The sequence below is a fragment of the Streptomyces sp. NPDC029139 genome (assembly GCF_055564335.1).
In genome coordinates, this window is sequence record NZ_JBVHWN010000003.1 from 113,414 (window position 1) to 169,316 (window position 55,903).

The 55,903-nt window shown below is 71.3% G+C and carries 51 protein-coding genes; 24 read left to right on the top strand and 27 right to left on the bottom strand.

The window, feature by feature from the left end; genetic code table 11:
• Window positions 1-220: 220 nt before the first annotated feature.
• The 4 genes from ACZ4VW_RS08340 to sigJ all read left to right on the top strand — a co-directional run bounded on the left by ACZ4VW_RS08340 (window position 221) and on the right by sigJ (window position 4,100).
• Window positions 221-484 carry a hypothetical protein gene (locus tag ACZ4VW_RS08340; protein ID WP_467959820.1) on the top strand — a complete coding sequence of 88 codons (264 nt, stop codon included), beginning with the start codon at window positions 221-223 and terminating at the stop codon, window positions 482-484.
• Window positions 485-719: 235 nt separating this feature from the next.
• Entirely contained in the window at window positions 720-2,186 is a 1,467-nt protein-coding gene (gene rox / locus ACZ4VW_RS08345; protein WP_467959822.1) for a rifampin monooxygenase, read from the top strand.
• A gap of 178 nt (window positions 2,187-2,364) precedes the next feature.
• Window positions 2,365-2,982 carry a TOPRIM nucleotidyl transferase/hydrolase domain-containing protein gene (locus ACZ4VW_RS08350; RefSeq protein ID WP_467959824.1) on the top strand — a complete coding sequence of 206 codons (618 nt, stop codon included), beginning with the start codon at window positions 2,365-2,367 and terminating at the stop codon, window positions 2,980-2,982.
• A gap of 155 nt (window positions 2,983-3,137) precedes the next feature.
• Complete coding sequence (gene sigJ / locus ACZ4VW_RS08355) at window positions 3,138-4,100, top strand: RNA polymerase sigma factor SigJ (protein ID WP_467959826.1); 963 nt, start codon at window positions 3,138-3,140, stop codon at window positions 4,098-4,100.
• A 56-nt stretch (window positions 4,101-4,156) separates the two neighbouring features.
• Here sigJ and ACZ4VW_RS08360 read toward each other — a convergent pair whose 3' ends face one another.
• From ACZ4VW_RS08360 to ACZ4VW_RS08385, 6 genes are all read right to left on the bottom strand, one after another.
• Window positions 4,157-4,630, bottom strand: coding sequence for an ATP-binding protein (locus ACZ4VW_RS08360; protein ID WP_467959828.1), 474 nt, complete (start codon window positions 4,628-4,630; stop codon window positions 4,157-4,159).
• A 62-nt stretch (window positions 4,631-4,692) separates the two neighbouring features.
• Window positions 4,693-5,508: an RNA polymerase sigma factor SigF gene (locus ACZ4VW_RS08365; RefSeq protein WP_467960789.1), complete on the bottom strand. Its 816-nt coding sequence runs from the start codon at window positions 5,506-5,508 to the stop codon at window positions 4,693-4,695.
• Window positions 5,509-5,703: 195 nt separating this feature from the next.
• A complete protein-coding gene (locus ACZ4VW_RS08370; RefSeq protein WP_467959830.1) occupies window positions 5,704-6,147 on the bottom strand; it encodes an ATP-binding protein in 444 nt (147 codons plus the stop codon).
• 140 nt (window positions 6,148-6,287) lie between these two features.
• On the bottom strand, window positions 6,288-7,484 hold the full coding sequence (locus tag ACZ4VW_RS08375) for a PP2C family protein-serine/threonine phosphatase (protein WP_467959832.1): 1,197 nt from the start codon (window positions 7,482-7,484) through the stop codon (window positions 6,288-6,290).
• A 63-nt stretch (window positions 7,485-7,547) separates the two neighbouring features.
• Entirely contained in the window at window positions 7,548-7,916 is a 369-nt protein-coding gene (locus ACZ4VW_RS08380) for an STAS domain-containing protein (RefSeq protein WP_467959834.1), read from the bottom strand.
• 237 nt (window positions 7,917-8,153) lie between these two features.
• Window positions 8,154-8,330 carry a hypothetical protein gene (locus ACZ4VW_RS08385; RefSeq protein WP_467960831.1) on the bottom strand — a complete coding sequence of 59 codons (177 nt, stop codon included), beginning with the start codon at window positions 8,328-8,330 and terminating at the stop codon, window positions 8,154-8,156.
• Window positions 8,331-8,662: 332 nt separating this feature from the next.
• On the opposite strand from ACZ4VW_RS08385, the gene ACZ4VW_RS08390 reads away from it, so the two are divergent.
• Entirely contained in the window at window positions 8,663-8,890 is a 228-nt protein-coding gene (locus tag ACZ4VW_RS08390) for a DUF5133 domain-containing protein (protein WP_467959836.1), read from the top strand.
• A gap of 278 nt (window positions 8,891-9,168) precedes the next feature.
• A complete protein-coding gene (locus ACZ4VW_RS08395; protein ID WP_467959838.1) occupies window positions 9,169-9,516 on the top strand; it encodes an ATP-binding protein in 348 nt (115 codons plus the stop codon).
• Window positions 9,517-9,622: 106 nt separating this feature from the next.
• Here the strand turns inward: ACZ4VW_RS08395 and ACZ4VW_RS08400 are convergent, their stop codons facing one another.
• Window positions 9,623-9,784 (bottom strand): DUF5670 family protein, encoded by a 162-nt coding sequence (locus tag ACZ4VW_RS08400; protein WP_355114277.1) that lies wholly within the window; start codon window positions 9,782-9,784, stop codon window positions 9,623-9,625.
• Between the two features lie 167 nt (window positions 9,785-9,951).
• On the opposite strand from ACZ4VW_RS08400, the gene ACZ4VW_RS08405 reads away from it, so the two are divergent.
• Window positions 9,952-10,125, top strand: a complete 174-nt coding sequence (locus ACZ4VW_RS08405; RefSeq protein ID WP_467959841.1) for a CsbD family protein — start codon at window positions 9,952-9,954, stop codon at window positions 10,123-10,125.
• Between the two features lie 91 nt (window positions 10,126-10,216).
• Here the strand turns inward: ACZ4VW_RS08405 and xdhC are convergent, their stop codons facing one another.
• Genes xdhC through ACZ4VW_RS08420 form a run of 3 tightly spaced genes read right to left on the bottom strand, consistent with a single transcriptional unit; the run spans window position 10,217 to window position 15,010 of the window.
• Complete coding sequence (gene xdhC, locus ACZ4VW_RS08410; RefSeq protein WP_467959843.1) at window positions 10,217-11,026, bottom strand: xanthine dehydrogenase accessory protein XdhC; 810 nt, start codon at window positions 11,024-11,026, stop codon at window positions 10,217-10,219.
• Window position 11,027: 1 nt separating this feature from the next.
• Entirely contained in the window at window positions 11,028-13,478 is a 2,451-nt protein-coding gene (gene xdhB / locus ACZ4VW_RS08415) for a xanthine dehydrogenase molybdopterin binding subunit (RefSeq protein ID WP_467959845.1), read from the bottom strand.
• Complete coding sequence (locus ACZ4VW_RS08420; RefSeq protein WP_467959847.1) at window positions 13,475-15,010, bottom strand: xanthine dehydrogenase small subunit; 1,536 nt, start codon at window positions 15,008-15,010, stop codon at window positions 13,475-13,477. Before ACZ4VW_RS08420 ends, xdhB begins: the two co-directional genes overlap by 4 nt.
• A gap of 475 nt (window positions 15,011-15,485) precedes the next feature.
• On the opposite strand from ACZ4VW_RS08420, the gene ACZ4VW_RS08425 reads away from it, so the two are divergent.
• Together ACZ4VW_RS08425 and ACZ4VW_RS08430 are read left to right on the top strand one after the other, a co-directional pair.
• Entirely contained in the window at window positions 15,486-16,115 is a 630-nt protein-coding gene (locus ACZ4VW_RS08425) for an alpha-ketoglutarate-dependent dioxygenase AlkB (RefSeq protein ID WP_467959849.1), read from the top strand.
• A 178-nt stretch (window positions 16,116-16,293) separates the two neighbouring features.
• Complete coding sequence (locus ACZ4VW_RS08430) at window positions 16,294-16,593, top strand: hypothetical protein (RefSeq protein WP_467959850.1); 300 nt, start codon at window positions 16,294-16,296, stop codon at window positions 16,591-16,593.
• Window positions 16,594-16,697: 104 nt separating this feature from the next.
• On the opposite strand, the gene ACZ4VW_RS08435 is transcribed toward ACZ4VW_RS08430, so the two are convergent.
• A complete protein-coding gene (locus ACZ4VW_RS08435) occupies window positions 16,698-17,537 on the bottom strand; it encodes an isocitrate lyase/PEP mutase family protein (RefSeq protein ID WP_467959851.1) in 840 nt (279 codons plus the stop codon).
• Window positions 17,538-17,660: 123 nt separating this feature from the next.
• Window positions 17,661-18,158: a MarR family winged helix-turn-helix transcriptional regulator gene (locus tag ACZ4VW_RS08440; RefSeq protein ID WP_467959853.1), complete on the bottom strand. Its 498-nt coding sequence runs from the start codon at window positions 18,156-18,158 to the stop codon at window positions 17,661-17,663.
• 105 nt (window positions 18,159-18,263) lie between these two features.
• Here ACZ4VW_RS08440 and ACZ4VW_RS08445 point away from each other — a divergent pair, with 105 nt between their 5' ends.
• Together ACZ4VW_RS08445 and ACZ4VW_RS08450 are read left to right on the top strand one after the other, a co-directional pair.
• On the top strand, window positions 18,264-18,821 hold the full coding sequence (locus ACZ4VW_RS08445; protein WP_467959855.1) for a quercetin 2,3-dioxygenase: 558 nt from the start codon (window positions 18,264-18,266) through the stop codon (window positions 18,819-18,821).
• A complete protein-coding gene (locus tag ACZ4VW_RS08450) occupies window positions 18,818-19,711 on the top strand; it encodes an alpha/beta hydrolase fold domain-containing protein (RefSeq protein ID WP_467959857.1) in 894 nt (297 codons plus the stop codon). The genes ACZ4VW_RS08445 and ACZ4VW_RS08450 overlap by 4 nt, the downstream gene beginning before the upstream one ends.
• 29 nt (window positions 19,712-19,740) lie before the next feature.
• On the opposite strand, the gene ACZ4VW_RS08455 is transcribed toward ACZ4VW_RS08450, so the two are convergent.
• The gene (locus tag ACZ4VW_RS08455) at window positions 19,741-20,604 is read right to left on the bottom strand and encodes an aldo/keto reductase (protein WP_467959859.1); all 864 of its coding nucleotides are present in this window, start codon (window positions 20,602-20,604) and stop codon (window positions 19,741-19,743) included.
• A 247-nt stretch (window positions 20,605-20,851) separates the two neighbouring features.
• Here ACZ4VW_RS08455 and ACZ4VW_RS08460 point away from each other — a divergent pair, with 247 nt between their 5' ends.
• Window positions 20,852-22,558, top strand: a complete 1,707-nt coding sequence (locus tag ACZ4VW_RS08460) for a hypothetical protein (RefSeq protein ID WP_467959861.1) — start codon at window positions 20,852-20,854, stop codon at window positions 22,556-22,558.
• 35 nt (window positions 22,559-22,593) lie between these two features.
• Here ACZ4VW_RS08460 and ACZ4VW_RS08465 read toward each other — a convergent pair whose 3' ends face one another.
• From ACZ4VW_RS08465 to ACZ4VW_RS08485, 5 genes are all read right to left on the bottom strand, one after another.
• Window positions 22,594-23,274, bottom strand: coding sequence for a class I SAM-dependent methyltransferase (locus ACZ4VW_RS08465; protein ID WP_467959863.1), 681 nt, complete (start codon window positions 23,272-23,274; stop codon window positions 22,594-22,596).
• A gap of 75 nt (window positions 23,275-23,349) precedes the next feature.
• Window positions 23,350-23,808: a MaoC family dehydratase gene (locus ACZ4VW_RS08470; RefSeq protein ID WP_467959865.1), complete on the bottom strand. Its 459-nt coding sequence runs from the start codon at window positions 23,806-23,808 to the stop codon at window positions 23,350-23,352.
• A 77-nt stretch (window positions 23,809-23,885) separates the two neighbouring features.
• Entirely contained in the window at window positions 23,886-25,472 is a 1,587-nt protein-coding gene (locus ACZ4VW_RS08475) for an acyl-CoA synthetase (RefSeq protein ID WP_467959867.1), read from the bottom strand.
• Window positions 25,473-25,483: 11 nt separating this feature from the next.
• Window positions 25,484-26,371, bottom strand: a complete 888-nt coding sequence (locus tag ACZ4VW_RS08480; protein WP_467959869.1) for an amidohydrolase family protein — start codon at window positions 26,369-26,371, stop codon at window positions 25,484-25,486.
• A gap of 1 nt (window position 26,372) precedes the next feature.
• Window positions 26,373-27,284 carry an SDR family oxidoreductase gene (locus ACZ4VW_RS08485; protein WP_467959871.1) on the bottom strand — a complete coding sequence of 304 codons (912 nt, stop codon included), beginning with the start codon at window positions 27,282-27,284 and terminating at the stop codon, window positions 26,373-26,375.
• 205 nt (window positions 27,285-27,489) lie between these two features.
• Here ACZ4VW_RS08485 and ACZ4VW_RS08490 point away from each other — a divergent pair, with 205 nt between their 5' ends.
• Complete coding sequence (locus ACZ4VW_RS08490) at window positions 27,490-27,903, top strand: MarR family winged helix-turn-helix transcriptional regulator (protein ID WP_467959873.1); 414 nt, start codon at window positions 27,490-27,492, stop codon at window positions 27,901-27,903.
• A 210-nt stretch (window positions 27,904-28,113) separates the two neighbouring features.
• Here the strand turns inward: ACZ4VW_RS08490 and ACZ4VW_RS08495 are convergent, their stop codons facing one another.
• Window positions 28,114-28,575, bottom strand: a complete 462-nt coding sequence (locus ACZ4VW_RS08495; RefSeq protein ID WP_467959875.1) for a DUF3237 domain-containing protein — start codon at window positions 28,573-28,575, stop codon at window positions 28,114-28,116.
• Window positions 28,576-28,871: 296 nt separating this feature from the next.
• Here ACZ4VW_RS08495 and ACZ4VW_RS08500 point away from each other — a divergent pair, with 296 nt between their 5' ends.
• Entirely contained in the window at window positions 28,872-30,518 is a 1,647-nt protein-coding gene (locus tag ACZ4VW_RS08500) for an ABC transporter substrate-binding protein (RefSeq protein ID WP_467959877.1), read from the top strand.
• 29 nt (window positions 30,519-30,547) lie between these two features.
• A complete protein-coding gene (locus ACZ4VW_RS08505; protein WP_467959879.1) occupies window positions 30,548-31,996 on the top strand; it encodes an amidase in 1,449 nt (482 codons plus the stop codon).
• Between the two features lie 352 nt (window positions 31,997-32,348).
• On the opposite strand, the gene ACZ4VW_RS08510 is transcribed toward ACZ4VW_RS08505, so the two are convergent.
• The 5 genes from ACZ4VW_RS08510 to ACZ4VW_RS08530 are packed head-to-tail and all read right to left on the bottom strand — an operon-like array spanning window position 32,349 to window position 37,662.
• On the bottom strand, window positions 32,349-33,137 hold the full coding sequence (locus tag ACZ4VW_RS08510; RefSeq protein ID WP_467959881.1) for an ABC transporter ATP-binding protein: 789 nt from the start codon (window positions 33,135-33,137) through the stop codon (window positions 32,349-32,351).
• Window positions 33,130-34,125 (bottom strand): ABC transporter ATP-binding protein, encoded by a 996-nt coding sequence (locus ACZ4VW_RS08515; protein WP_467959883.1) that lies wholly within the window; start codon window positions 34,123-34,125, stop codon window positions 33,130-33,132. The genes ACZ4VW_RS08510 and ACZ4VW_RS08515 overlap by 8 nt, the downstream gene beginning before the upstream one ends.
• Entirely contained in the window at window positions 34,122-34,979 is an 858-nt protein-coding gene (locus ACZ4VW_RS08520) for an ABC transporter permease (protein WP_467959885.1), read from the bottom strand. Before ACZ4VW_RS08520 ends, ACZ4VW_RS08515 begins: the two co-directional genes overlap by 4 nt.
• Window positions 34,979-35,926, bottom strand: a complete 948-nt coding sequence (locus ACZ4VW_RS08525) for an ABC transporter permease (RefSeq protein ID WP_467959887.1) — start codon at window positions 35,924-35,926, stop codon at window positions 34,979-34,981. Before ACZ4VW_RS08525 ends, ACZ4VW_RS08520 begins: the two co-directional genes overlap by 1 nt.
• Complete coding sequence (locus ACZ4VW_RS08530) at window positions 35,923-37,662, bottom strand: CocE/NonD family hydrolase (protein ID WP_467959889.1); 1,740 nt, start codon at window positions 37,660-37,662, stop codon at window positions 35,923-35,925. The genes ACZ4VW_RS08525 and ACZ4VW_RS08530 overlap by 4 nt, the downstream gene beginning before the upstream one ends.
• A 100-nt stretch (window positions 37,663-37,762) precedes the next feature.
• On the opposite strand from ACZ4VW_RS08530, the gene ACZ4VW_RS08535 reads away from it, so the two are divergent.
• Entirely contained in the window at window positions 37,763-38,329 is a 567-nt protein-coding gene (locus tag ACZ4VW_RS08535) for a TetR/AcrR family transcriptional regulator (RefSeq protein ID WP_467959891.1), read from the top strand.
• 63 nt (window positions 38,330-38,392) lie between these two features.
• On the opposite strand, the gene ACZ4VW_RS08540 is transcribed toward ACZ4VW_RS08535, so the two are convergent.
• Both ACZ4VW_RS08540 and ACZ4VW_RS08545 read right to left on the bottom strand, forming a co-directional pair.
• Window positions 38,393-39,391, bottom strand: a complete 999-nt coding sequence (locus ACZ4VW_RS08540) for a TrmB family transcriptional regulator (RefSeq protein ID WP_467959893.1) — start codon at window positions 39,389-39,391, stop codon at window positions 38,393-38,395.
• A 137-nt stretch (window positions 39,392-39,528) separates the two neighbouring features.
• A complete protein-coding gene (locus tag ACZ4VW_RS08545; protein ID WP_467959895.1) occupies window positions 39,529-43,260 on the bottom strand; it encodes a S8 family peptidase in 3,732 nt (1,243 codons plus the stop codon).
• 278 nt (window positions 43,261-43,538) lie between these two features.
• Between ACZ4VW_RS08545 and ACZ4VW_RS08550 the strand changes: the two genes are divergently transcribed.
• From ACZ4VW_RS08550 to ACZ4VW_RS08580, 7 genes are all read left to right on the top strand, one after another.
• Window positions 43,539-43,952: a DUF7144 family membrane protein gene (locus ACZ4VW_RS08550; protein ID WP_467959897.1), complete on the top strand. Its 414-nt coding sequence runs from the start codon at window positions 43,539-43,541 to the stop codon at window positions 43,950-43,952.
• 314 nt (window positions 43,953-44,266) lie between these two features.
• Entirely contained in the window at window positions 44,267-45,184 is a 918-nt protein-coding gene (locus ACZ4VW_RS08555) for a cyclase family protein (protein WP_467960791.1), read from the top strand.
• 129 nt (window positions 45,185-45,313) lie between these two features.
• Window positions 45,314-46,918 carry a GMC oxidoreductase gene (locus tag ACZ4VW_RS08560; RefSeq protein ID WP_467959899.1) on the top strand — a complete coding sequence of 535 codons (1,605 nt, stop codon included), beginning with the start codon at window positions 45,314-45,316 and terminating at the stop codon, window positions 46,916-46,918.
• Window positions 46,919-47,073: 155 nt separating this feature from the next.
• Complete coding sequence (locus ACZ4VW_RS08565) at window positions 47,074-47,913, top strand: SDR family oxidoreductase (RefSeq protein ID WP_467959900.1); 840 nt, start codon at window positions 47,074-47,076, stop codon at window positions 47,911-47,913.
• Between the two features lie 42 nt (window positions 47,914-47,955).
• A complete protein-coding gene (locus ACZ4VW_RS08570) occupies window positions 47,956-49,437 on the top strand; it encodes a cytochrome ubiquinol oxidase subunit I (protein ID WP_467959902.1) in 1,482 nt (493 codons plus the stop codon).
• The gene (locus tag ACZ4VW_RS08575) at window positions 49,434-50,492 is read left to right on the top strand and encodes a cytochrome d ubiquinol oxidase subunit II (RefSeq protein ID WP_467959904.1); all 1,059 of its coding nucleotides are present in this window, start codon (window positions 49,434-49,436) and stop codon (window positions 50,490-50,492) included. Before ACZ4VW_RS08570 ends, ACZ4VW_RS08575 begins: the two co-directional genes overlap by 4 nt.
• Before the next feature lie 63 nt (window positions 50,493-50,555).
• A complete protein-coding gene (locus ACZ4VW_RS08580) occupies window positions 50,556-52,331 on the top strand; it encodes a cation:proton antiporter (RefSeq protein WP_467959906.1) in 1,776 nt (591 codons plus the stop codon).
• Window positions 52,332-52,359: 28 nt separating this feature from the next.
• Here the strand turns inward: ACZ4VW_RS08580 and ACZ4VW_RS08585 are convergent, their stop codons facing one another.
• Window positions 52,360-54,207 carry a glycoside hydrolase family 15 protein gene (locus tag ACZ4VW_RS08585; RefSeq protein WP_467959908.1) on the bottom strand — a complete coding sequence of 616 codons (1,848 nt, stop codon included), beginning with the start codon at window positions 54,205-54,207 and terminating at the stop codon, window positions 52,360-52,362.
• Between the two features lie 277 nt (window positions 54,208-54,484).
• Between ACZ4VW_RS08585 and ACZ4VW_RS08590 the strand changes: the two genes are divergently transcribed.
• Window positions 54,485-55,786: a DUF2254 domain-containing protein gene (locus ACZ4VW_RS08590; protein ID WP_467959910.1), complete on the top strand. Its 1,302-nt coding sequence runs from the start codon at window positions 54,485-54,487 to the stop codon at window positions 55,784-55,786.
• The last annotated feature ends 117 nt before the right edge of the window (window positions 55,787-55,903 follow it).

Consider the following 55,903-nt stretch of genomic DNA (forward strand, 5'->3'; position numbering starts at 1 on the left):
CGACTGCGAGCGGGCGGGGCCACGCCGACCCCTTCCCGGCTCCCCACGGGAAGGGTTCAGGCGCGCCATGGTCCCTGCCGGGAAGCGTTCCGGCTCGATCGAGCCGCCCGTGACCGACGCGGTCGGTCAGGAGGGTCCGTTCGTCCTGACTGTCAGACCCTGCTCGTAGCGTCGGAGACGAGGGCCGGGCTGTGCCGGCCCCTGGAGCGCGGGAGCGGTCATGGGTGAGATCAGCGTGGACCGGCAGTACCTCGACCGGCTGCTGGCCGACAGTGCGAGCGCGTACGACGCCCCGTACCAGCGGGCCTTCGCCGAGCTCGCCGCGACGCATCGCGGTCGCCCCCTCGGGGAGATCCTGCCTCTGCTGCGCGCGGCCGCCGATCGGGCGCCGCTCGGGTTCACGGCGGCGGACCTCCGCGAACAGGCGGAGGCGATCAGTACCGGACAGCCGTACGTCCTCCGCGTCCGCGTGGCCGATCGCTGACCGCGTGCCGCGGCCTCCCGGGTGCGGGTTCTTGGGAGGGAAAAGACAAAGGCAAGGAGGTCACGCGCTCCTTGCCACTCTCAACATATAGCGCACCGGGGGGCTTGCGGCAAGGCCCCGGGGGCGCCGCAGAATGGGCGGCCAAAGCCGCGGACCTGCGGAAATGGCGTGCCGCCCGAGGCTGGAGCGGCATGACGCGGTCGGCCGGCATCCCTCTTTCGCGAAGGGCGTTCTGATGATTGACGTGATCGTGGTCGGCGGCGGACCGACCGGCCTGATGCTGGCCTGCGAGTTGCGTCTGCACGGCGTGCACGTGGTCGTACTGGAGAAGTTGACCGCCCCGACGGAGCAGTCCCGCGGGCGCGGGCTGCACGCGCGCAGTGTCGAGATGATGGACCAGCGCGGCCTGCTGGACCGATTCCTGGCGGTCAGCGAGAAGTTCCGGATCGGCGGATTCTTCGGCGGCATCCACAAGCCGTGGCCGGACGGTCTGGACACGGCTCACCCGTACGGCCTGTCCACGCTGCAACCGGTCACCGAACGGCTTCTCACCGAGCGCGCTCTCGAGCTGGGCGCCGACATCCGGCGCGGCTGCGAGGTGGTCGGGCTGAGCCAGGAGGAGGACGGGGTGACCGTCGAGCTGGCGCACGGGGGCTCCCCCGCCCATGAGGGTGTGGCCGGCGGGGGAGGCACGCGTCTGCGCTCGCGCTACCTCGTCGGCTGCGACGGCGGCCGCAGTGCGGTGCGCAAGCAGCTCGGTGTCGCCTTCCCCGGCGAGCCCGCCACGGTCGAGACGCTGCTGGGCGACATGGAGATGACCGAGGATCCGGCGACCGTTGCCGCCGTGGTCGCGGAGGTCCGCAAGACCCAACTGCGTTTCGGCGTCATCCCCAACGACGACGGGACGTACCGCGTCGTCGTGCCCGCCGAGGACGTGGTCGAGGACCGTGACACCCCGCCGGACCTGGAGGAGTTCAAGCAGCGGCTGCGGGCCTTCGCGGGCACCGACTTCGGTGTGCACGCGCCGCGTTGGCTCTCCCGGTTCGGCGATGCCACCCGGCAGGCCGAGCGTTACCGGGTCGGTCGGGTGCTACTGGCAGGCGACGCGGCGCACATCCACCCGCCGACCGGCGGGCAGGGGCTCAACCTAGGCATCCAGGACGCCTTCAACCTCGGATGGAAGCTGGCCGCCGAGGTCGGCGGCTGGGCGCCGGAAGGACTGCTGGAGACGTACCACGCCGAACGGCACCCGGTGGGCTCCCGCGTGCTCGACAACACCCGCGCGCAGATGACGCTGCTGGGAACCGATCCGGGCGCGACCGCGCTGCGGGAGCTGCTGTCGAAGCTGATGGACTTCGACGAGGTGAACCAGTACGTGACCGGGATGATCACCGGGGTCGACGTCCGTTACGACCTCGGCGAGGGTCACGAGCTGCTGGGGCGGCGGCTGCGGGACGTGCGGCTGAAGCGAGGGCGACTCTACGAGCTGATGCGCGGCGGCCGCGGTCTGCTGCTCGACCTGACCGGCGGGCTCTCGGTGGAGGGCTGGGCGGACCGGGTGGACCACGTCGTCGACGTCAGTGAGGAACTGGACGTGCCCGCGGTGCTGCTGCGGCCGGACGGACATGTGGTGTGGGTCGGTGACGACCAGCGGGACCTGCTGGGCGTGCTCCCCAAGTGGTTCGGTGCGGCGGGGAGTTGAGCGCGCGGCCCCGCGGCGGGGCGGGTGAGCGCCGGATAGCCGGGAGTCCGGCAGGCGTTCGCGAACCGGCCGGGCAGTGCGGCGCGCGGATCGCGTGCGGGATCCGGCCCACGGTGGCTCGCGGCCGGCCGGCGTAAATCGCGTGCCGTGCAGGTCAGTGGACGTGCAGACTCGCTCCATGACAGACATGGGGGCGTTCCCGCACGCGGTCGGCCGCTGGGCGGCCGGCGGTCCCGGCGACCCGGCGAGTGATCTGGCGGGGCGACTGGGGCTGCGGACGGTGGTGCTCCTGGAGGGGCTGAGTGACCTCGCGGCGGTGGAGGCGCTGGCCGAGCGGACCGGTCGCGACCTGGCCGCCGAGGGGGTCGGTGTCGTGCCGATGGGCGGGGCGATGAACATCGCCCGCTACGCCGGTCTCCTCGGGCCGCCCGGTCTCGGCCTGCGCCTGACGGGGCTCTGTGACGAGCGGGAGCGGCCCTTCTACGACCGCGGTCTGGAGCGGGCCGGGGCGCCGCGACGGGACTTCTTCGTCTGCGTGGCGGACCTGGAGGACGAACTCATCCGCGCGCTGGGCACGGCGAGGATCGAGGAGATCATCCGGGCCGAGGGCGACCTGCGTGCCTGGCAGACCTTCCTGCACCAGCCCGCCCAGCACGGACGGCCCCGGCCTCAGCAGATGCGGCGCTTCCTCGGCACGAAGAAGGGCCGGAAGATCCGGTACGGCCGCCTCCTGGTGGAGGCCCTCGAACCCGGCCGGGTGCCGGCCCCGCTCGACGGTCTCCTCGGCAGTGTGTGACCGGCGCGGGAGTGGTCCCCTCTCCTGCCTCGCACCGGTGGATCGGTAATGTCTCGACCGTCCGGCGACGCGGGCCCGCGAAAGGTGCGGCGGCGCACAGGGCTTCACCGTCCGGTGGGGAAGCGGACGGGAACAACCAGGGGGCGGTCGCGCACATGAGTACGTCGTTCGAGACGGGGCATGCCCCGTACGAGCCGGGTCGGGGCCCGGGCGCGGTCGTCGGCGAGCGACGCCGGCTGATCAACCTCACGTACCGCCTCCTCGGTTCGCTGGCCGAGGCCGAGGACGCCGTGCAGGAGACGTACGCCCGCTGGTACGCGCTGCCGCCGCGCCGGCAGGAGGCCATCGAGTCGCCGGGGGCATGGCTGACGACGGTGGCCGGCCGTATCTGCCTGGACGTGCTCGGTTCGGCGCGGGTGCGGCGCGAGCGCTACGTCGGCGCCTGGCTGCCCGAGCCGGTGCCCGACCGTACGGAGTGGATCGGCGGGCGGGCGAACGGGGGGAGTCCCGAGCCGGCCGACCCCGCCGACCTGGTCGCCCTGGACGAGTCGGTGAACATGGCCTTCCTGGTCGTGCTGGAGTCGATGACGCCGGCGGAGCGGGTGGCGTTCATCCTGCACGACGTCTTCCGGTACCCCTTCGCGGAGATCGCCGAGATCGTCGGGCGGACGCCCGCGGCCTGCCGCCAGCTGGCGTCCTCGGCTCGTCGGCGTGTCGGCGGCGCGCGGACTTCGGCGGCCCCGGTGCCCGGACACGCCTCGGTGGTACGGCAGTTCAGGGAGGCGTGGGAGGCCAAGGACATCGAGGCCCTCGTCGACCTCCTCGACCCGGACGCCACCATGATCGCCGATGGCGGCGGCCTGGTCGGCACCGTCCTGCACCCGGTCGAGGGCAGTGCGCGCATCGCCGACTACCTGGTCCACATCGCCGGCAAGGCCCCCGGGCTGACGCTCCTGGAGCGAACGGTCAACGGCCGGCCGGGGCTGGTCGCGCAGCACACCGGCGTCACCGTGACCGTGGCGGCGTTCAGCCTCGTCGACGGCCGCATCAGTCGCATCTGGGCGGTCCGAAATCCGGAGAAGCTTCGTCCGTGGATCGAGGAGGGCCGGAGCGCGTAGGCGGACTCCGGCGAGGCCGGGTCACCGGCGGGGCATCCACGGAACAGGGGTGACGCTCAGACCAGGGGAACCAGCGCCCGGACCCGCTTGCCGTGGGGCGCCGTCTCGATCTCGAGGCCGGTACAGATCGCGAGCACGATCTCCATCCCGTGCTGGCCCAGCCTGTCCGGGTCGCGCGGCCGGGCGACCGGGGTGACGGGGTGGGTGTCGTGGACGCAGATCTCCAACGCGTCCGGCTGCAGCGCGAGTTCGATGCGGCAGGGACCGGGAGCGTACTTCACGACGTTGGTGACCAGTTCGCTGACGACCAGGCGGGCGGCGTCGACCACGCCGGGCGGGCAGGGCATGCCAGGGGTGTGGGAGCGCTCCAGGAACGCGGTCGTGAAGTCCCGGGCCGCCGCGATGGCACCGTCCGCACCCCAGAACTCCACCGCGGCACGCAGGGCTTCGCCCGCGACATCGCCCGCGTGGGAGCGGGTCGTGCTCGTCTCGGTCACCTCGTGCCCCCGTTCGCCGTCCTCTGTCGCCATCTCGCCAGCGGAACGGCCTCACCAGAAGGGGGTTGGTGAGGCCGTTCCGTTCTCGTGGGGGGTCACCCCTCCACGGGGTCCAGCATGCCCTTGCGCAGGCGTTCCAGGTTGCGCGAGAGCAGACGCGACACCTGCATCTGGGAGACACCGAGCTTCTTGCCGATCTCCGACTGCGTCAGCTCCTCGACGAACCGCAGGTGCAGCAGCAGCCGGTCGCGCTCGCCGAGCTCCTCCAGCAGGGGCGCGAGGGTGTGGAAGTCCTCGAAGAGCTCGAGCGCCGGGTCCTCCACTCCGATGAAGTCGGAGAGCGCGGCGTCACCGTCTTCGCCCTCTCCGCCGACGGCGGCGTCCAGCGACGTGGAGTTGTACCCGTTGGAGGCGACACGCGCCTCGATCACCTCGTCCTCGGAGAGGTTCATCAGGGTCGCGAGTTCCGCCACGCTCGGCGCCCGCCCGAGACGGGAGCTCAGCTCCTCCGTCGCCTTGGCGAGCTCCACGCGGGCCTCCTGCAGCCGGCGCGGTACGTGGACCGCCCAGGAGGTGTCGCGGAAGAACCGCTTGATCTCCCCCACGATGTACGGGACGGCGAAGCTGGTGAACTCCACCTCACGGGAGATGTCGAACCGGTCGATGGCCTTGATCAGACCGATGATGCCGACCTGGACGATGTCCTCCATCTCGTCGCCGCGGGCCCGGAAACGGCCGGCCGCGTAGCGCACGAGAGACATGTTCATCTCGATCAGCGTGTTGCGCGCGTACTGGTACTCGGGGGTTCCTTCCTCCAGTACCGCCATCTTGTCGAAGAAGAGCTTCGAGAGCTCGCGTGCGTCCTTCGGCGCGACCTTGCGGGGAGCCTCGAGCACGGGCAGGCCCCCCACCGTCGTTCCGGCCCCGGTCCTCGTCTCCGTCGACACCGTAGTCAGCACTCTGATGACTCCTTCGTCCGTCGGCAAGCTGTCTCGTGAGAGGCTCGCCTACCCCGTCCCTGCGACAGCATGCCTCTTCATTTCAAACGTTTCCGCGGCGAGCCGCTCCCCCTGCCCGGCGGGTTCCCGGACCCCGGTCCTGGCGGGTCAGACGAGGGAAAGGCGGGCCCTGACCCGCTTTCCCCGTGGATGCGGTTCTACACTCACGCTCTCGCAGATGGCGACGACGATCTCGACTCCGTGCTGGCCGACGCGGGCGGGGTCGTGACCACGGGGCACGGGTGACGCCTCCACATGGTCGAACACCGAGATCTCCAGCGCGCCCTCGAACAGTTCGAGCAGCAGTCGGCAGGGCCCGGGCGCGTGGCGCACCACATTGGTCACCAGCTCGCTGACCACCAGACGCGCGAGGTCGACCCGCTCCTGGGTCACCCGCGCGCGTCCCACGGCCGGTGCGGCGCCGAGGAAGTCCGCGGTGAAGTCACGAGCGGACGCGACCATGCCGTCGTCGGCGTCTCCTCCGCCGTAGTCCACACTCGCGCACAGCGCGGGTTCTCGTGTCGCACGTTGCGTCGTGATCGCGTCCGCCATCGATCTGCCTCCCTCACCCGGCTCGCGCCGTGCTGGGCGCCCCGTCCTGCGCATTTTCCCTTCCTTGCCCGTTCCATACCGTCCGCACCCGAGATGGCGGGCACGACCGGATTCCTGCTGGTGAGAGCGGCGGGTTCGTTCTACCGATCGTGGTCGGCGGCTGTACGGGACGCGGCGGGGCCGCGTCCGCGCCAGTCGAGGCAGAGGACGAGCGCGTCGTCGTCCAGCGGCTTGTTCCCGTGGTACTCGGCGAGTTCGCGCAGGACCGCGCCCGGCACCTGCGTGGGGGGCAGCAGCCTGGTCGCGGTGAGCGCACGGGACAGCGCTCGGTCCCCGTAATTCTCTCCTTCGGGTGAGGCGGCGTCGTACACGCCGTCGCTCCCGAACAACAGCCGGTCACCGGGGCGCACCGTGAAGCGCTGGGGGATGTACACGGAATCCTCGAACATCCCGAGGGGGAGCTGCGCCTCGAACGGGACTGGCTCGACGGAACGGTCCCGCAGCCGCCACATGCGCGGGGAGCCGGCGTCCACCGCTTCGACCGCGCCGGTGTCGAGATCGAAACGCAACAGGAGCACGGAGACGTACGCATTGCCGTGGTACTGCGCGTACACCGCCTGGTCGGCCAGCGCCGCCTGGTCCGCGAGGTCGAGGCCGGCGCGGCGCGCGTTGCGCAGGGCGTTCACCGCGAGGTTGGTGAGCAGGGCCGCCTCGATGCCCTCCCCCATGCCGTTGGTGATCGTCAGGGTCAGATGGTCGGCCGAGGCCGACCAGTCGTAGTTGTCACCGAAGATCGCGTAGGCGGGTTCCAGGTGGGCGCCGAGGGCGAACTCGGGACGGGCGCAGGAGCGACCCGGAAGGAGCTGCCACTGCATCTCCGCCGCCAGCGTCAGCCGAGCCGCACGGCGGGCCAGGACGTACAGGTCCGTGTCCCGCTCGGCCACGAGGATCTCGTGGCCGAGCGCCTCGCAGACGTGCTGGAGGTCCGGCAGCAGGGGTGCGGGGTCACGATCCGCCGGCATGGCCACGGTGAGGACACCCATCCGGTCCCCTCTGATGGTGACCGGCAGGTGCGCGCAGACGGAATCGGCGTCTCGGGTGACGTACGGCTCCTGAGCACCGAAGGCACGGCCCTGTGGACTGTCGTGGATCAGTACCGGCGTGGTCGTGAGAGGCAGGCGTTCGACGAGCTGGAGCGATCGCAGTCCGTAGTCGGCCAGCCGGAGCTCCACCCGCCGGGCGCCGTAGTGCTCCCGCAGAGCCTCCTCCACCACGGTCATCAGCATGTGGGGAGCGGCCCGGCGCAGCGCCTGCTCGACCATGGTGATCTCGTCCACGTGTCCCCGCTTCTCTTCTGACCGGTGCGGTCCCACCCACCGCGGAACCGCACCTTCTGTCGTCTAACCCGTGTGGCCCGCCGCCACGAGCGCCTCCGCCACATCGGCGTGCAGGGGCGTCGTCATCGTCAGACCGGTGATCTCCAGAATGCGTCGCACGGCCGGGGTCGGCGCGACGAGGTGGAGGTCTCCCCCGGCCTGTCGCGCGTCCCGCGCCGCCCTGATCAGGATGTTCAGGCCGGACGAGTCCATGAAGCCCAGCGAAGAGAGATCGAGAACGAGGTGACGACGGCCGTACCGGAACTGGTCGGCCAGATGGTGATGGAGCAGAGCGGCGGTCTCTATGTCGAGTTCGCCGCTGACGGACACCACCGCCGTGTCGGCGGCGCGGACCTCCACGTCGACGTCCAGGTTCACTTCTCTACGCGGCATACTCCCTGCTTTCTCCGTGTGCGTGGGTGGCGGGACATTCGGTCGGGCATGCGGTCAGGTCACCCGGACGGCGAGCAGGCATGTGTTGTCGGCGGTGTCTGCTTTGCTGAGCCACAGCTTCGGGTCCGGGCGCCGTTCGAGGCTCTCGGCCGGCGCCGGGGCCCGTGGCCGTGGCCGGCAGGGTGACGCGGTCGTGCGTGGAGGTGACCCGTCGTTCGACGAGACCTCCGGCGTACATCAGCACCGCGTCGTCCGCCTCCGGCCTGATCTCCGCTCCTCGGGCAGACGGGTGCCGAAGTCTCCGTCCCGCACGGCCGTGCGGCCGGCCAGGAGCTGTCGCAGTTCAGGCTCTCCCACCGCGGCCGGCCCGGGCCGCCGCGCCGCCGCGGAGCCCTCGATCGTCGTCTCGGACATGACCATCCCCCTTCGCTCGCCAGGCACCCGCCGAGGGGCTGAGCGCAGCCACGGCCCCTGGTCGGGCCGCCGCCCCTCCCGTACGACTCCGGGCCTCGTCCGTTGCCGTACGGCAATAAAGACGACACTACTCCCCCGTGATCGACACGAGGAGAACGGGAGGGAACGAAGCGGCCGGAACGAATCGATCCGGAGGGCCTCCGGGCCTGACCCGGACTCCGGGAGCGGTGCACATGGTCCCGCCTCTCCGGTCCGCATACAACCCGGAAGGGGGGGGTACGCGGCGCATCGAGCCGGGCGGTCGGCGCCCTGACGTCGAGGGGAGACCCACTGTGTTGATGGCCCATCCCGCGGTCCTGAGCAACCTCATCGAGCAGTACGAGACGCTGAGGGTGCTGCACGCGGAGAACGGAAGCGCGGAGGTACGGCGGCGCATGGAGGACATCGCGTACACGCTGTGCATCTCCACCGGCACGCGGGACGTGGACGCGGCATTGATCGCCGCCCGCCATCGCCTGCCCGGCGCGCGCCCCGAGGACGACTCGGTCCTGATGGCCTGAATCGGCACCTTGAACCCGGCACGGCCCCCTCCAGGGGCGTGCCGGGTTCCGTCGTTCCCGGGCCGGGTGACCCGCGCCTACCGCAATCCTCCTCGAAGGAGCAAATTCTGACGTGCCGTCCGAAGTGTCCCGGCGGCCACGACGGGCAGGCGAGAGAGGAACACACACTCGACCATCGGGAGAAATGGGGAACCATGATGCGGCCCCCGGGCAAAGCATGGTCCCGCACATCCACACACCCGCGTCCTCATGGACGCCGCGCGGGGGACGGCCGCGGGGTGCGCACGTGCACCCAGGCCCGCGAGTTCACCCGACGAAGGCTCGCCGGCACCCGCTCCACGGACGAGTCACGGATCGATGATCTCGTGCTCGTCGTCTCGGAGCTGGTGACCAACGCCCAGCGGCATGCCGGCGGCGTCACCGACTTCCGGCTCCACGTCGAGGGCGACAGCGCGACGGTGTCCGTCACCGATGCCAGCAGCGACGTGCCGTCGTACCGGCGCGACGACGAACTGACCGCCGGAGGCTTCGGCTGGGCCATCGTGCTGCGGCTGTGCCGTGAGGTGGCCGTCTCGGTCGGCCCGGACGGCAAGACGATCCGCGCCGTCGTGCCCCTCGAACGATGAACCGCGTCACACGCCGCGGTCCACGCGAACGGAGGTGTGGGCGCCACCCCTCGATCAGGGGTGGCGCCCACACCTCCGCACGCGTCGCTCCGGCGACCGGCGAGGTCTACCAGCGATACCAGCGGCCTGTGCCGCCCTTCGGCCGGGCCACGAAGCCCAGCAGCCAGACGACGAGCACGATCACGGCGATCCACCAGAGCGCCTTCACCGCGAAACCGGCGCCGAAGAGAATCAGCGCGAGAAGCAGAACCAACAGAAGGGGAACCATTCTTATCAACCTCCGAAGCGCCGTGTACCCCGCCCCCACTCCTCCATTCGCACACGTGGACGCTTTCCTGGTTCCCTGTTCCCTCCTCAGAAAGGGGTTTGGGAAAGCGATTCAGGGTCAGGCGTTCTGTCGTCAGGCATGATCTATCGCGCAAGGAGTGATCAGCTGTGTCCGGTGAGCAGAAGATGAAGGCCAAGGGCGAGCAGGCCAAGGGCAAGCTCAAGGAAGCAGCGGGGCGCGCCACGGGCGACGAGGCCATGGAGGCCGAGGGCAAGGCCGAACAGGTCAGGGGTGACGCGCGGGCCGCCAAGGAGAAGACCAAGGACACCTTCAAGCACTGACGTCCCGTACAGAAAAGGGGCGGCTCCGGGATTTTTCCGGAGCCGCCCCTTTTCCTGGATCGAAACCCTCCGTCTCGATCTCTCCGGAGCGTCAGTTCTTCTCGTTCTCGAACGTGCGCAGCAGATCGGCGGCGACGCTCACGGCAATGGTCGCGGGTTCCTTGCCGGTGATGTCGGCCAGCCCGATCGGAGTTCTGATCCGATCGACGGCGCCCTCGTCGTGTCCGCCCTCGGTGACGAGGCGTTTGCGGAAGCGCGTCCACTTGGCCGCCGAACCGATCAGCCCGACGGAGCCGAGACGGGGCGTGCGCAGGGCGGCGTCGCACAGGGCGGCGTCCTCGGCGTGATCATGGGTCATGATCAGGACGTGGGCGCCGGGCGGCAACTCCTCCAGCACCTCCTCCGGCAACAGTGGCGTGTGATGGACACGCACCTGCGCCACGGCGTCCGCCAGCACGTCGAGCCGCTCCTCGGCGAGGACGTCGGAACGGGAGTCGACCAGATGGAGGTCGAGGTCCTGACGGGCCAGGATGCGCGCCAGTTCCAGCCCGACGTGCCCGACGCCGAAGATCGCCACCGCGCGTACGACCGGCAGCGGTTCGAGCAGGACCGAGACCGTGCCGCCGCAGCACTGCACGCCGTGCCGGTTGGTCACCTTGTCGTTCAGGGCGAAATCGATCAGCTCCGGCTCGGGTGCGGACGCGTCGATCATCTCCCGGGCCCGGTCGATCGCGACGGCCTCCACGTTGCCACCGCCGATCGAGCCCCACGTCCGGGTCCGGCCCACGACGAGTTTCGCGCCGGCGTCGCGCGGGGCATGGCCCCGCACGGTCGCGACGGTCACCAGCACGCCGGGCTCCCGGCGTGCTCGCAGCCGCGCGACCGCACCGATCCACGTCATGTCAGGCACTGCTCAAGGCTTGGGCGTCGGGGCGGGTCGCGCCGCTCGTGCTTTTTGCGCCGTTCATGCGGTTAGTCATGTTCATTCCGTTCGTGCTGTCGACGAGGGCGCCGTCGGGGGAGGCATCGCCCCGCCGGGCCGCCTCGATCGCCCAGTACACCGCCTCCGGCGTCGCGGGCGAGGCCAACTCGACGCTGATCCCGCCCGGTCCGAACGCTGCGGCGGCCTGCCGCAGCGCTTCCCGCACCGAGAACGCCAGCATGAGCGGAGGCTCGCCCACGGCCTTGGAGCCGTATACCGCGCCCTCCTCGGTGGCGTGCTCCAGGAGCGTGACGTGGAACTCCTCGGGCATCTCCGAGAAGCTGGGCAGCTTGTAGGTGCTCGCGGCCTGGGTCAGCAGCCGGCCGCGGTGCGGCCCGTCACCGGCGTCCCACCGCATGTCCTCCAGGGTCAGCCACCCCGCGCCCTGCACGAAGCCGCCCTCGACCTGGCCGATGTCGATCATCGGGGACAGGCTGTCGCCGACGTCGTGCACGATGTCCACCCGCCGGATGCGGTAGGCGCCGGTGAAGCCGTCCACCTCCACCTCGGCCGCCGCGGCTCCGTGGGCGAAGTACTTGAACGGCGAGCCCCTGAACGTCTTCGCGTCCCAGTGCAGACCCTCGGTCCGGTAGAAACCGGCCGCCGACAGCTGAACCCGCTGCAGGTAAGCCGTGCGTACCAGGTCGTCCCAGGCCAGCTCCTTGTCGCTGCCCAGCGAGCGGGCGACGCCCTCGACGATGCGTACGTCGGAGGCGTTCGAACCGAGCTGGCTGGCGGCCACGTGCAGGAGCCGCTCGCGCAACTGCTCGCAGGCGTTCTTCACCGCCGCGCCGTTGAGGTCGGCCCCGGCACTCGCGGCGGTGGCGGAGGTGTTGGGCACCTTGTCGGTACGGGTCGGGGCCAGCCGCACCTTGTGCAGCGGGATGCCCAACGTGGTCGCGGCCACCTGCAGCATCTTGGTGTGCAGCCCCTGACCCATCTCGGTGCCGCCGTGGTTGATCAGGACCGAGCCGTCCTTGTAGATCAGCACCAGCGCGCCGCCCTGGTTGAAGGCGGTGAGGTTGAACGAGATGCCGAACTTGAGGCCGGTGAGCGCGAGAGCACGCTTGGTGTGCGGGTGCGCCGCGTTGAAGGCGGCGATCTCGCGCCGGCGATCGGCGATCCCGGCCTTCTCCTTGACCTGCTCCCAGACGGCGGAGATCCGTTCGGGCTGGAGGACCGGCTGTCCGTACGGAGTCGACTGGCCGTGCCGGTAGAAGTTGCGCTCCCGCAGCTCCATCGGATCGAGGCCGAGCAGGGGCGCGCACCGGCCCATGATGTCCTCGATCACCAGCATCCCCTGCGGTCCGCCGAAGCCGCGGAAGGCGGTGTTGGAGACCTTGTTGGTCCTGGCGACGCGCCCGGCGATGCGGGCGTTGGGGATCCAGTAGGTGTTGTCGATGTGGCACAACGCGCGGGCCACCACGGGCTCGGACAGGTCCAGGCTCCAGCCGCCGTCGGCGGTGAGGGTGGCGTCCAGGGCCTGGATGCGGCCGTCGGCGTCGAAGCCGATCTTCCACTGGGCGTGGAACCCGTGCCGCTTGCCGGACATGGTCAGGTCCTGGGTCCGGTTGAGCCGCACCCGTACCGGCCGACCGGTCAGCTTGGCGCCGAGCGCGGCGACGGCCGCGAACCCGTGCGGCTGCATCTCCTTGCCGCCGAAGCCGCCGCCCATCCGCAGGCACTGCACGGTCACCTCGTGGCTGTGCAGTCCGAGGACGTGGGCGACGATCTCCTGGGTCTCGGACGGATGCTGGGTGCTGCTCTGGACGAACACCTGCTCGGCTTCGTCGATATGGGCCAGCGCCGCGTGCGTCTCGAGGTAGAAGTGCTCCTGGTCGGAGAACTGGAACTCGCCGGTGAAGACGTGCGCGGAGTCGGCGAACCCGGCGTCGATGTCACCGGTCAGCATCACGGGCCGGGCGCCGTGGAAGCTGTCGGCCTCGATCGCCTCCCGCAGCGTGATGAGGGAGGGCCGTTCGTCGAGTTCCACCTCGACGGCCGCCGCACCGAGGCGGGCCGCCTCCAGGGTCTCGCCGAGGACCCAGGCGACCGCGTGGCCGTAGAACATGACCTCGTCGGGGAACAGCGGTTCGTCGTGCTTCATCCCGGCGTCGTTGACGCCGGGCACGTCGGCACCGGTCAGCACGCGGACCACGCCGGGCACGGCGAGCGCGGGCTCGGTGCGCAGCGCGGTGATCCTGCCGTGGGCCTTCATGACCTGGACCGGGTAGGCGTGCAGCACGTCCTTGGTGCGATGGACCAGGTCGTCGGTGTAGAGCGCGGTGCCGGTGACGTGGAGGGTGGCGCTCTCGTGCGGCAACGAGAGGCCGACAACGGGCTTTTCGGGGCGTTCGGACAGATGACTCATGACGACACCGCCTCGGTGGTTCGCGCGTACAGCTTCAGCAGGCTCTGGCCGAGCATCGCGGAGCGATACGCGGCGCTGGCGCGGTGATCGTTCATCGGCGTGCCCTCGGCCCGCAGGATCAGGGCCGCCGCCTCGGCGGTCCGGGCCGTCCACGGCTTGCCCTCCAGGGCCGCCTCGGTGGCGAGGGCACGGATCGGGGTGGCGGCCACGCCGCCCAGGCCGATGCGTGCCGTGCGGACGATCCCGTCCTCGACGTCGAGCGCGAAGGCGACCGCGACGCTGGAGATGTCGTCGAAGCGCCGCTTGGCGATCTTGTGGAAGGCGGTGACCGGCGACAGCGGCAGCGGGACGCGCACCGCGCGGATCAGCTCACCGGGACGGCGCACGCTCTGCCGGTAGCCGGTGAAGTAGTCCGCCAGCGGGACCTCGCGTTCCCCGTCGGCATCGGCGAGAAGCACCGACGCCTCAAGGGCGAGCAGGACGGGTGGGCTGTCACCGATGGGGGATCCGGTACCCAGGTTTCCGCCGAGGGTCGCGCTGTTGCGGATGAGCCGGGAGGCGAACTGCGGGAAGAGTTCGGCGAGGAGCGGGACGGCGCCGTCGAGGCGGCGTTCGATCTCGGTGAGCGTCAGCGCCGCCCCGATCTCGACGGAGTCGGGTGCGAGGCGCAGTTCCCGCAGTTCGGGCAGGCGGTCGACGGCGACCACGCAGTCCGCCCGCCGGGCGCGGATGTTCACCTCGACGCCCCAGTCGGTGGAGCCGGCGACCACCACGGCGTCGGGCCGCTCGCGCAGCAGCCGCAGCGTCTCGGCGAGCGTGCTCTTCCGCAGGAACGCGCTGCCGCCCTGGGTGTAGGCGGTGGCGACCGGCGCGGGCGGGGACTGTTCGCGTCGCTGTGCCAGCGGATCCTCGTCGGCGGGTGCCCCGACGGCGAACGCGGCGTCGCGGATGGGGCGGTAGCCGGTGCAGCGGCACAGGTTCCCGCTCAGCGCGTGCAGATCGAAGCCGTTCGGCCCGTGCTCGGCATCCGTGGCGCCGGTGTCGGTTTCGGTTTCGGTATCGGTTTCGGTTTCGGTTTCGGCCGAACAGGGCTCCGTGCCGGAGCTGTTGACGGAAGCGGCGTGCGCGCAGCGATCGGGCCGGTAGTACTCCGCGGCCATGCTGCAGACGAAGCCCGGTGTGCAGTAACCGCATTGGGAGCCGCCGCGGACGGCCATCTCCTCCTGCACCGGGTGCAGGGCGGGCGGCGTGCCGGGTTCGCCGGCGGTGGCGAGTCCTTCGGAGGTGATGACCTCCTGACCGTCGAGCGCCGCGACCGGGACCAGGCAGGCGTTGACCGCGACCCAGTCGGTGGGCTTGTTCACCCCAGGACGGGCCACCAGGACCGAACAGGCGCCGCACTCACCCTCGGCGCAGCCCTCCTTGGTGCCGGTGAGGCCGCGCTCGCGCAGGAAATCCAGCGCTGTGGTGTGGGGCGCAGCCGGTGCGATCGGTGTTTCTTTCCCGTTGACCGTGATCCGCGCCGCTACCACGTCGGACCTTCGCTTCCGTGCGGGATAGGTCGGTTCATCATGTTCGCCAATTTCAGGCAGCTTTCTGTGATCAGGGGCGCCACAGCGCAGGGTGGGGCGCGAAGCGGCACGCGAGAGCGACGTGCCGCGAGAGGGTGGAGGAAAAGCGGGAATGTGCCACGGAGGGGCACATCAGAACGGCGTGATCAGCAGCCGTGCGCGATACGACCGGGAACCCAGACCGTGCTGTGGGCGAGGCGACTCAGGTCGGAGCTGGTGTTCATCCGCCGGTCGCCTCCTCACGGTCTTCATGGGTCGATGGTGACATCGCAAATTAGTGGCTGCCGCCACAGAGGTCAAGGGGGCGGCTCCGGCCTCCGGATCACCGAGCGGGCGCGAGTCGAGCCACCCCCGCTCCGCCCGCTCCGCCCTGGGGGCGGCCTGTCCCGCGCAAACAATCGCTCACGTGTTCGCTTTCACTGGGTACGCTGGTTCCATGCACGCACATCTCCAGGCCTCGCTCTTCGACCAGGGCGACGACATGCGGCTCGGGCCCCTGCACGACGTACGCAGGCGTGAGCTGGACAGCGGCGCCTGGGTCGACCTGCTCCCGGGCTGGCTGACCGGGGCCGACGCACTGTTCGAGGAACTGGCCGCCGGGGTGCCCTGGAGGGCCGAGCGTCGCCAGATGTACGAGCGGGAGGTCGACGTACCGCGCCTGCTCGCCCACTACCGGGAGGGCGATCCCCTGCCGCATCCGGTACTGGAGGAGGCCCGGTCCGCCCTGAGCGCGTACTACGCGCCGGAGCTGGGCGAGCCCTTCGTCACGGCCGGCCTCTGCCTGTACCGCGACGGCCGTGACAGCGTGGCGTGGCACGGCGACCGCACGGGGCGCTCCGCGACGCGGGACACCATGGTCGCCATCCTCTCCGTGGGCGACCCCCGCGACCTGGCGCTGCGCCCGCGCGGCGGTGGGGCGGCGGCCCTGCGCCTGGCGCTGGGCCACGGCGACCTGGTGGTGATGGGCGGCTCGTGTCAACGCACGTGGGAGCACGCGATCCCCAAGTCCACCCGCGCGGTCGGCCCGCGGATCAGCATCCAGTTCCGCCCCCGGGGCGTCTCCTGACGTCGCCCCGCCGACGCTGAGCGCCCGCCCGATGCGCCGTTTCCGCCGGGAGCCGACCGGCGAGGGCACCGAGTGGTCGCCTCCTGGGGAAGGAGGGAGGCTGGTGGTACGGGCGATCCGGGTGTGAACGGTGTGCCGCACGGAACGCCGGCCTGGTACCGGGAAAGAGGCAGCGATCATGCGCATGTTGCTGAAGGTCCAGATGGACACCCAGATCTCCAACGAGGCCATCAAGCAGGGCACGCTGCAGAAGACGATGGAGAGCGCCCTGGAGGCGATCCAGCCGGAGGCCGCGTACTTCACCACCGAGGACGGCTGCCGGACGGCGTACCTCTTCTTCGACCTGGCCGACCCGTCCCAGATGCCCAAGACGGCGGAGCCCTTCTTCCTCCACCTGGGCGCGAAGATCACCTACACACCGGTGATGAACCGCGAGGACCTGGGAAAGGGCCTGGCAGCCCTGTCCTCCCAGGGCTGACGTCCACCGGGCCTTCCCGCGGCCCCTCCAGCGGCCCTTCCACCGCGCCGGACCGGACGGCACCGGAGGACACCGGACGCGCTCCCGGTCACGAGTTCGTCGCGCTACCGGCTGCCGCGCAGGTTCGACTCCAGGAGCGCCGTGGACTCGCGCACGCCCACGGAGGCCGGGCCCGCCGGCTCCGCGAGCCGGCCGTCCGCCGCCTTCAGGCCGGCGAGTGCCCTGTCGATCGCCTCATGGGCGGCGAAGAGGCAGGGGGTGCTGTAGATGGCCACGGCGACGCCCAGCTCGGCCAGTTCGGAGAGCGACAGCCTCGGCGACTTCCCGCCGCCGATCTGATTGAACAACAGCGGCACGTCGCCGACCGCGTCACGGACCCGGCGGATCGCGTCGACGCTGCGCACTCCGTCCACCAGGACGACATCGGCACCGCTCTTGGCCAGAGCCTCCGCCCTGCGCAGGATCTCGGCCTCCTCCACGGCGTCCGTGCGGGCGACCACGACCATGTCGCCACGGTCGTCGAGCACCCTGCGCAGCTTGTCGAGGTACGTCTCCAGGGGCAGGATCCGCTTGCCGTCGGCGTGCCCGCACCTGCGCGGCCGCTGCTGGTCCTCGAGGATCACCCCGGACGCCCCGGCCCGGTCCAGCCGGCGCACGACATGGCACGCCACCTCGGGATCGGCGTACCCGTCGTCGATGTCGACCAACAGATGGTGGCGGGGGAAGGCGTGCCGCAGCCGCTCGGCGAAGGCGACGACGTCCGGCCAGGCGATGAACCCGATGTCCGGCAGACCGTAGTGGGACGCGGCGAATCCGAAGCCGGAGAGGAAGAACCCGTCGTAGTGCCGGGCCACGAGCGAGGCGGAGTACATGTCGTAGACACCGATCAAGGGCGTCGTCCCGGCCCCGGCGATCTCGTCGCGCAGCTTGTGCCCATGACGCATTGCCACTCCAGGGGAGTTGAGCGGCGGCGTGGTGACCACCGTTGCCAATGGTTCTTCGGCACAAGCTTCGCAGGGACCCCGAGACGCACACAAAGCGCCGATCACCCGAACGAACCAGCAGATTCAGGCCGCTCCGTCACCGAGCCGTCCGGGGGTGCGCCGGGGAGCGGGGGCGCGGCCGTCGGGGGTCGGGGCGGGCGGCCGCCCCCAGGGAGCTTCCAGCGTCGTCCGCAGGGCGTCGACCGCCTCCTGGCCGATCCTCTCGGCCAGCTGCTCCTCCAGCCGTTCGAGGATGACGACCGTCTGGCGGTGGGCGCGTTCGCCGTCACCGGTGCGGCGGATCAGCCGTCGGCGCGCGGAGGCGGGGTCCGGGGCCTGCTCGAGCAGGCCGGCGGTGATCAGCCCGTGCACGGCCTGATGCGCCGTCTGCCGCGTGACCCCCATGCGCCGGGCCAGTTCGGACACCGTCGTGCCACCGTCGTCGAGTACGGCGAACAGCTGCGCCTGCGTCGGTGTCACCGGCACGGCCCCGGCCGCCGCGAGAGCCGCCAGCAGCCCTTCCTCGAACCAGCGTCGGGCGTCGCCCAGCAACTGGGGCAGGTTGCGGCGGTTCGGCTGCATGGGTTCCTCACGAGGGGGCCGGTTTCGTGTCCAGCACTTGATGCGGGACAGCCTCTCATGTCAGGCTGCCTGACATTCTGATGGAGGTCGATCCGAGGAGAAGCCATGACCATCGAGTACGCCACCCGCTACCGGCGGGCCTCACACATCCCCCCGGAGCCGGGAAAGCCGTACTTCATCGAGAAGGGCGACGGCGACCGGGCCCACCTCTTCGGCGACCTGATCACCGTCTACGCCGGCGGCGAGCAGACCGAGAACACCTTCAATTTCTTCACCGTCGAGGGCCCCAAGGGCGACCTCATCCCCGCCCACCTGCACACCGACACCCACGAGGTCTTCTACGTCACCCAGGGCGCGGTCCGGCTGTTCGTCGAGGACACCGAGGGCGACCAGCAGGAGAAGCTGCTCACCCCGGGCGACTTCGGCTTCGTTCCCAAGAACTGCCGCCACGCCTACCGCATGGAGCGCCACCACAGTCAGATCGTCGGCGTCGCCGCCGGGCCCGGCGGCACCTTCGAGCGGTTCTTCGAGAACCTGGGCTCGCCAACGGAGCGGCACGGCCTGCCGGAGGCGCCCGTCGTCCCGGAGCCCGCCGGGTTCGCGACCGTACCGGAGCGGTTCGACGTCCGTTTCCTGCCCGGTCACCAGTGGCGTACCCGATGACGGCGACCGGCCCCTCCGTGCGGGAGCTGATCGCCGCACCCCACCCCGACGTCGCCCCCCTGCCGCCGGCCGCGGTACACGACAACGGCGTACGCGTGCTGCGCGGCGTGCCCTATGCCGACGTCGAGGGCAGCCGTCCGCTCGAACTCGACCTGTGGCTGCCCCCGGCCGGGCGGCCCGAACCCGGTCCCTCCCCTCTGGTGCTGTTCGTGCACGGCGGAGCCTGGCGACGAGGACGGCGCGACGACATGGGGATGCGTACGCGCCACTGGGCACCCGGGCCGTTCGCCCGCGCCGCGGCCGCCGGGACCGCCGTCGCCTGCGTCGACTACCGGCTCAGCGGCGAGGCCACGTTCCCCGCGCCGTTGGACGATCTGCGCGCCGCGGTGCGCTGGCTCACGCTCCGCTCCGCCGAACTCGCCGTCGACACCGGACGTACGGTGGTGTGGGGAGAGTCGGCGGGCGGACACCTCGCCTCCCTCCTCGCCCTGACCCACGCGGAGCCGCGGCTGCTCGGTGCGGTGATCTGGTACGCGCCGAGCGACCTCACCGTCGCACGGGGCGGCTTCCGTCCCGACGACGCCACCACCCCTGAGGCGCTGCTGCTCGGCGCGGCCCCCGCCACCGCTCCGGAGCGCGCCCGCGCCGCCAGTCCCCTGCTCCGGGTCCATCCGGGCGCGCCACCGTTCCTGCTCGTCCACGGCGACGCGGACACGATGGTGGAGCACGCGCACAGCGCGTCACTCGCCGCGGCGCTGAAGAGGTCCGGAACCCCGGTCGACCTGTGGAGCGTGCCCGGCGCCGACCACGGCTGGCACGGGTCGGCCGACCCCCAGGTGGACGAGATCTTCACCCGCTCCCTCGCCTTCGCCCGCCGCCTGCAGAGCTGACACGGGCTCACGGAGGAGCCGAAGCGCTGTCAGTCCCGCGGGGACAGTCGGTCCAGGCGGGTCAGGTGATCCGGGGACAGGCGCAGGCGGGCCGCGGCCAGGTTCTCCTCGAGGTGCTCGATCCGGCCGGTGCCGGGGATCGGGAGGACCACCGGGGACCGGGCGAGGAGCCAGGCGAGGGAGACCTGGGCGGGGGTGGCGCCGAGCTCGGCCGCCACGGCGGCGATGCCGGCGGGGTTGTGGGCGGCGCTGTCGGCGGTCGCACCGGACGCCGCACCGGCAACCGGCCGCCACGGCAGAAAGGCGATCCCCGCCGCCTCGCAGGCGGCGAGCACCGGCTCGTGGGTACGGTCGAAAAGGCTGTACCGGTTCTGCACGCTCGCGACGTCGATGATCTTCCGGGCCTGGTCGAGTTCGGTGACCGTGACCTCGGACAGTCCTACGTGTCCGACCTTGCCCTCGGTCCGCAGCTCCCGCAGCGTGCCGAGCTGGTCGGCCAGGGGCACCGCGGGGTCGATGCGGTGCAGCTGGAGCAGCTCGATCCGATCGACGCGCAGCCGGCGCAGGGCGTGTTCGACCTGCGCGCGCAGTGAGTCCGGGCGCGCGTCGTGCTGCCAGCCGGCCGGGGAGTCCGATCGTGCGATGCCGACCTTGGTGGTGACGATCAGCCCGTCCGGGTACGGGTGCAGGGCCTCGGCCAGAAGCTCCTCGTTGGCTCCCCAGCCGTACATGTGGGCGGTGTCGATCAGCGTGACACCCAGCTCGACGGCGCGCCGCGCCACCGCGAGGGACTCGTCGCGGCCGGGCCCCGGCGCCGTCGGCAGGCGCATGGCGCCGAATCCGAGCCGCTGGACGTCGAACTCTCCACCGATACGGAACATGGTCGACCTCATCGTCCGCCGCCTCCCCCACGTCGCTCGAAGAACCAACGCTAGCAGCGCCGTTGACGCCACCGGGGTGCTGGCACCGGCGCGTGCGGCACGGGCCAAGGGTGACGGCTGAGCGCCTGGGCGCCCCGAAGGCGAGGTGTGGCTCCGCGTCGGCGGATTCCGGCTGAACCACGAGGTGTCGAGCCGTAGACTCCGGCAGGGAACGCCGACGTCGTCCGGCCGTTGGGCGCCCTCGTGGGGAGGAAATCGCATGCGGGAACCCTCGGGCCCTTCGGACTCGGTGAACGACTCGACACCCGACTCGGACGGCATCGACTCGACGACGGCCTCGACGGTCCTGGCGGAGGTGCTCCCAGGGGTTGCCGTCGTCTTCGGTGAGGTCCCCGCGGAACTCAAGCCCGATCTGATCGACTTCGGACTCGTACCGGCTGCGGACCGTCAGCAGATCTCCACGATCCTCGCCTCGCTCGGGAACGCGGCGACCGTGGCCGGCAACCTCGGAAACGCGTTCGCCGGCGTGCAGGGGCTCTACAGGATCGGCGACACGGCGCAGGCCGTACTGAGGGCCGGCGGAACGCTCGCCGTCAAGGACGGCGCGAACCTCGGAGCAGTGTTCCTCAACGGCAGGATCGTCCATCAGGCCCGCCTCTTCCCCGTGCATGCGGTGAGCAAGGCCCAGACCGCGGCCGCGCTCGGGCCCGCGCTGGCCATGGTCGGCCTCCAGATGATGCTGAGTGAGGTGTCGGGCCTCGTCAGGACCAACCTCGCGGTGACGCATCAGGTCCTCACCACCATCCGCAAGGAGCAGTGGGCCGAACTGACGGGGCTCGTCGCCGCCATCGATCGCGCGGTGGACCAGGCGCGAGAGATCGAATCGGTCCCGACCTCCTTGTGGGAGGACGTCGCGGGCAGTGGAGCGCTGCTGCAGAAGCAATTCGAGCTCTACCGAGGAAACGTCCGCGATCACATCAGCCAGATCGGTCGGCCCGACGTACGCGGCCCCCGCGACTATCTGCAGACGAACGCCGAGGCGATCGTCTTCGACGCCCACGCTCTGCTGTCCTCCGTCAAGGCATGGACGGGGTATCACGCGCTCCGCGCCGCGAGGGCGAGAGCCGCTGGGCGCGAGAACGCCGCCGAGGCGCAGTACGCCGAGGTCATCGCGCGCGACACCCGCGCGGAGTTCGACTCCGCTCTCGCCGAGACGACGAGCCTGGTCGACTCGCTGACGCGGGAGTTGCGCATCATCGCCGAGCTTCCCGGACGCGACACCCTGTCCCTGCCGGGGAAGCGGAGGGACTCGAAGGCGGCCCGCCAGACCTCCGCCCGTCTTCTGGAGGCGATCGAGCCTCTTGCCGATGCTCTCCGTCCGTCGGCCCCTCCGATGCAGGCTCCGGGCGTCGTCTGCGCACCCGAGCCGCTGGATCTCGAGCCGTACCTTCGCATCCTGCGCTGGTTCCTCGCCGACGGGGAGAGCCTGCGTGTCCTCGGCTTCCCCGATCAGGTCGACGCCGTGGGCCCGCTGTCCGCGATCCTCGGCGGAGCGAAGGAGAAGTTGGCGGCAGCCAGGGACAAGGCGTCGGCGAAGACGCTGGTCGCCGTCACGGATCGCCGCATCATCACGGCCAGGACGAACGCGTTCCTGGAGCAGGCCGAGATCCGCCAGGACATCCCGGTCGACCACGTGCGCTACGTCCGGGCGGCGGCTCCACAGGACAGGAGCGCGCGCTTGGCGATCGACCTCATCACGCGCGACGAGAACATCCAGTGGCTCTTCCCCACGGACATCGACCCCGCTCACGTGGACGCGCTCGCCGCCGTGCTCGCCGAGTCGATGACGATCCCGGACGTCGAACGCGACGAACTGCGGCGGCGGCGCCGCGCGCCCATCGAGGCCGGAGAGCAGAGCGGGAGTACGGGCACGAACTCGACGGAACCGACGGGGGCCCCGGTCTAGGACGCCGAGGGGGCCCAGGCCGCTCGACCGGAGGGTCAGCGCAGCCGGCGCGCGCGGAACACCACGTCGTCGGTGTGGTGCGCGCCGGCGCCGCCGTCGGGGATGACCCGTGGCCGCTGCTCGTCCACCTCCACCACCCAATCGTCGTCGACGAGAGCCCCGACCATCGAGGGCCAGACGTAGTCGGCCGGGTCGAAGCCGCTTTCGTCTGCTTCCCGGGTCTCCATGCCCGCGTGGTGGACGAGCAGCAGCACACCGCCGACCGCGACGGCCGAGAGCAGCGCACGCTCGGCCGCGGCGTCGGGGGTGCGCAGCAGCGCCGGGTACATCGCGGAGACCAGGCCGAAGGAGGCCGGCGGGAGCGCCGCTTCCGTGAGCGCGGCGTGGACCCAGCGCACGTCGACGCCGGCGTCCCGCGCGTGCCCGGCCGCCCGCTCCAGCGCCACGCCCGAGACCTCGAGCGCCGTCACGTCCCAGCCGCCGCGCGCGAGCCAGACGGCGTCCGCTCCCTCGCCGCAGCCGACGTCGAGCACCCGTCCGGGGGTGAGCCCGGCGGTCTCGGTCACGAGCGCACCGTTGGGCCGGCCGCTCCACAGCTGCCGGCGGTCCGCATAGCGGCTGTCCCACTCCGCCCGAACGGCGGGATCGCCGAGGTATCCGCCGGCCGGCGAGGGGATGTCGAATGCGGGCGGTCCCGCTGCGATGTCGTCGGTCACGAGTCCACCGTCGCCCGCCGCGTCACGGTCGCGCCACCCCTGTTGCCGGTTCGGCAAAACGACCGTCGGGCCCGCTCAGGCGTAGTGACGGTAGACGGCTTCGGCGACGCAGGCCGGCTTGTCCTTGCCGTCCACCTCGACGGTGAACGTCAGGGGCATCTGGACGCCGTTGCCCTTGACCTCCTCCACCGTGCCGACGGCCCCGTGCAGACGGATCTTCGCTCCCACGGGGACGGGGCTGGGGAAACGGACCTTGTCCAGGCCGTAGTTGACGCTCAGCTTGGTGCCGGTGATGGTGAGCAGCTCGCCGAAGAGCGGGATGATGAGGGAGAGGGTGAGGTACCCGTGGGCGATGGGGCCGCCGAAAGGGCCGTCCTTGGCCTTCTCCGGGTCGGTGTGGATCCACTGGTGGTCGTCGGTGGCGTCGGCAAAGGTGTTCACCCGCTCCTGGGTGATCTCGAGCCATTCGGTGCGCCCGAGGTCGGCTCCGGTGAGCGCCTTGAGTCCGTCGAGGCCGTTGGCGGTGGTGGGCATGGGAGATCCTTTCGATGGCGCGGGCAGCAGGGGGTGCCGGCGGTGCTGCTGGTGGGAGGGTGTGGCGTGGTTGTCCGTCACGGGTGGGGGCGCTCGGCGGAACCGGTCCCGAAGGTGTCGCGTACGACGGGCTTGATGATCTTCCCGGAGGCCGTACGGGGCAGGGCTTCCGTGACGACGAGGGACTTGGGGATCTTGTACTTGGCGAGCCGGCCGCCCAGGTGGCCGAGGATGTCCTCCTCGTCGGCGCGGGCGCGGGCGCCGGGGTCGAGGACGACGACGGCGCGGCCGACCTCGCCCCAGACCGGGTCCGGCACGCCGATGACCGCGCATTCGGCGACGGCGGGGTGAGTGAGGAGCGCGTCCTCGACCTCGGCCGGGTAGACGTTCTCGCCGCCCGAGACGTACATGTCCTTCACGCGGTCGACGATGAAGGCGTAGCCGTCGGCGTCGACGCGGGCGACGTCGCCCGTGCGCAGCCAGCCGTCGTCGGTGAAGGCGGCCGTGGATCGCGCGGGCAGTCCCCAGTAGCCGGTCATGACGTTCGGGCCCCGCACGAGGATCTCGCCGCGCTCCTCGGGTCCGGCCTCCCGTCCGTCGGGCAGGACGACACGCGTGTCGGTGAAGAAGTGCGGTACGCCGGCGGAGCCCGCCTTGGCGGAGGTCTGCTCCTTGTCCAGGAAGAGGACCCCGGGAGACGCCTCGGTCATGCCGTAGCCCTGGCTGAAGGCGAGACCACGGGCGAGGTAGGCGGCGATGGTGCGCGCGGGAACGGGGGCGCCGCCGCAGTTGAGGGTACGAAGACTGGACAGGTCCGTGGTCCTCCAGCGGGGCCGGGCGGCCATGGCGTCGTACATCGTGGGGACGCCGAACATGTACGTCACCCCCAATTTCTCGATGGTCTCCAGGACGCGCTCGGCGTCGAAGGCGCCGAGGAGCACCACCCGGCCACCCTTGAGAAGGGTGGGCAGACAGGTCATGTTGAGCCCGGCGGTGTGGAACAGCGGTGCCACGACGAGGGTCACCTCGTCGCCGGTGAGATCGGTGTCGACGAGGACGTTGACGCTGTTCCACGTGATGTTGGCGTGGGAGAGGACGGCGCCCTTGGGGCGACCGGTGGTGCCGGAGGTGTACATGATCATGCACGGGTCCTCCGGAGCCACGGTCTCGTCCAGAGCCTCCGTCCCCGCGTCGGCGAGCAGATCCTCGTAGGTGAGGACCCCGGCTCCACCGACAGCCCCGGCCCCCGCCCCGGCCACGGCTCCGCTTCCGCCGAGAGCGATGCGGTGACGCACTCCCGCCTCGGCGGCCGCCGCCCCCGCCACCTCGGCGCATTCCGGGGCGTGGACGAGGACGGTGCTGCCCGAGTCGGAGAGGTTGTACGCCAGTTCCGGCGCCGCGAGCCGGGTGTTGAGCGGGACGAACACCGCCCCGAGCGTTCCGGCGGCGAACAGGGCCTCCAGGAACGCCGGGTGGTTGGGGCCCAGGTACGCGACCCGGTCGCCGCGGCGCGTACCGAGGGCGCGCAGGGCGTGGGCGAGACGCAGGACGCGCTGGTGCAGCTCCCGGTAGGTCCAGGTGCGGTCCTCGTGGACGACGGCGATCCGGTCCGGCGTCTTCCGGGCCCGGCGGGCCGGCCAGGAGCCGATGCCTTGGTTCAACACGGCGACACCTTTCACTTCCCCGGCAGGCCGAGCAGTCGGGCGGCGTTCTCCTTGAGGATCTTCGGCCGGACCTCGGGCTTGATGTCGAGCTTGTCGAAGTCGGCGAGCCACCGGTCGGGGGTGATGACGGGGTAGTCGGAGCCGAAGAGGACCTTGTCCTTCAGCAGGGTGTTGGCATAGCGCACCAGTTGGGGCGGGAAGTACTTCGGCGACCAGCCGGACAGGTCGATGTACACGTACGGCTTGTGCGTGGCGACCGCCAGTGCCTCGTCCTGCCAGGGGAAGGAGGGGTGGGCGAGGATGATCCGCAGCTCGGGGAAGTCCACGGCGACGTCGTCGATCAGCATGGGGTCGGAGTACTTCAGCCGGATGCCCCCGCCGCCGGGGACACCGGCGCCGATGCCGGTCTGGCCGGTGTGGAACAGCGCGGGCACGCCGAGTTCCTCGATCGCCTCGTACAACGGGTAGGCGAGCCGGTCGTCGGGCGAGAACGCCTGGATGCTGGGGTGGAACTTGAAGCCGCGTACGCCGTACTCCTCCACCAGGCGCCGGGCTTCCCGCACGCCCGCCCGGCCCTTGTGCGGGTCGACGCTCGCGAAGGGGATCAGGACGTCGGCGTGGGCGGCGCAGCTCTCGGCGATCTCCTCGTTGGAGATGCGCGGGTGTCCGGTGGCGTGTTCGGCGTCCACGGTGAACACCACGGCGGCCATGGCGCGTTCGCGGTAGTGCGCGGCCATCTCCTCGATGGTCGGCTGCCGGTGCCCGTGGGCCTTGAAGTACTCCGCGGAGGCGCCGAACAGCTGCGGGCTGAGGGCGCCGTGGCCGTCCTTGGACACCTCCGCGTGGGTGTGCACGTCGATGGCGGTGAGCCGGTCGAGGTCGAACGCGAGGTCGCTCATCTCACGCCTCCGGGGCCTTGGGCGCGGGGATGCCGTAGGTCTCGGGCTCGGCCCCGACTCCGCGCGGCCACTCGGCGGCGATGGCGTCGGCGCTCCAGCCGCCGTCGGCGAAGGCGACCGCCTTCTCCCGGGGGTGCGACCACAGGGCCAGCCGGTCGCCGCCGATGCCGATGGCCTGCCCGGTCACTCCTTCGGAGTCGTCCGACGCCAGGAAGGTGATCAGCGCGGTGACGTCCTCGACGGTTCCGAGGCCCTCGTCCTTGCGGAGCCAGTCCGGGAGCGGCTTGCCGGTGCGCTCGGACTCCTCGATGACCGGGGCGAACGCCGGGATGGTCCTGGTCATCTCGGTGGCGGCGACGGGCACGACGGCGTTGACGGTGATGCCGGCGCGGCCCAGCTCCAGGGCCCAGGTGCGGGCCATGGCGACGATGCCGGCCTTGGCGGCGGCGTAGTTGGTCTGGCCGAAGTTGCCGCGCTGCCCGGCGGGCGAGGAGATCAGCACGAGCCGGCCTCCGGTGCCCTGCTCCCGCATGCGGACCGCGGCCGCGCGGGCGCAGGTGAAACTGCCGCGCAGGTGGACGCGGACGACGGCGTCGAAGTCGTCGTCGGTCATCTTCCACAGCACACGGTCGCGCAGGATGCCGGCGTTGGTGACGAGCACGTCCAGGCGACCGAAGGCGCGCACGGCGGCGTCCACCAGCTGCTGGGCCGCCTCACTGTCGCCCACCGCCGCGACGACACCGGTCGCCTGTCCGCCCTCGGACGTGATCGAGGCGACCGCGGCGTCGACGACGGCCCGGTCGACGTCATTGACGACGACGGCGGCGCCGGCCGCGGCGAGGGCCCGGGCGTATGCCAGTCCCAGGCCGCGTCCGCTGCCGGTGACGACGGCGACCTTGCCCTGAAGATCCATGAGAGGTGCCTCTCGTAAGGGGTGGGAAGGGATGTCGAAGACACCGGCACGAGCCGGGATCGACAGGAATCCTGATGAATGCCAGTCTGGTGAATCAACAGGATTCCTGTCAATGCCCTAGGGTGGGACGGCCGCCGCCCGGCGGCGCCCCGCGCGGTGAACGGCGTGAGCCTCCCGCGCGGATCCGGACGACGGGAGGACGAACGTGAGCACCTCGCTGCTCTATCTGGTGAAGAGGACGGAGTTGGCGGTACGGGCCCGCCTGGAGGAGTTGCTCAAGCCGGCCGGGATCACGGCGCTGCAGTACACCGCCCTCACGGTGCTGGAGCGGCACGACGGCATCTCCGCGGCGCAGCTCGCCCGTGACTCGTTCGTCACCGCCCAGTCGATGGCCGACATGGTCCGCGCCCTGGAGAGCCGCGGCCTGATCCGCCGCGAACCGAACCCGGCCAACCGCCGCGAACGTCTGATCCTGCTCGACGACGCGGGGCGCCGACTGCTCGCCGAGTACGCGGGACCGGCCCGCGCCCTGGAGGAGCGGATGGTCGCCGGCCTGAGCGCCGGGGAGGTCGACGCGTTCCGCGAGGCACTGAAGGAGGCGTGGCGCTCCCTGTCCTAACGCCTGCCACCAGGGACCCGGCCGACCCGCGCCCACCCCGGGCGCCCCGGCGCGGCCACACCCGCCCGGCCCCGGCCGCCCCCGGCACCCGGCACCCGGCACCCGGCGTGGCCACACCTGCCCCCCCGTACGCATGCCCGACCGACACTCCCCCAGCCCGCGCCCCGCCGTGGCCCGAGCCCCCGACGCACGGGCCACCGCGGCTGCCGGCTACTTGAGCGCGTACATGCGGATGATCACGGCGTCGTCGCCGTCCGGGCGGGCCAGGCCGACGAAGACCGTGTCCGCGAGCCAGCGGTGGGCGGGGGCGTCCGTACGGAAGACCGGCGACGTGCGGTAGTAGTGACCGGCATGGGAGACCTGCACGTCCCCGTCGAACTGGTCCGGGGTGTCGGCCTTGGGCCGGTAGTAGCCGCGGTTGACGATGTCGATCACGGCACCGTCCTCCGCCTGCAGCAGGTACCGGGCTTCCAGCTCGCACACCTCGCCGCGCGTGCTGCTCCAGTCGCCTCCGCCGGGGAGAACCTTCCCGCGCAGCCGGGGCCCGTCCACGCTGCCCCCGGTGATGGGGGTGAACTCGGTGACCTCCCCGTCGCCGTTGCCGATGTGCAGCGTGTCGGCCACCTCGGCACGGATCTCGAAGGCGAAGTCGAGGGCGGGAGTGAAGGACATGGCGGTTCTCCGCTTCTGTGAAAGGGGGCGGCCGGCCAGGGCGTCGTTCGCCGTGGGGCCGTGAGGCATCGCCGCCGGGCAGACCTGACGGGCAGATCCGGCGCCGACGGCGGAGGGACGCACGATCCACGAGTGGTTCACGTCCTGCTCTTGACGCCTTAGCTCACCAGATGCAAGCGTGACATGCAACAGCGTTATATGACGTTCGTTTACGACGGCTCGTCGGTGTGTCCCCTCTCCCCCATGTCGAGCGTCCTCCTTCTTTCCCTCACTCCTCTCAGCAGGGAGCATCAGCTATGGCTGCGAAGAAAACGGTGCTGACGGCGCTCGCGAGCACGGGCCTGCTGGTCGCCACGGCCTGCACCGGCTCGTCGAACGGAAGCGGCGAAGCCGCCGAGCCCGCCCGTCTGACCACCACCACGGCGCCCGGCGGCTCCGAGGTGGACCGTGTGACCTGGGCCCTTCCCTACGGTGAGCCGACGACGCTGGACCCCGCCAAGATCGGCGACTACTCCCCCCAGACGGTCGAAGCCAACCTCTGCGACACCCTGACCCGGATGAACGCGGACTTCTCCCTGAGCCCCGGCCTCGCCGAGAAGGTCACGTGGGCCGACGACCACACCCTGGTCCTCGACCTGCGTCCCGGCGTGACGTTCTGGAACGGCTCCCCCATGACCCCCGCGGACGTGATCCACAGCCTCGAACGCCAGCGGGATCCGAGGACCCAGGCCCTGTACGGGAACCACCTGTCCGCCGTGACCTCGATCAAGGCCACCGGCCCCCACCAGGTCACCCTGCGGACCAGGGGATACGACCAGACGCTCCCCAAAGCGCTGTCCACGTCCTTCGGCGCGGTCAGCCAGCGGGCGTACACCGAGAAGGCCGGCCCCGCGTACGGCACGGCCAAGGGCGGCCTGATGTGTACGGGGCCGTTCAAGCTGGGCGCCTGGAAGTCCGGCAGCGCCCTCGCCCTGGAACGCAACGACGCCTACTGGGACACCCGGCTGAAGCCGAAGGCCAAGCAGATCGAGTTCCGCTTCATCACCAACAGCAACACGCTGACCAGCGCACTGCTGTCCGGCGAGGTGGACGGCACCTACGAGCTTCCGCCCAGCAGCGCCACCGCGCTCGGGAAGGCCGGCAACGGCGCCGTGCACCTCGGTCCGTCGACCCAGAACGTCCTGCTGATCCCCGGCCACGCCTCGTCGCCCGCGGCCGACCGCACACTGCTGGACGCCCTGTCCCTGGTCATCGACCGCGACGCGCTGATCAAGAACGTCTTCGGCGGGGACGCCACCACACTGAAGTCGCTCGTCCCGCCGCTCACCTGGCGCGGGGACAAGGCGGCCGCCCGGTACGACGCGGCCTACGCGGCGCTGCCCGCCGCCCCGAAGCCGGACCCGGAGCGGGCGAAGAAGCTCGTCGCGCAGGCCGGCTCCCTCACGCGGCCGCTGGTGGCCGCCATCCCCGCCGGCGACCAACGCGGTCTCCAGGCGCTGACGTTCATCCAGGCCGCCGCCAAGGAGATCGGCGTCGGCATCGAGATCAAGCAGCTCCAGCCCACCGAGATGTCCTCGCTCTTCTACGACCCCTCGGTCCGGAAGGGCCTCGACCTCATCCTCACCTTCGGATACGTCACCATGCCGGACCCCGCGTCCTACGTGGCCGAGATGGTCAAGCCCCGCGGCCTCTTCAACTGGACGAACTACGACAACCCCGAGGCGACCCGCCTGCTCGACCGGGCCCGTACCTCCGCCGACCCCGCGGCCTCGGCCGCGGCGTACGGCGAAGCCCAGGCCCTCTTCACCCCCACCGTCCCGGTGGTCTACCTCGCCACCACGCACGAGCGGATGTTCATGAACAAGCGCGTCAGCGGCGCGCCGACCTCCTTCGCGTACATGGGCATGCCGTGGGCCGCCTACCTCGGCGGCACCGAAAAGTGACCGAGAACCCCCCGAACCAGGAGACGACGATGACCGACGCCACGGGCGACACACCGCTGTGGGACCGCCCGGCCGCCGAACTGGCCGCCGGAATCCGCGCCAAGTCCTTCTCGGCGACCGAGGTCGCCCAGGCGTTCCTCGCGCGCATCGAGGAGACCAACCCGGCCCTCAACGCCCTCGTGGACATCCGGCCCGAGGACGCGCTCGCCCAGGCCGCCGCGGCCGATGCCGCGGTCGCCGCAGGCGGAGAACTCCCCCCGTTGCTCGGCGTCCCGGTGTCCACGAAGATCAACACCTCGCAGCGCGGATACGTCAGCTCGCACGGCGTTCCCGCCTGGGCCGGCGCCGTGGCCCAGGACGACGCCGTCTGTGTGGCCGCCCTGCGCGAGGCCGGAGCGACCCTGATGGGCCGCAGCAACAGCCCGGCCTTCGCCGTGCGCTGGTTCACCGGCAACGATCTGTACGGCAGGACGCTCAATCCGTGGAACCCCGACCGCACCCCCGGCGGGTCCTCCGGCGGCGCCGCCGCGTCGGTCGCCGCCGGCATGACCCCGATCGCGCAGGGCAACGACATCGGCGGCTCCGTCCGCTTCCCGGCCTACTGCTGCGGCGCCGTGGGCCTGCGCCCCACCATGGGGCTCGTCTCCGGGGTGGAACCGCGTGGCGCCGAGGAGTTCGACAGCCCGCTGTCCTTCCAGACCATGGCCGTCCACGGGCCCCTCGGCTGGACCGTCGACGACGTCCGGCTCGGCCTGCACGCCATGGTGAGCCCCGACCTGAACGACCCCGTGGGGCTTCCGATGCGCCCGCCGCTGGGCGAGCCGCGCCGGGTCAAGGTCGCCGTCGTGCGCGACGCCGGGGGCGCCAAGCCCCACCCCGCCGTCGACGCCGCCATCGACGACGCGGCCCGCTGGCTCGGCGAGGCCGGCCACGAGGTGGAGGAGGTCGAGCTTCCCCTGCTGGGCGAGGCGGCCCGGCTGTGGTCGCTCCTGCTGTACCAGGAGTTGAAGACGATGATGTCCGAGATCGAGCGGTTCGGTGACGACTCCGTACGCGTCTCCCTCGCGTCCTCCTTCACCGCCGCCGCGGAGACCTGGGGTGAGCACCCCACCCTCACCGACTACATCCGGGGCTACGCCCGCCGCGGCACTCTCGTCAGCCGCCTCCAGCGGTTCCTGGGCCAGGACCGGATCGTGCTGACGCCGGTCTGTGCCGAGCCGCCGTTCGAGCAGGACGCCGACCTCGCCGGCGACAGCCGCGTGAGCGAACTCCTGGCCGCGCAGTGGCCGATGCAGGCGGTCCCCGTGCTCGGCTTCCCCGCCATCTCCGTCCCCACGGGCCTGCGCGAAGGGCTGCCCTCCGGCGTCCAGCTGATCGGCGGACGCTTCCAGGAGGACCTGCTGCTGCACGTCGCCACGGCGATCGAGGCACGGGCCCCGCGTACCCGGCCGGCGCTCTCCTGGGCGCGGACCGGCTGACCACCCGCCCGCTCAGCCTCTCGACGGCGTGCCCCGACGGTCTCCACCGACCGCCGGGGCACGCCGTTCTCACGTCTTCGCCCTCGATTGCGCCCCGGTCGGTTCCGGACGACGAGGCCCCGGACGCCACACGCTGCCCCGGTCGTGTCCGAAAGACGAGGCCCCGGACGCCACACGCTGCTCCGGTCGCGTCCGGACGACGAGGCCCCGGACAGCACACGCTGCTCGGGGCCTCGTCGTGGCGCCGCCCTGCCGGTGGGTGCGGCGACCGCGGCCGGGGGGACGAGAAGGACGCCTGCCCCGTTCCCTCGTCGGGGCAGACGTCCTTCGTCGGTGGGCCGCGTGCCCGGCCTCAGGCGGCGGGCTTGTGCGCCCTTCTCCGCGGCTTCCACCCCGGTCGGGGAATGGAGGCGATCAGGCGCTGGGTGTAGGGGTCTTGAGGAGCGTCGAGGACGGTGGCGACCGGACCGCGCTCGACGACTCTTCCCGCCCGCATGACCAGGACGTCGTCGCTGATGTGCCGGATGGCGCCGAGGTCGTGCGTGATGAACAGCAGCGCGGTCCCGGTGTCCGTACGGATGCGGGCGAGCAGGGCCAGGATCTGGGCCTGGATGGACACGTCCAGGGCGGCGACGGCCTCGTCCAGGATCAGTACGCGCGGTTCGGCGGCCAGGGCGCGGGCGATGGCGACGCGTTGGCGCTGTCCGCCCGAGAGGGCCTTCGGCAGGGCGCGAGCCTGGCGGTCGTCCAGCCCCACCATGTCGAGCAGTTCGGCGACGCGGGCGCGGAGCCGGTCCGCGGGCAGGGGCCGGTGCAGCGTGACCGCTTCGGCGACGGCGTCGCCGACGCGCTGGCGCCGGTCGAGGGACGAGTAGGGGTCCTGGAAGACCATCTGGATCCGCCGGCCCCGGGCACGGCGCTCGCCGGCCCGTAGCCGCCCGGCCCCGCGCTCGTCGCCGGCGACGACGACGTGTCCGCCGCTCGGTGTCTCGAGTCCGGCGATCATGCGCGCGGTGGTCGTCTTGCCCGACCCCGACTCGCCGACGATCGCCAGGGACCCTCGCTCCGGAAGCGCGAACGTCACGTCGTCCACGGCGACGAAGTCACCGAACTCCTTGCGCAGATCGCGTACGTCAAGCATGGCTGACGGCCTCCTCGGGAGTGTCCGTATGGGGGAAGTGACAGGCCGTGGTGCCGTCACCGGCGGACGTCGGTTCGGGCCGGTGGCTGCGGCACGGATCCTGGACGCGTGGACATCGGTCGCTGAACGCGCATCCGGCGGGCGCCTCGAAGCCGGACAGGGGCCTGCCCGGGATCGAACGGAGTGCCACGGCGGCGTCGGAGACCGACGGGCGGGAGGCGAGCAGGGCGCGCGTGTAGGGGTGGGCGGCGCGCCCGCGCAGGCGGTCGGCGCGGAGTTCTTCCACGGTGGTGCCCGCGTACATGACCACGACCCGGTCGCAGACGGCTGCCGCGAGTTCCAGGTCGTGGGTGATGAAGAGCATGGCCAGTCCACGGGCTTCGCGGGCCTCGCCGATGATGGCCATCACCTCCTCCTGCGTGGTCACGTCGAGGGCGGTGGTCGGCTCGTCCGCGAGCAGCAGGCGTGGTTCGGCGGCCAGCGCGGCGGCGATCATGACGCGTTGGAGCAGGCCGCCCGAGAGTTCGTGCGGCCGTTGGCGCATGCGCCGGTCGGCGTCGGGGATGCCGACCTCCCGAAGGATCCCGGTGACTTTCCTGACCGCCTCGGCGGCCGGGACACGGCGTGTGGTGGTCAGGCCCTCGATCAGGAAGTCGCCCACGCTGCGGGCGGGGTTGATGTGGGCCCTGGGGTCCTGGAACACCATGGCGACCTCGGTCGCGCGGAACGCGCGCAGGCGTTCGGCTGTCATCTGCGGGACGGACTCCCCCGCGAACAACACGTCTCCGTGGACGCGGGCGCCCTGCGGCAGCAGGCCGAGGACGGAGCGGGCCGTCAGGGACTTCCCGGACCCGGACTCGCCGACCAGGGCGACGGCCGTTCCCTCGGGGATGCTGACGTCGGCGCGGTGGACGACGGTGCGCGGCACTCCGTCCAGGGGCAGGTCGATGCCGAGCGAGTCGATCCGGAGCAGCGGTGTGGGGCTCATGCGTTCTCTCCGAGCAGACGTCGGGACAGGCCCGTCCCCAGCAGGTTGAACGCCACGACGACGACGAGGATGGCGATGCCCGCGTACAGGGACTGCTCGGGCTGGCCGGCGAGGATGGAGGGGGCGCCGTTGGCCACCATCAGTCCCCATTCCGGGTCCGGGGGCCGGCTGCCGAGTCCGAGGAAGGAGATCGCGGCGACGTCGAGCAGGGCGTAGCCGAAGCCGATGGTGGCCTGGACGAGGACGAGCGGCAGCAGGTTCGGGAGCAGGTGCCGCAGCCAGATACGGAAGGGGGGCGCGCCGAGGAGCTGGAGCGCCGATATGTAGGGCAGGTTCCGTTCCTTGATCGCGGCGGATCGTACGACGCGCGTGATCAGGGGGAGGTAGGCGATCGACAGGGCGATGACCGGGGCGGTGAGCCCGGCGCCGAAGACGGCGGCGACGAGGACGGCCATGATGAGCCCCGGGAAGCCGAAGACGATGTCCAGGGCGCCCGAGACGAACCGGTCGAGCCGGCCTCCGAACCAGGCGGCGGTCAGGGCGAGAAGGGTGCCGAGCGTCGTGGACACGGCGATGACAACGGCGGGGGCGGCGAGGCTGGCGCGGGTGCCGGCGATGAGCCGGGAGAGCAGGTCGCGCCCGGTGTCGTCCGTCCCCAGAAGGTGGGTGGCGGACGGTCCGGCGTTGACGTTCAGGGGGTTGACGGCGTTCGGGTCGTGCGGGGCGAGCAGCGGCCCGAGCACGGCCAGCAGGACGAACAGGGCGACGACCCATGCCGCGCCGAGGGTCAGGTGGTCGCGTGGGCGTCCGGCACGGGGCGCGGGCGCGGTCCGGGTGGACGGGGCGGTGGTCATCAGGCCCCCTTCTGCGCGGCTCGGGGGTCGAGGGCGGCGCTGACCAGGTCGACGGAGGTGTTGATGACGACGAAGACGACCACGAAGATCAGGGACACGGCCTGGACGACCGCCATGTCCTGCTTGGAGGCCGCCTCGATCATGAGGGCTCCGAGCCCTCCGGTGCCGAATGCCTGCTCGGCGACGGCCGCGGTGGCGATGAGTCCGGCGATGCCGACGCCGGAGACGGCGAAGACGGGGCCGGAGGCGTTGTGCAGGACGTGCCGCCTGATCACCGTGCGCTCGGGTACGCCGCGGCTGCGGGCGGTCTCCACGTGCTCGGAGCGCATCTCCGCGCGGACGGCGGTGCGGGTCACCTGGGCGACGTAGCCGATCCAGGTCATCGCCAGCGCGACGGCGGGGAGCGTCAGGTGGGTCAGGGTGCCGGTGAAGCCCTCGCCGGAGCCGTAGACGGGGAACCACGGGAGCTGGACGGCGAAGAGCCAGATGAGCAGGACCGACATGATGAAGGTCGGTACGGCCATCGCGCCCGCCGTCAGGGTCGTGGCCAGGGTGTCCGTGCGGCCGCCGCGCAGGGCGGCGACGGTGCCGATGGCCGTGCCGAGGGCGAGGACGAGCACGGAGGCGTAGACGACGAGCGCGAGGGTGTTTCCGGCGCGGGCGCCGATGAGTTCGGTGACGGAGTCGCGGTAGACGAGGGACGTCCCGAAGTCTCCGCGCAGGCAGCCGCTCAGCCAGTGCCAGTAACCCTGGAGGAACGGGTCGTCCAGGTGGTGGTCGCGGCGGATCTGCGCGAGCACGGCGGGGTCGGGGTTCCGGCTGCCGCCGACGAGCAGCGTGGCGGGGTCCCCGGGCGTGAGGAACATGGCGCCGTAGATGGCCACGCTGGAGACGAGCACGGTCACGACGAGCATGCCCAGCCGGGTGGCGACGAATCGGAGATTCATCTGGGACCGCCTCCTTCACGGAGATGCGGCGGAGGGAACTCGGGCGTTCCGTGCACCGGGGGTCGCTCGCCGCTGTCGGGCAGGACGGTCAGACGCAGACGGGAGGGGTGGAGGGGGCCGGTCCGGAGCTTTTGCAGGCTCGCCTTGGGAGCGGCCGTCAGCCACGGGCTCTCCAGGGAGCCGGAGTTGGGGAGGTGATTCGGGAAGTCGCTACCGGTGATCATCAGCGCGAGGCGGTGGCCCGGGCGCAACCGATAACCGGTGTGTCCCAGGGCGATCTCCACCTCGCCGGGCTTGTCCCGCTGGGCGCAGCCGCGCACGATCAGGCGCGCCGTGCCGTCCGGGGCCAGGTCAAGGAGCCGGACGAAGACGTCGAACGTGGGCGCCGTGCTCTCCACGTGCAGCACCGCGTGGACGGGGCCGGCGAGGTCGAGCGGCCGGTCGGAGGCGGGGCCGGTGAAGACGAGGACGTCGTCCCGGTCGAGGGTGGGGCGCTCGTCGGCGTGCTCCCGCAGCTGGAGGAAGGTGTCCGCGGCGGCGGACGGCACGAGGTCGTCGGGGTCGTAGCGCCACCGCGCCGCTTCCGGCGCGGCGGCCGGGTGCGGGGCCAGCTCTCCGCCGGGGACCGGGCCGGTCGCCGCGCCCGCCTCCGTCAGGTGGAGCTCGGTCGGCGTGGCCTCCGGCGGCGGCCACGTGGAAGCGGTGCGCCAGCCCACGTGGCCGAGCTTCCAGCGAACCCTGGGAAGCGACTCGGGCGGGGCGCTGCCCTTCAGGAAGACGTCGAAGAATTCGACGGCGGGACCGGTGTACGCGTCGAGCAGGCGCTCCAGGGCGGCGTCGTCGCCCAGGTGGTCGGCGTCCGGGGGGACCGGGGCGTCCTCCAGGAAGTAGTTCTCGTGGTCGATCGTGTCGGCGAGCAGGTACTGCACGGCAGCCCAACCGGGGCGCCGGGCCAGCTCGGTGTAGTCGCGCATGTGGGCGATGCCGAGGTTGTCGAACCAGCCGACGCAGTGCAGGACCGGTACCGGCCGGGCGTCGTAGGGATGCGGCCCGTTGTACGGGGCGAGGGGGATGCCGCCGACGATGAGGTCGAAGCCGGGTGAGCGCTTCCCGATGGCGGTGAACGCCTCCTCGTACGCGGCGACGAGCGGTCGTCGGGTGAGATCGACGTCGAACTCGTAGCTGTCGTTGTCCGTCCAGACCTGCGCCTGGTAGGTGGTCCCCTCCAGCCACACCGGCTGCGGGCCCGACCCGGCGTCGTACGTGGCGATCCCCGGACCGTTGTTGGTGCAGGTGACGCGGGGCACGATGGCGCGCAGGGCAGGGTGCTGGCTGGAGACCGCCGACCACTGGGTGAAGCCGTAGTACGAGTCGCCGAACATGCCCACGATCCCGTCGGACCAGGGCTGTCGGGTGATCCACTCGATGGTGTCGTAGCCGTCGTCCACCTCCCCGGTCCAGCCGAGGGTGTGGCCCTGGGAGCGGAACTTGCCTCGGACGTCCTGGACCACGACGACGTAGCCGCGTGCCGTGAACCGCTCCGCGATCCTGTCGAAGAAGACGTACCGGCTGTTCTTGTCATAGGGCAGGCGGGCCAGGACGGCCGGCGCCGGGTCCGCCCGGTCGGCGCCGTAGACATCGGTGGCCAGCAGCGCTCCGTCGCGCATGCGCACCATGTGCTGCCGCGCCTGCGGAGGGACGGGTTCCGGGGTGACGCGTCGGACGGCAAGGCTCATAGGGCCCTCCACGGAAGCGAATCTTCAGAAAACAACGTGATATAACAGCGTTGCATTTAGGTGAGTTCAGCGTCAACCCCCTCTGAGCTAGGTTGCTTCCATGCCGATCGACGTCGACGAAGTCCAGCGCCGCAAGGCGATCGCCGAGGCGACCCTCGCCGTCGCCGCCCGGGACGGGGCGCGCGCCATCACCATCCGCGCCGTGGCCAAGGAGCTCGGCGGTTCCACGGCGATGGTCACCAACTACGTGCCGACGCGTACGGCCCTGATCACCAACGCCGTCCGCGCGGCGGAATCGCGCTGGAGGACCGATCTGGAGGCCCATCTCGGCGACCTGACCGGCGCGGACCGGCTGCGCGCCACGCTGGAGTGGCACCTCAGCACGGAGCCCGAGGACCTGCTGCTCCGCGCGCTCTGGGTCGAGATGCTCTCGACGGCGCACACCGACCCCCATGGGGTCGACCGCCGTGAACCCCGCGAATCGCGCGAGGAGTTCCTCGACGCGTCCACCGCCGCCGGCGTGCCCGACGCCGGCCTCGCCGCCGACGTCCTCTCGCTCCTGACCCGCGGCTATTACGTCTCCACCATGGAAGAACCCGGCTACTGGACACCGGACCGGACCGGCCGCGTCGCCAGAGCCGTGGTGGACGCCCTCATCGGCGACTGAGGAGGACCGCGCCCCGCGCACGGGGCGCGGTGCGGCGGCCCGAGCGGGGGGCGAACCCCCGCGTCACGTTCCCAGGTGCTCCGCCCAGCCGCTTCGGACCGCGTGGGCGCCGAGCTGCATCCGGGTCTGGACTCCGGCCAGATCCATCAGACGGCGCAGGCGGCGGTGGAGCGTGCGGGGGGACAGGCCGAGTTGGGTGGCGGCCGTCTGGTCCGTCAGGCCGGCCAGCAGCAGCGCGAGGATCCTGCGGTCGAGTTCGGTCGGGCCGTGCGGGCCGATCTCGACGGTTGCCTCGGACTCGGCTCCCGTGCCCGACAGTTCGAGCGGGTGGGCCGTGCGCCACACCGTCTCGAACAGCGCGTCCAGCGCGTCCAGCAGGCCGCTGCGGTGCAGCAGTACGGCGCCGGGCTCTCCCGCCGGTGTGACGGCGAGCGGAACCAGGCCGAGGTCGGCGTCGGCCAGCACGAGTTTCATCGGCAGGTGGTCGGTGACCCGCAACTGCACCCCGTTGCGCAGGGAGTCGACGGCGTCGTGGACGATTCCCGGTTCTGCCAGCACGGCGCGGTCCAGTACGGCGCGGAAGAGCACCCCGCGGTCGAGGGCCATGGGTTCGGCCGTGTTCTCGTCGGGAGGCAGGGCGACGAACGGCGCGGTGATGAAGGAGCGGACCTGCGTCCGGGCCGCCTGCTGCACCTGGAGGAAGCGATGGCGGATGGCGTCGACGCCCGTGACGACCTCGATCAGATCGCTGATGCTGTCCCCGGTCATCGCCGCCCGGTGTTCCTCGGCGAAGGTCACCAGCGCCTGCTCGGCCATGCGCAGCCCGTCCCGGCGCTGGCTGATGAGAGCGCCGAGCGCCATGGCCGGCGGCGCGGCGGTGAACCGCTCGTCCGCCGACCTGGTCGCCAGACCCCACTCGGCCAGCCGGGACAGCGCCGTGTCGACGTGGGCCGGCGCCAGGGTCACCAGGCCGGCGAGCGAGACGGCGGTGGAGTTCGGCTGTCCGAGCAGCGCCCGGTAGACGCGCTCGTCGTCGGGTTCGAGGCCCAGAACATCCAGCATCCGCGATCGACTCTCTTCCGCTTGCCGCAGCGGGGAGAGTATGCGCCATGGCGGCAGACCCTGAATAGTCCCTGGTGGGAGCCGGTCTACGGGGAAGGGCCCCGGGGTGTCGCCGCCCCGGGGCCCGACAGTCCGGTTCATCGCAGGCCGTACGCCCGGATGATCTCGTTCTTGACGCTGAAGCCGCTGTCCGTCCCGGCGCTCGCGCGCAGGGAGACGAAGCCGCCGGGCTTCTCGGCCGTCCTGAACGAACCCGTCCAGGAATCACCGGCGCCCTTGGTCAGGGCCACCTTCCGCCACGTGGCGCCGTCGTCGTACGAGACGTCCAGCGTCACCGTCGTCACGTCGCCGGGCACGGTGCCGAGGTCCGTCGACACCGGCTCGAGGGTGATCCGCTGGGTCGCGTTCGCCCTGAGGTCGCCGTGCAGGTCGGACTCCAGCTTGTAGTCCAGGTTCAGCACCGAGAACGGACGGAAGGAGTCCGCGTCGACGGTGTCGGACATGAAGGTCCACTCCGTGTGGGTGCGCGTCGACAGCCGGAAGACGTCGCCGGGCCGCTCGACGTCGAGGACGGTGCGGTAGGGCAGGTTGCCGGCCGGCACCTCCACCCACTGCATGTCGCCACTGACCGGGTTGTCGTGGATCAGCGTGTCGCCCTGGAAGACCTGGAGGTGGGAGGGTGTCTCACCCCACGGCAGGTACCCGCCGAGCCGCATCGTGTCGCTGGCGGAGGCCCACGCCTGCACGTTCCAGGTCATGAAGTTCTGCCAGCGGGAGTTGTACACGCCGAAGGACTCGCTCTGACCGGGCCGGGTGACCGGAGCGAACCAGTCCAGGCGGGTGGTGCTGCCCCTGGCGTACGTGTTGTCGCCCGACACCATCGTCCACGGCAGCGGCCCGTCGACACCCTGCGTGTGGAACTCCCTCCAGACCTGCCCCGGTGTCACCCACTCGGTGCGGGTGCCCGGATGCCACTCCCGTTCGGGGAGGTTGAACGAGGGGCTGAGGGTGAAGTCGGACCGGTAGCCCTCGGCCACGCGGCCGCCCGCTGCCGCGTAGTAGCGGGCGTCGATCCGGGCGAGGTCCTGGTGGGTCGGCTTGTAGACGAGAGCCCGGTCCGGCACCCGGCCGGGGTACTCGCGGGTCAGGTCGTAGACGTAGGGCGTGTACTCGCTCTGCTTCATGGTCAGCTTGTGGGTGCCCGCCTTGGCCATCGCGACCAGGGTCCTGCCCGCCTCGCGGTGCACGGTGGCGACCGGGACGGCCGACTCGCCGACGTACTCCACCAGGGCTCCGGCTCCGTCGTGGACGACGATGAGCGCCTTCGCTCCGGCCGCGGCCGCGGCCTCGGCGCGCGCCTGTGGCGAGACCTCGTCACTGCGCTCGACGACCACGACCTTGCCCTTCGCGCCGACGCTCTCGTACGCGGCCGCCGCGCCGTCGCCGGCGTAGACGGCGCCCAGTGTGTCCGTCGCGGTGCCGAGGGCGCTGCCCGCCTGCACCTGTGTCTCGAACCGGAGCCGGCCGCCCGGCGTGGTCAGGCCGAGTCGCGGCTCGCCCTTGCGCCAGCGGGTGGTCAGCATGAACTCGCCCCGCGTCATGGGCTCCGTCGGAGCGACGTAGACATCGTCGTACGCCGGGGGCAGCACATAGGCGCTGCGGTAATCCATGTACGGGTCGAGGCCGTCGTAGTGGACGTTGAAGTCGACCTTGCGCTGACGGTCCTCGGTGAGCCGTGGCGCCTCGGTCCGCAGCAGGCGCGCCTTGCTCGCGTCCAGGACGACGTCGGCCGAACCGTCCTCGAGCACCGTCTCGGGATCGACGAGCACGGCCAGTCCCGAGCGGTCCGCCTTCTCGCCGGCCACGTCGAGGTACCCCGCGACGGTGTACAGGCCGGGGGGCATGCGCAGGGTCGTCGAGCCTTCGACGTAGACGTTCCACGGCCAGTTGTCGCCGGCCAGGTTGACGCCGACCCAGCCCGAGGCCGGCTTGCCGTCCTTGCCGACCAGCTCGATGTTCAGGTCGTAGCGCTCCTCCTCCTTGAGCAGCGCGACGGACGTGCGGGTCACGGTCTTCCCGGTCGCCGCGTCGGTGGCCGTCACGTATCCGGCGTGCCGGCCCCGCGCGGCGGCCTGCGGGTCACCGGTCACCGGGACGGCGGCGGTACCGCCCGCGGGCACCTTCACCGAGGTGGCGCCCAGGGTGAACGGCCCGCCCTCGGTGGTCGACGCCAGGTCCAGCGTCACGTCGGCGGACCCGGTGTTGGTGAAGGTCAGCTGCTTCGTGACGGCGACGTCGCCGGGCTCGTGCGGCCACGTGTGATGGCCGAAGAAGAGCGACGTGGTGGCACGAACCGTGGTGTCCACGGCGGCGGCCACGTCGAGACGGCCGGTGCCGACCTCGTACGGCGAGTATCCGCCGTCCAGGCCCCGCGCGGTGCTCGTCAGGTGCTCCTTGAGCTGCGCGCCGGTCCACTCCGGGTGCCGCTGGGCCAGGATCGCCGCCGCGCCGGCCACGTGCGGGGTGGCCATCGACGTACCGCTGATGGTGCGGTAGAGGCCACCGCCGTCGGTCATCTCCTGCGACCGGGCCGCGGTGATGTCGACGCCGGGCGCCGCGATGTCCGGCTTCATGCCACCCGAGACGGCCAGCGGGCCCGTGCTGGAGAACGACGCGAGCCGGTCCTGCTTGTCCGTGGCGGCCACGGTCAGCGCCGACGCGGCCGCGCCCGGGGCGGAGATGGTCTCCGGTCCCGCGTTGCCGGCGGCTATGACGAACAGGGTGCCGTACCGCGCGGACAGGGCGTCGACCGTCTGCGACAGCGGGTCGCTGCCGTCGGTGGGGTAGGAGTTGCCCAGACTCATGTTGACGACGTCCGCACCGGACTCGGCGGCCCACTGCATGCCGGCCATCACCCAGGAGTCCTGGCCGGAACCCTCCGCACCGCCGAGCACCTTGCCGACGAGCAGGTCGGCACCGGGGGCGACCCCCTTGTTCGCGCCCGCCGACGCGGCGCCCGAACCGACGATCGTGCCGGCCACATGCGTACCGTGCCCGTTGACGTCCGTGACGGCCTCGCCCGGCACGAAGCTCGCCGTGCCGTCGATCAGGCCCTCGACGTCGGGATGGTTGACGTCGATGCCCGTGTCGAGCACCGCGACCTTGACGCCCTTGCCGGTGTAGCCGGCCGCCCAGGCGTCGGACGCGCCGATCAGCGGCACGCTCTCCTGCAGAGTGGCCTTCACCCGGCCGTCGAGCCACAGCTTCTCGACCCCCGCGCCCAGCATGGCGCCGCCCCGCGGCGCGAGGGCGCTCCAGAAGGTCCGGGCCTGCCGCTTGTCGGTGCTGAGCACCGCGCCGCGGATGCCCTTGAGCGTGCGGGTCAGTCTGCTGCCCCGGGGGGCCGTCGGCTCGGCGGCCGTACGCGATGTCGGCTCGGCGTACGTCGCGATCAGGGGTACCGCGGCCGACGTCGCGTCGTCGTACCCCATCTCGATCAGATCGGTGACGTTGAACAGCCGCCGGTCCAGCCTGTCCGTGCCCAGCAGGGGCGCGGCCTCGTCCGGGATGACGAACAAGTCGCCCTTGATCTCCTGGAGTTTCACGCCGCCGACGGCGCTGTCCGGCCGGTCGACCTCGGCGATCTGCCGGCCGTCGGCCGTCGTGGTGACCGTGACGACATCGCCGGTGACGAGGGTGACCTTGTGGGTCGCCGAGGGCTTGGCGGACACGGCGGGCTTGCCCGGATCGGCGTGAGCTGGCGCTTGCAGAACGGCGAGGCCCGACGCCAGCAGGGGCACCGCCGTGGCCACCGCGATCAGCCGCCGGCGCCTGCGCCGGAAGGCGGAAGCATGAGAGGGGGAGTCCATGCCATGGGTCTATCGACCGGTGAAAGCCGCCGTGAAGGGCTCCCGACGGCAAGTCCTCGCCATGGCACATCTTTGTCAGCGTGAACCGTGTGATTCCGGACGGAAGGGCCGGGGCACCGCAGCCCCTCAGGGCCGCACAAGGTCCCGGACCAGCCTCTTTCCGTTGACCGCCCCTCTCCGACGTGCACCGGAGGTGCACCTGGGTCAGATTGGAGGTATCCGACCCTCCGGACGGACCACGGCCGGCGGGCAGGCCAGACGACAGCGAGGTATCTGTCATGACGACCCACACGAGCGCGCCCGGCCGGCGAGACGTCACGCACACCAGCGGTTGGCTGGTGTTCGCGGCCGTCATCATGATCTTCAGCGGCGTCATGACGCTGCTCGGAGGGATCTCGGCCATCGCCGAGGACGACGTGTTCCTGGCCACCCGCAACTACGTCTACGAGCTCGACCTCACCGGTTGGGGCTGGATCCATCTCATCCTCGGCATCGTGATCGCGCTCACCGGCGCCGCCCTCTTCACGGGCGCCACATGGGCCAGAGTCGTCGGCGTCGGGCTGGCCGGCCTCAGCATGATCGCCAACTTCATGTGGCTCCCCTACACGCCGTGGTGGGCGCTGCTGCTCATCGCGATCGACGCCCTCATCATCTGGGGACTGTGCGTCGCACCCCGGCCGGCGAGGGACTGACGTCCCGGGCCGCCACCCGTGGCACACGACGGCCCGGCCGTCAGAGGCGCGGTCGAGCCCGGTGAAGGGGGCGCCGACCTGTGGCTCGGCGAAGGAACCCGTTGGCTGCAGGTGTACACGGGCGACACGCTGGGCGAACCCGGGCGACGACGGCGCGGTCTGGCCGTGGAGCCGATGTCCTGTCCGCCGGACGCGTTCCGCGGCGGCGCTGACCTCACCGCCCTGGAGCCGGGTGCGACACATGTGCTCCGGTGGGGTCCGGCCCGCTGGGGAGAGGCGTGACCCCGCCGCCGGAGCCCTCGGGCGCGCCCCGCATGACCGCCCGCGGCTTTCGGGCCCTCCACGAGCGCCTGCGGAGCGAGGCTGCGCGGTCGGAGCCGGCCGGCCGGCCGGGCGCACTGCGTCAGCTGACGCCCGAGCGCGTGGCGGCGGCCGCCGGGGACGTGCGCCTGGGCCGTACCGTGTCGCTCGCGGCTCCGATCGGGACCGTGCCGGGCCCCGACGACCCCGAGCCGGCGGTGCACACGATGACCGGCCCCGGCCCGGCCGAACGCACCGCTGAGGGGCTGCACTTCGCCACGGACCGCTTCGCCATGAACGTGCACGGGGACGCGGACAGCCATCTCGACGCCCTCTGTCATGTGGTGTTCGACGGGGAGCTGTACGGCGGGGTGCCGGCGAGCACCCTGACGACCGGGGGTGCGCGCGCGCTCTCCGTCGGCTTGCTGCAGAACGGACTCGTCGGCCGGGGCGTCCTGCTGGACATACCCCGGCTGCGGGGCGTGTCCTGGCTGGAACCGGGCGACCACGTGACAGCGGCCGACCTGACGGCCGCGGAGGCCGCGCAAGGAGTGCGCGTCGGACCGGGAGACCTGCTGTTCGTCCGCGTGGGACACCGCCGCCGCCGGAGGGAACTCGGACCGTGGGACGTGTCGGCGGCGCGGGCGGGCCTCCACCCCACCGCCGTGGAGTTCCTCGCCGAACGGCAGGTCGCGGCCCTGGGCGGAGACGGAAACAACGACACGGCGCCCAGCGCCGTGGAGGGCGTCGCCTTTCCCGTCCACGTCCTCGCGATCCAGGCCATGGGCATCCACCTCATGGACTATCTGCAGTTCGAGGACCTGGCCCCGGTCTGCGCCCAGGCGGGGCGCTGGAGTTTCCTGTGCGTGGTCGCCCCGCTGCGGCTGCCCGGAGCGACCGGCTCGCCCGTGAACCCGATCGCGGTGCTGTGACCGCGGCACGCGACCGGGACCGCCGCTGCGGTCGCCGCTGCCGGGTACGGCGGATACGTTCGAAGGGGGTGGGACCGCCGGGCCGCCGCCCGGCGGAGGCGCGAGGGTGCCTGACACCAGGTCGGGGCCATGATCCCAAGGACGGTGGTCGTCGTGGGCGACGCCCCTCACTACGACGTCATCATCATCGGCACCGGCGCCGGAGGAGGCACCCTCGCCCATCGGCTCGCCCCCTCCGGCAAGCGCGTCCTGCTGATCGAACGCGGCGGCTACCTTCCGCGTGAGCGGGACAACTGGGACTCGACGGCCGTGTTCGTCAAGGCCAAGTACCGTGCCCCGGAGTTCTGGCTGGACAAGGACGGTGGCGAGTTCCCGCCCGAGGTCAACTACTACGTCGGCGGCAACACCAAGTTCTACGGCGCCGCCCTCTTCCGGCTGCGGCCCGAGGACTTCGGCGAGCTCCGTCACCACGGGGGTGTCTCGCCCGCCTGGCCCCTCCGGTACGAGGATCTGGAGCCGTACTACACGCAGGCCGAGCACCTCTACCTCGTCCACGGACGGCACGGCGAGGATCCCGGCGAGGGCCCCGTGAGCGCCCAGTACGCACATCCACCGGTCGAGCACGAGCCGCGCATCCAGCGGTTGAGCGACGACCTGGAGAAGCGTGGCCTGCACCCCTTCCACCTGCCGATCGGTGTCGATCTCCGCCAGGAGAACGGCGGGCGGGCCGCCCCCTCCAGCGTCTGCATCCGCTGCGACCGGGTCGACGGCTTCCCGTGTCTGGTGCGCGGCAAGTCCGACGCCGAGGTGATCTGTGTCGAGCCGGCCCTGGAACACCCCCATGTCGAGATGGTCACGGACACGCACGTGGTGCGCCTGGAGACGGATGCCCGTGGCCGCAGCGTGACCGCGGTCGTCGGCCGGCTCCCCGACGGCTCGGAGGTGCGGTTCACGGCGGATGTGGTGGTCGTCTCCTGCGGGGCGGTCAACTCCGCCGCGCTGCTGCTGGCCTCGGCGAACGGGCACCACCCCCGGGGCCTGGCGAACAGCTCCGACGTGGTCGGCCGGTTCTACATGCGGCACAACAACCTGGCGCTGATGGCCGTGTCGAAGGAGCCCAACGCCACCCGGTTCCAGAAGACGCTCGCCCTCAACGACTGGTACCTCGGCGCGGACGACTGGGAGTATCCGCTGGGCGGCATCCAGATGCTGGGCAAGTCGGACGCCGAGCAGATCCACGGCGAGGCCCCCCGGTGGGCCGGTGCGGTCGCGCCGGACATGCCGTTCGAGGTGCTCGCCCACCATGCCGTCGACTTCTGGCTGTGCGGAGAAGACCTGCCGCTGCCGGACAACCGCGTCACCCTCGACGGCGACGCCCGCATTCGTCTCACGCTCGACGAGAAGAACAACGTCGAAGGTCTGCGGCGCCTGCGGCACAAGCTGCAGAGCATGCTCGGCCATCTGGGCATGCACGAGCACCATCTGCTGTCCCGGAGCATCTACCTGCACAAGGGCATGCCGATCGGCGCGACGGCGCACCAGGCGGGCACCGTCCGCTTCGGCGCCGATCCCGCGGACTCCGCGCTGGACGTGAACTGCAAGGCCCACGATCTCGACAACCTGTATGTGGTCGACACGAGCTTCTTCCCGAGCATCGGCGCGGTCAATCCGTCCCTCACCGCCATCGCCAACGCCTTGCGGATCGGCGACCACCTCCTGGCCCGGCTGGGCTGATGACCGGACTGATCCGAACGGACGAAGATGCTCGGCCCAATGGGTCAACGGCCGTGAGGAGCACACGCCGTCCGCCGCGTCCGGTGATTGCGTGACCGTGCCCGGCCGAGCTGCCGCCGGACGGAGCGCGAGCGCGGCGAAGGAGACAGGACGGCATGAGTGCCACGGCGGAAGCACCGCGGAATGTGATCCCGGCTCGTCTGCTGCGGGGACAGAAGGCTTTGGTCACCGGGGCCAATTCGGGCATCGGCAAGGCCACGGCCATCGCCCTGGGCCGGGCCGGTGCCGACGTGGTCGTGAACTACGTGGCGGGGCGCGAGGCCGCCGAGGAGGTGGCCGAGGAGATCGCCTCGTTCGGGGTGCGCTCCGCGGCGTACGAGGCCGACGTGTCCCAGGAGGACCAGGTCGTCGCCATGACGGAACGGATGGTCCAGGAGTTCGGGACCATCGACATCCTGGTCGCCAACGCGGGACTGCAGCGTGACGCCCGCCTCACGGAGATGACCCTCGCCCAGTGGCAGAAGGTCCTCGACGTCAATCTCACCGGTCAGTTCCTGTGCGCGCGGGAGGCGACCAAGGAGTTCCGGCGCCGGGGCGTGGTGCCGGAGGTGTCCCGGTCCGCCGGGAAGATCATCTGCATGAGCTCGGTGCACCAGCTCATCCCCTGGTCGGGTCATGTGAACTACGCGTCCTCCAAGGGCGGTGTGCAGATGATGATGCAGACCCTGGCCCAGGAGCTCGCGCCGGAGAAGATCCGGGTGAACGCCGTCGCCCCGGGGGCGATCAAGACGCCGATCAACCGTGACGCCTGGGAGACGCCCGAAGCCCGGGAGGACCTCCTGAAGCTGATCCCGTACGACCGGATCGGTGATCCCGAGGACATCGCCCACGCCGTGGTCGCCCTCGCCTCCGACCTCATGGACTACGTGGTGGGAACCACCCTGTACGTCGACGGTGGCATGACCCTCTTCCCGGGCTTCGCCACCGGCGGATGACCCTCCCCCGGCCTCTGACATCCACGAACGGCGACGGCACGTATGCCCACCTCGCTCCACCTGCTGGCGGAAGCCCCTGCCCAACTCCTGCCGGCCCGGGAGCTCATGGCCTTCACCCTGGCCTCCCACATCATCCTCGTACCGCTGGGCGTGGCCTTCCCCTTCATCACCCTGGTCATGCACTACCGGGGGCTGCGCCGCAAGGACGCCACGGCACTGCTCCTGGCGCGGCGCTGGTCGGCCGTCATGGCGGTGCAGTTCGCGCTCGGCATCGTCACCGGCACGGTGCTGTCGTTCGAGTTCGGGCTGCTCTGGCCCGGTCTGATGGGGCGGTGGGGTGATGTCTTCGGCATCGGGTTCGGCGTCGAGGCCTGGGCCTTCTTCCTGGAGGCCGTCCTCATCGCCGTCTACCTGTACGGGTGGCGGCGGCTGAAGCCGCGCACCCACTTCCTCCTCGCGCTGCCCCTGCCGTTCGCCGCGCTGCTCGGCGCCTTCGGCATCCTGGCCGCGAACGCCTGGATGAACACGCCCCAGGGCTTCTCCCTCGACTCCGAGGGCAACCCGGTCGACGTGGACGTCCGGAAGGCGATCTTCACACCGATGTTCGGGCCGCAGTACTGGCACTTCGTCGTGGCGATGGTGATCACCGCGGGCTTCATGGTGGCCGGTGTCTACGCCGTCGGGTGGCTGCGGGGGCGTCGGGACCGCTACCACCGGCTCGGCTTCGCCGTTCCCTTCACCATCGCCGCTGCCGCCACTCCGGTGCAGTTCGTGCTCGGCGACTCCATCGCCCGGTCGGTGTTCCACGAGCAGCCGGTGAAGTTCGCGGCGATGGAGATCGTCTGGGAGACCGACACCCGGGTGCCGGAGTACATCTTCGGGCGTCTGCAGGAGGACGGGACCGTCTCGGGCGGGATCAAGATCCCGCTGCTCGACTCGGTCCTCGCCGGGTTCAGCCCGGACACCAAGGTGGTGGGACTGACGTCCGTCCCCGCGGACCAGCGTCCCACGGCCGCTCAGGCGACCATCGCCCACTGGGCCTTCGACATCATGGTCCTGATCGGGTCCGCCCTGGTGCTGCTCGCCCTCTGGTACGGGTTCGTCTGGCTGCGGCACCGCCGGCTGCCCGCCTCGAAGTGGTTCTACCGCTCCGCGGCCTGCGCGGGCGTCGCCTCCGTCGTGGCCGTCGAGTGCGGCTGGATCGCCACCGAGGTGGGCCGCCAGCCCTGGATCGTCTACCAGAACATGCGGGTCGCCGAGGCCGTGACGTCGACCCGCTCGACCACCCTGTGGATCATGCTCGGTGTGGTGATGGTGGTGTACGTGTGCCTCTTCGGCTCGTTCCTCGTCGTCCTGCTGAAGATGCGCACGCGCTGGCGGCTCGCCGACGAGGAACGGGCCTCGGGCGGAACGGGCCACGCGCCGGAGGCGGACACCCCCTACGGTCCCCGCGCACCCCTCCCCGCGGGCGGCTCCTCCGCCGCCGCGGACGCCGCGACCCGGCCCGGGGGCGGCCGCCCATGACCGCCGATCTCGTCGCCGTGGTACTGCTCCTGGCCGTGGCCGCGTACGCCTGCGCGGGCGGCACCGACTACGGGGCGGGTTTCTGGGATCTGACGGCCGGGGGCGCGGAGCGCGGCCGGCGCCCCCGGTGGCTCATCGATCACGCCATGGCTCCCGTCTGGGAGGTGAACAACGTCTGGCTGATCTTCGTCCTGGTCATCATGTGGACCGGCTTCCCGGTCCTGTTCCAGACCGTGTTCTCCGCGATGTGGCTTCCGCTGGCGCTGGCCGTCATGGGCATGGTCCTGCGCGGCGCCGGCTTCGCGTTCCGCAAGCCCTCCCGGCGGCTCGCCGACCGGCGGCTGTACGGTGCCGTCTTCGCCGTGGCCTCGGTCGTCACACCGTTCTTCCTCGGCGCCGCCGTCGGCGGTGTCGCCTCGGGCCGGGTGGCGCCCGGTACCGAGGCGTCGGCGGACGCCTGGGCCAACCCGACCTCCCTGGTGTTCGGGCTGGTCGCCATCGCGACCACGGTCTTCCTCGGCGCGGTGTTCCTCACCGGGGATGCCCGCCGGTTCGAGGCGCCGGATCTGATCGGCTACTTCCGGCGCCGGGCGCTGGGCAGTCTCGCCGCGCTCACCGTCCTGGCGGTGGTCACCGGGTTCGTCACCCACGAGGACTCCCCCCACGTGTGGCGCGGCCTCACCCACGGCCTGGGGCTGCTCTTCGTCGTCCTCGCGGGGGTGGCCTCGGTCGCGACGGCGTGGCTCGTCCGGCGCACTCCGGGCACCTGGATGCGCGTCACGGCGATCGGGGTCGTCGCCGCCGCCGTCCTGGCCTGGGGCATGGCGCAGCGCCCCTACCTCCTGCCCACGTCGCTGAGCGTGGCCGATGCCGCGGGCGCGCCCGCCACGCTGACGTGGCTGGCGATCGTCACGCTGGTGGCTCTGGTGCTCGTCGTACCGGCCGTGGTCCTCCTCTACTGGCTGGACACCCACGGGGAGCTGGCCGAGCTCACGGACGCCGAGCTGACCGGAGGAAGCGGCACGGCCGGTGACGGCGCGGTACCCGACAGCTGACCCACCACTCGTCCACCCGCTGGACCTCCCCTTCGCGTCCGCACTCCGACGGAGGAAGCCGCTGTGACCGACGACGAGATCCTTCTGGGATTCGCCCTGACGGTGGTGCTCGCCACCGGCTCGCAGATCCTGGCGAGCAGGCTGCGTGTCCCGGCCCTGATCATCCTGCTTCCCGTGGGGTTCGCGGCCGGGGCGATGACGGACGTCATCCACCCGGACCAACTGCTGGGGCCGGACTTCTCGGCCCTGGTGTCGCTGTCCGTCGCCGTGATCCTCTACGACGCCGGTCTGGGACTCGACCTGCGCAAGCTCGCCCACCACACGCGCGGGATCGTGGTCAGGCTGCTTGTGTACGGCGTGCTGCTCACCTTCCTCGTCACCGGGGCGGTGGGACCCGCGATGTTCGACATGCCCCTGCGCGTGGCGGCGATGCTCGGCATGATCCTCGTCGTCTCGGGGCCCACGGTCGTGGGACCGCTGCTGGACTTCGTGCGGCCGAGCGACAAGGTGCGGCGCATCCTCATCTGGGAGGGGACGCTGATCGATCCGATCGGCGCCATCCTCGGCGCGCTCACCTTCCACGCGGTGGCGTCGTCGCACCAGATCGACCTCGGGCGGGGCTACCAGTTGGGGCAGTTCGCCCTCAGCCTCGCCTTCGGTCTGGTGGGCGGGGCCGTGGCGACCGCGCTGCTGTGGTTCACCCTGCGCACGCTCCGACTCGGCGAGACCCTGGGAACGCTGGCGCAACTCGCCGTCGTGATCGGCGTCTCGGCGGTCTGCGACGTCGTGCGGGACGACACGGGGCTCATCGCCGCGGTCGTGGCGGGACTGGCCGTCTCCAACATCCGCGGCTTCGACATGCCCGCGCGCCGGCCCTTCCTGGAGACGCTGGTCCAGCTGATCATCGGCCTGCTGTTCATCTCCATCTCCTCCACGGTCACGCCGTCGTCCCTGGTGCCGGTGCTCCTCCCCTCCCTCGGCCTGATCGCGATCCTCGTCCTGGTCGTCCGGCCGGTCGTGGCCTTCGGCGCCGCGGCGCGCACGGATCTCTCGCGCGGTGAACGCGCCTTCGTCGCATGGATGGATCCACGCGGCATCGTCGCGGCGGCGACGGCGTCGGCCTTCTCCTCCGGCCTGGTCGAACGGGGGGTGAACGGGGCGGAGAAGATCCTGCCTGTCACCTTCCTGGTCATCGTGGGCACCGTCGTGCTGTACGCGCTGACGGCGGTGCCGGTGGCCAGACGGCTGGGCGTCGTCAAGACGGCGGGCACGCGCGTTCTCCTGGTGGGCGGCGAACCCTGGGTGGTGGACCTGGGAAGAGCCCTGCGGTCCGCCGGTCTCGACCTGCTGATGTGGGCGGGGCGCGAGGAGGAACGGGAGCGGATCAAGGGGGCCGGCCTCGAACTCGCCAAGGGCGACCTGCTCGCCACGGCCATCAACCCCGGGGCGCGTCTGGAGGGTGTGACGGCGGTCTTCCTGGCCACGGACGACGACGACTTCAACGCCCTCGCCTCGATCGTGATGGAGGACAGCGTGGAGGGGCCCGTCTACCGGGTGGGTCCCCCGCACGACAGCCATGGCGTGGTCGCTCCGTACACCGGTGGCGACATCCTCTTCGGCCGCTCCCTCGTCCGGCGCGTCCTGGCGGAACACTACGAACGGGGCGCCCGGTTCGTGGTGCGGCCCTTCTCCGGCCCGTTGCCGCCGGAGCACGACACGCTCTTCGTGGTGCGCGCCGACCATCGGCTGGACCCGGTCACGGAGCGGGAGCCGGCCGTCCCGCGGGAGGGCGACACGGTCGTCCTCCTCGGTCCCGTCCCGACCGCCGCCGGACGGTGAGACGCGCGGGACGGCTTCGTCCGCGCCCCTACAGCCCGCTCTTCCAGGACCGCTGGAGCATCGGGTCCAGGGTGATCGCCGCGTCGATCAGGGCCAGGTGCGTGAACGCCTGCGGGAAGTTGCCCAGTTGCCGCCCGGTCAGGTCGATCTCCTCGGAGTACAGGCCGAGGTGGTTGGCGTAGGTGAGCATCTTCTCCAGCACCAGCCTGGCCATGTCGGTGCGTCCGGCCCGTGCGAGGGCGTCGACGTACATGAACGTGCACAGGGAGAAGGTGCCTTCGGAGCCGCGCAGCCCGTCGGGCGACGCCTCGGGGTTGTAGCGGTAGACCAGGCTGTCGCTGACCAGTTCACGCTCCATCGCGTCCAGGGTGGACGTCCACATCGGGTCGTCCGGCGTGATGAAGCCGACCGTCGGCATGCGCAGCAGCGACGAGTCGAGCACGTCCTCGCCGTAATGCTGGACGAACGCCTGCTTGTTCGCGTCCCATCCCTTGCTCATCACCTGCGCGTAGATCTCGTCCCGCGCGTCCACCCAGCGGCCGCGCGCCGCCGGACGGCCGTCGTCGGCGGCGATCCGCACGGCGCGGTCGAAGGCCACCCAGGACATCACGCGGCCGTACGTGAAGTCCTTCCGGCCGCCACGCGTCTCCCACAGCCCCTCGCCCGGCTGGTCCCAGTGGTCGACCAGCCAGTCGAGCAGCGTGTGCAGGGCCTTCCAGCCCCGGTGGTCGAGGTGCATGCCGTGCTGGTGCGCGAAGTAGATGCTGTCGAGCGCCTCACCGTAAATGTCCAGCTGGAGCTGGCTCGCCGCGCCGTTGCCGATACGGACCGGTGCGGAGCCGCAGTATCCCTCCCAGTGCTCCAGGGTCTCCTCGACGAGGTCGGCGGAGCCGTCGACCCGGTACATGATGTTCAGCGGTCCGGAGCCGTTCCCCTGGCCGGCCTCCTGCTTCACGCGGTCGTGCAGCCAGTCGATGAAGGCGGACGCCTCTTCCTTGAACCCCATGCCCAGCAGGGCGTACACCGAGAACGACGCGTCGCGGATCCATGTGAACCGGTAGTCCCAGTTGCGCTCCCCACCCAGTTGCTCGGGCAGGCCCGCCGTCGGGGCGGCGACCAGGGCGCCGGTCGGCGCGTAGGTCATGAGCTTCAGCGTCACGGCCGAACGTTCCACCGCCTCACGCCAGCGGCCGGAGTACGTGGACTGCCCCAGCCAGGAACGCCAGAAGCGGACCGTCTCGCCGAAGAGTCGCTCGAACTCCTCCACACGGACCTCGTGCGGCGGCCCGCCGGGGGACGACTCCATGACGAGGCCGCGCTGCTGCCCCGCCCGCAGGCTCAGGGAGAAGCGCAGGTCCTTGTCACCGGAGAGGACGTTCAGCAGCCGTTCGTCGTGCGGCTCACGGACGGCGTGGACGGCGATGTCCAGGTCCTCCGAGGTGAACAGCGCCCCGTGCTCCGTGATGTGCAACTGGTGCGGCTTGCGGCCGTAGTCGAAGCGCGGGGCGATCTCGCCCTCGAACGTCATGCTGCCCCGGACGCAGCGCAGCATGCGCACCAGACGGTGCCGGTCCGTCGCGGTCGTGCCGGTCACCGGCATGAAGTCGACGACCTCACCCGCCCCGGTCTCGGTCATGAAGCGCGTCACGAGAACGGCGGTGTCCGGGTGGTAGAGCTGCTTGGTCGTGTACGTCTCCGCGGCCGGCCGCACGGTGAAGTGGCCGCCCTCGCGCCGGTCGAGCAGGGCACCGAAGACGCTCGGCGAATCGAACCTCGGACAGCAGAACCAATCGATCGTCGCATCGGTCGTCACGAGGGCCGCGGTCTGCAGGTCACCGATCAGACCGTGGTTCTCGATCAGGGGGTAGTCGTCCATCGGGGCCCCTTTCAGCACCGGTCGACCACACGTGGCTCTCAGCACGGGTCGACCACACGCGGCGCACCGTCACGCCGCGGTCCGGTGGATCCTGCGGCACCCGATCAGGTTAGGCCGAGGTGTCCGTTTCGTCCTGCCGAGCCTTGTAGGGGGGACGGCGGGAGCGCTGCCGCTGCGCGGGTCCCGCGATCGCCCTACCGTGGGACGACGGCGATCCCGTAGAGCTGCCTCGTGTGCCCGCGGAGCACCCGGATCCTCCAGACGAAGGGGGCGTGACGTGCGTGTCCCGACATCCTGGGCGGCCCGGTTCAGGCTGCGCCAGTACGTCAAGGCGAGCCTGTGGATCGTGCCGATGCTGGGTCTCGTCCTTGGCGCACTTCTCGCCGAGCTGGCCCTCGCCGCCGACAGCGCGGGACGGCCGCCGAGCGGCTGGCACTACTCCGCGACGACGGCGAGCGGCGTGCTCACCGCGATCGTCGGCGCGATGGTGGCGTTGCTGGGGTTCGTCGTCACCATCGGTGTGCTGGTGGTGCAGCAGGCCACGGGCACCCTCTCCCCCCGCTATATGCGTCTGTGGTACCGGGATCGGCTGCAGAAGGCCGTGCTGGCGACCTTCACGGGGACGTTCGCGTTCGCCTTCTCCCTGCTGCGCAGCGTCGAGTCCGACTCGGTCCCCGATCTCGGGGTGACCCTGGCCGGCGCGGCGGTGGCCGTCAGTCTCGTGCTCCTGCTCGTCTACCTCAACCGGTTCACGCACAGTCTGCGGCCGGTGGCCATCGCCGAGTTGGTCACGCGTATGGGGGAGGACGTCTTCACGAGCGGCGCCGCGGTGATCCGGGGCGCCGCGCCCCGGGGGGAGGGGAGCGTGCCGTCCGCCGCGCCCGTGACGCGCATCCGTACCGTGCGCGGTGGGGCCGTCCAGGCGTTCGACGTGCGAGGTCTGGTCGCGGAGGCCACGCGGCACGACTGCGTCCTGGTGGTGACGCGGCTGATCGGGGACTTCGTACCGCCCGGCGCCGTGCTGGTGGAGGTCCACGGGGGCACCTCCGCTCCTGTCCCGGAGCGGGTGACCGGTCTCGTCGCCCTCGGAGGCGAGCGCACGATCGAACAGGATCCCGCCTTCGCGCTGAGAGTCCTCGTCGACATCGCCATCAGGGCCCTGTCCCCGGCGGTGAACGACCCGACCACGGCGGTGCAGGTGATCAATTACATCGAGTGGCTGCTGCACACGGTCGGGAGTGTTCACCTCCCCGGCCGCTACGTTCTGGCCGACCGGGACGGGACCGCCCGGCTCATGCTCCCGGGGCGGGACTGGGACAACTACCTCCAGCTCGCCGTCTGCGAGATCCGTGAGTACGGAAGTTCGTCCGTGCAGATCTGCCGCAGGCTCCGGGCCATGCTCGAAGGTCTCCTCGAAGCGCTGCCGGCCGAGCAGCACCCCTCCGTCCGTACGCAGCTGGAACTGCTCCAGGAGTCGGTCGAGCGAAAGTTCACCGACCCGGCACGCCGGGCCATCGCGCAGCAAGCCGACCACCAGGGCATCGGCGGTCAGCACTCCTCGTCACCCCTTTCCCCCTGACCGCGACCGGCTGCCGCGAGCCGCCGACGGCCCTCGCGGAGAAGTGAACGGCGGACTTCCTGGAGGCCGGCTGACCCGTCGGGAGCAGGGCGGCCGTCGGCCGAAAGAGGGACCGGG

Bases quoted from the DNA above. Each gene is read 5' to 3' on its own strand.
- ACZ4VW_RS08340 (WP_467959820.1), top strand. From the start codon at position 221: ATGGGTGAGATCAGCGTGGACCGGCAGTACCTCGACCGGCTGCTGGCC.
- rox (WP_467959822.1), top strand. From the start codon at position 720: ATGATTGACGTGATCGTGGTCGGCGGCGGACCGACCGGCCTGATGCTG.
- ACZ4VW_RS08350 (WP_467959824.1), top strand. From the start codon at position 2,365: ATGACAGACATGGGGGCGTTCCCGCACGCGGTCGGCCGCTGGGCGGCC.
- sigJ (WP_467959826.1), top strand. From the start codon at position 3,138: ATGAGTACGTCGTTCGAGACGGGGCATGCCCCGTACGAGCCGGGTCGG.
- ACZ4VW_RS08360 (WP_467959828.1), bottom strand. From the start codon at position 4,630: ATGGCGACAGAGGACGGCGAACGGGGGCACGAGGTGACCGAGACGAGC.
- ACZ4VW_RS08370 (WP_467959830.1), bottom strand. From the start codon at position 6,147: ATGGCGGACGCGATCACGACGCAACGTGCGACACGAGAACCCGCGCTG.
- ACZ4VW_RS08380 (WP_467959834.1), bottom strand. From the start codon at position 7,916: ATGCCGCGTAGAGAAGTGAACCTGGACGTCGACGTGGAGGTCCGCGCC.
- ACZ4VW_RS08385 (WP_467960831.1), bottom strand. From the start codon at position 8,330: ATGTCCGAGACGACGATCGAGGGCTCCGCGGCGGCGCGGCGGCCCGGG.
- ACZ4VW_RS08400 (WP_355114277.1), bottom strand. From the start codon at position 9,784: ATGGTTCCCCTTCTGTTGGTTCTGCTTCTCGCGCTGATTCTCTTCGGC.
- xdhC (WP_467959843.1), bottom strand. From the start codon at position 11,026: ATGACGTGGATCGGTGCGGTCGCGCGGCTGCGAGCACGCCGGGAGCCC.
- xdhB (WP_467959845.1), bottom strand. From the start codon at position 13,478: ATGAGTCATCTGTCCGAACGCCCCGAAAAGCCCGTTGTCGGCCTCTCG.
- ACZ4VW_RS08425 (WP_467959849.1), top strand. From the start codon at position 15,486: ATGCACGCACATCTCCAGGCCTCGCTCTTCGACCAGGGCGACGACATG.
- ACZ4VW_RS08430 (WP_467959850.1), top strand. From the start codon at position 16,294: ATGCGCATGTTGCTGAAGGTCCAGATGGACACCCAGATCTCCAACGAG.
- ACZ4VW_RS08435 (WP_467959851.1), bottom strand. From the start codon at position 17,537: ATGCGTCATGGGCACAAGCTGCGCGACGAGATCGCCGGGGCCGGGACG.
- ACZ4VW_RS08440 (WP_467959853.1), bottom strand. From the start codon at position 18,158: ATGCAGCCGAACCGCCGCAACCTGCCCCAGTTGCTGGGCGACGCCCGA.
- ACZ4VW_RS08445 (WP_467959855.1), top strand. From the start codon at position 18,264: ATGACCATCGAGTACGCCACCCGCTACCGGCGGGCCTCACACATCCCC.
- ACZ4VW_RS08450 (WP_467959857.1), top strand. From the start codon at position 18,818: ATGACGGCGACCGGCCCCTCCGTGCGGGAGCTGATCGCCGCACCCCAC.
- ACZ4VW_RS08455 (WP_467959859.1), bottom strand. From the start codon at position 20,604: ATGAGGTCGACCATGTTCCGTATCGGTGGAGAGTTCGACGTCCAGCGG.
- ACZ4VW_RS08460 (WP_467959861.1), top strand. From the start codon at position 20,852: ATGCGGGAACCCTCGGGCCCTTCGGACTCGGTGAACGACTCGACACCC.
- ACZ4VW_RS08470 (WP_467959865.1), bottom strand. From the start codon at position 23,808: ATGCCCACCACCGCCAACGGCCTCGACGGACTCAAGGCGCTCACCGGA.
- ACZ4VW_RS08480 (WP_467959869.1), bottom strand. From the start codon at position 26,371: ATGAGCGACCTCGCGTTCGACCTCGACCGGCTCACCGCCATCGACGTG.
- ACZ4VW_RS08485 (WP_467959871.1), bottom strand. From the start codon at position 27,284: ATGGATCTTCAGGGCAAGGTCGCCGTCGTCACCGGCAGCGGACGCGGC.
- ACZ4VW_RS08495 (WP_467959875.1), bottom strand. From the start codon at position 28,575: ATGTCCTTCACTCCCGCCCTCGACTTCGCCTTCGAGATCCGTGCCGAG.
- ACZ4VW_RS08500 (WP_467959877.1), top strand. From the start codon at position 28,872: ATGGCTGCGAAGAAAACGGTGCTGACGGCGCTCGCGAGCACGGGCCTG.
- ACZ4VW_RS08505 (WP_467959879.1), top strand. From the start codon at position 30,548: ATGACCGACGCCACGGGCGACACACCGCTGTGGGACCGCCCGGCCGCC.
- ACZ4VW_RS08510 (WP_467959881.1), bottom strand. From the start codon at position 33,137: ATGCTTGACGTACGCGATCTGCGCAAGGAGTTCGGTGACTTCGTCGCC.
- ACZ4VW_RS08515 (WP_467959883.1), bottom strand. From the start codon at position 34,125: ATGAGCCCCACACCGCTGCTCCGGATCGACTCGCTCGGCATCGACCTG.
- ACZ4VW_RS08520 (WP_467959885.1), bottom strand. From the start codon at position 34,979: ATGACCACCGCCCCGTCCACCCGGACCGCGCCCGCGCCCCGTGCCGGA.
- ACZ4VW_RS08525 (WP_467959887.1), bottom strand. From the start codon at position 35,926: ATGAATCTCCGATTCGTCGCCACCCGGCTGGGCATGCTCGTCGTGACC.
- ACZ4VW_RS08530 (WP_467959889.1), bottom strand. From the start codon at position 37,662: ATGAGCCTTGCCGTCCGACGCGTCACCCCGGAACCCGTCCCTCCGCAG.
- ACZ4VW_RS08535 (WP_467959891.1), top strand. From the start codon at position 37,763: ATGCCGATCGACGTCGACGAAGTCCAGCGCCGCAAGGCGATCGCCGAG.
- ACZ4VW_RS08540 (WP_467959893.1), bottom strand. From the start codon at position 39,391: ATGCTGGATGTTCTGGGCCTCGAACCCGACGACGAGCGCGTCTACCGG.
- ACZ4VW_RS08545 (WP_467959895.1), bottom strand. From the start codon at position 43,260: ATGGACTCCCCCTCTCATGCTTCCGCCTTCCGGCGCAGGCGCCGGCGG.
- ACZ4VW_RS08550 (WP_467959897.1), top strand. From the start codon at position 43,539: ATGACGACCCACACGAGCGCGCCCGGCCGGCGAGACGTCACGCACACC.
- ACZ4VW_RS08555 (WP_467960791.1), top strand. From the start codon at position 44,267: ATGACCGCCCGCGGCTTTCGGGCCCTCCACGAGCGCCTGCGGAGCGAG.
- ACZ4VW_RS08560 (WP_467959899.1), top strand. From the start codon at position 45,314: ATGATCCCAAGGACGGTGGTCGTCGTGGGCGACGCCCCTCACTACGAC.
- ACZ4VW_RS08565 (WP_467959900.1), top strand. From the start codon at position 47,074: ATGAGTGCCACGGCGGAAGCACCGCGGAATGTGATCCCGGCTCGTCTG.
- ACZ4VW_RS08570 (WP_467959902.1), top strand. From the start codon at position 47,956: ATGCCCACCTCGCTCCACCTGCTGGCGGAAGCCCCTGCCCAACTCCTG.
- ACZ4VW_RS08575 (WP_467959904.1), top strand. From the start codon at position 49,434: ATGACCGCCGATCTCGTCGCCGTGGTACTGCTCCTGGCCGTGGCCGCG.
- ACZ4VW_RS08585 (WP_467959908.1), bottom strand. From the start codon at position 54,207: ATGGACGACTACCCCCTGATCGAGAACCACGGTCTGATCGGTGACCTG.